At 73.6% G+C, this 56102-nt stretch carries 56 protein-coding genes and 2 pseudogenes; 31 read left to right on the forward strand and 27 right to left on the reverse strand.

Going from position 1 to position 56102, the window contains the following annotated elements:
- A pseudogene (locus ABEA81_RS39010) lies at window positions 1-271 on the forward strand (hypothetical protein); the annotation flags it as partial.
- Window positions 272-416: 145 nt separating this feature from the next.
- On the opposite strand, the gene ABEA81_RS39015 reads toward ABEA81_RS39010, so the two are convergent.
- Window positions 417-1019: a TetR/AcrR family transcriptional regulator gene (locus ABEA81_RS39015; protein ID WP_345612562.1), complete on the reverse strand. Its 603-nt coding sequence runs from the start codon at window positions 1017-1019 to the stop codon at window positions 417-419.
- Window positions 1020-1091: 72 nt separating this feature from the next.
- On the opposite strand from ABEA81_RS39015, the gene ABEA81_RS39020 reads away from it, so the two are divergent.
- On the forward strand, window positions 1092-2603 hold the full coding sequence (locus ABEA81_RS39020) for a carboxylesterase/lipase family protein (protein WP_345612564.1): 1512 nt from the start codon (window positions 1092-1094) through the stop codon (window positions 2601-2603).
- 45 nt (window positions 2604-2648) lie between these two features.
- Here ABEA81_RS39020 and ABEA81_RS39025 read toward each other — a convergent pair whose 3' ends face one another.
- Window positions 2649-4100 (reverse strand): MFS transporter, encoded by a 1452-nt coding sequence (locus tag ABEA81_RS39025; RefSeq protein ID WP_345612566.1) that lies wholly within the window; start codon window positions 4098-4100, stop codon window positions 2649-2651.
- 24 nt (window positions 4101-4124) lie between these two features.
- Here ABEA81_RS39025 and ABEA81_RS39030 point away from each other — a divergent pair, with 24 nt between their 5' ends.
- Complete coding sequence (locus tag ABEA81_RS39030; protein WP_345612568.1) at window positions 4125-4553, forward strand: MerR family transcriptional regulator; 429 nt, start codon at window positions 4125-4127, stop codon at window positions 4551-4553.
- Here the strand turns inward: ABEA81_RS39030 and ABEA81_RS39035 are convergent.
- The 5 genes from ABEA81_RS39035 to ABEA81_RS39055 are packed head-to-tail and all read right to left on the reverse strand — an operon-like array spanning window position 4550 to window position 10396.
- On the reverse strand, window positions 4550-5770 hold the full coding sequence (locus ABEA81_RS39035; RefSeq protein ID WP_345612570.1) for a cytochrome P450: 1221 nt from the start codon (window positions 5768-5770) through the stop codon (window positions 4550-4552). The two genes, ABEA81_RS39030 and ABEA81_RS39035, sit on opposite strands and share 4 nt — an antisense overlap.
- Before the next feature lie 9 nt (window positions 5771-5779).
- Window positions 5780-6724, reverse strand: a complete 945-nt coding sequence (locus ABEA81_RS39040) for a PDR/VanB family oxidoreductase (RefSeq protein ID WP_345612572.1) — start codon at window positions 6722-6724, stop codon at window positions 5780-5782.
- Window positions 6725-6772: 48 nt separating this feature from the next.
- Window positions 6773-7519 (reverse strand): IclR family transcriptional regulator, encoded by a 747-nt coding sequence (locus ABEA81_RS39045; protein ID WP_345612574.1) that lies wholly within the window; start codon window positions 7517-7519, stop codon window positions 6773-6775.
- Between the two features lie 9 nt (window positions 7520-7528).
- Entirely contained in the window at window positions 7529-8983 is a 1455-nt protein-coding gene (locus ABEA81_RS39050) for a S10 family peptidase (RefSeq protein WP_345612575.1), read from the reverse strand.
- A gap of 9 nt (window positions 8984-8992) precedes the next feature.
- Window positions 8993-10396, reverse strand: a complete 1404-nt coding sequence (locus tag ABEA81_RS39055) for an MFS transporter (protein ID WP_345612577.1) — start codon at window positions 10394-10396, stop codon at window positions 8993-8995.
- 314 nt (window positions 10397-10710) lie between these two features.
- On the opposite strand from ABEA81_RS39055, the gene ABEA81_RS39060 reads away from it, so the two are divergent.
- The 3 genes from ABEA81_RS39060 to purU are packed head-to-tail and all read left to right on the forward strand — an operon-like array spanning window position 10711 to window position 13897.
- The gene (locus tag ABEA81_RS39060; protein ID WP_345612579.1) at window positions 10711-12081 is read left to right on the forward strand and encodes an aminomethyl transferase family protein; all 1371 of its coding nucleotides are present in this window, start codon (window positions 10711-10713) and stop codon (window positions 12079-12081) included.
- Window positions 12081-13013 (forward strand): methylenetetrahydrofolate reductase, encoded by a 933-nt coding sequence (locus ABEA81_RS39065; protein WP_345612581.1) that lies wholly within the window; start codon window positions 12081-12083, stop codon window positions 13011-13013. Before ABEA81_RS39060 ends, ABEA81_RS39065 begins: the two co-directional genes overlap by 1 nt.
- Window positions 13010-13897 (forward strand): formyltetrahydrofolate deformylase, encoded by an 888-nt coding sequence (gene purU / locus ABEA81_RS39070; RefSeq protein WP_345612583.1) that lies wholly within the window; start codon window positions 13010-13012, stop codon window positions 13895-13897. Before ABEA81_RS39065 ends, purU begins: the two co-directional genes overlap by 4 nt.
- Here the strand turns inward: purU and ABEA81_RS39075 are convergent.
- Genes ABEA81_RS39075 through ABEA81_RS39090 form a run of 4 tightly spaced genes read right to left on the reverse strand, consistent with a single transcriptional unit; the run spans window position 13894 to window position 17508 of the window.
- Complete coding sequence (locus ABEA81_RS39075) at window positions 13894-14547, reverse strand: response regulator transcription factor (protein WP_345612585.1); 654 nt, start codon at window positions 14545-14547, stop codon at window positions 13894-13896. The two genes, purU and ABEA81_RS39075, sit on opposite strands and share 4 nt — an antisense overlap.
- A 3-nt stretch (window positions 14548-14550) precedes the next feature.
- Window positions 14551-15024 (reverse strand): MaoC family dehydratase, encoded by a 474-nt coding sequence (locus ABEA81_RS39080; RefSeq protein WP_345612587.1) that lies wholly within the window; start codon window positions 15022-15024, stop codon window positions 14551-14553.
- Window positions 15014-15916: an SDR family NAD(P)-dependent oxidoreductase gene (locus ABEA81_RS39085; protein ID WP_345612590.1), complete on the reverse strand. Its 903-nt coding sequence runs from the start codon at window positions 15914-15916 to the stop codon at window positions 15014-15016. Before ABEA81_RS39085 ends, ABEA81_RS39080 begins: the two co-directional genes overlap by 11 nt.
- Before the next feature lie 11 nt (window positions 15917-15927).
- Window positions 15928-17508, reverse strand: a complete 1581-nt coding sequence (locus tag ABEA81_RS39090) for a histidine kinase (protein ID WP_345612592.1) — start codon at window positions 17506-17508, stop codon at window positions 15928-15930.
- A 187-nt stretch (window positions 17509-17695) separates the two neighbouring features.
- On the opposite strand from ABEA81_RS39090, the gene ABEA81_RS39095 reads away from it, so the two are divergent.
- Together ABEA81_RS39095 and ABEA81_RS39100 are read left to right on the forward strand one after the other, a co-directional pair.
- Complete coding sequence (locus ABEA81_RS39095; protein WP_345612594.1) at window positions 17696-18559, forward strand: amidohydrolase family protein; 864 nt, start codon at window positions 17696-17698, stop codon at window positions 18557-18559.
- A gap of 1 nt (window position 18560) precedes the next feature.
- A complete protein-coding gene (locus tag ABEA81_RS39100; protein ID WP_345612596.1) occupies window positions 18561-20168 on the forward strand; it encodes an AMP-binding protein in 1608 nt (535 codons plus the stop codon).
- Window positions 20169-20264: 96 nt separating this feature from the next.
- Here the strand turns inward: ABEA81_RS39100 and ABEA81_RS39105 are convergent, their stop codons facing one another.
- From ABEA81_RS39105 to ABEA81_RS39120, 5 genes are read right to left on the reverse strand one after another with little or no spacing between them, the layout of a single operon-like run.
- On the reverse strand, window positions 20265-21455 hold the full coding sequence (locus ABEA81_RS39105; RefSeq protein WP_345612598.1) for an FAD-dependent oxidoreductase: 1191 nt from the start codon (window positions 21453-21455) through the stop codon (window positions 20265-20267).
- Window position 21456: 1 nt separating this feature from the next.
- Entirely contained in the window at window positions 21457-21603 is a 147-nt protein-coding gene (locus ABEA81_RS42870) for a fumarylacetoacetate hydrolase family protein (RefSeq protein WP_425570841.1), read from the reverse strand.
- On the reverse strand, window positions 21600-21956 hold the full coding sequence (locus ABEA81_RS39110; protein WP_425570843.1) for a hypothetical protein: 357 nt from the start codon (window positions 21954-21956) through the stop codon (window positions 21600-21602). Before ABEA81_RS39110 ends, ABEA81_RS42870 begins: the two co-directional genes overlap by 4 nt.
- Entirely contained in the window at window positions 21953-23068 is a 1116-nt protein-coding gene (locus tag ABEA81_RS39115) for a cupin domain-containing protein (protein WP_345612600.1), read from the reverse strand. The genes ABEA81_RS39110 and ABEA81_RS39115 overlap by 4 nt, the downstream gene beginning before the upstream one ends.
- A 24-nt stretch (window positions 23069-23092) precedes the next feature.
- Complete coding sequence (locus ABEA81_RS39120) at window positions 23093-23863, reverse strand: IclR family transcriptional regulator (RefSeq protein ID WP_345612602.1); 771 nt, start codon at window positions 23861-23863, stop codon at window positions 23093-23095.
- Window positions 23864-23970: 107 nt separating this feature from the next.
- Here ABEA81_RS39120 and ABEA81_RS39125 point away from each other — a divergent pair, with 107 nt between their 5' ends.
- Window positions 23971-24393 carry a histone-like nucleoid-structuring protein Lsr2 gene (locus tag ABEA81_RS39125; protein WP_345612604.1) on the forward strand — a complete coding sequence of 141 codons (423 nt, stop codon included), beginning with the start codon at window positions 23971-23973 and terminating at the stop codon, window positions 24391-24393.
- 18 nt (window positions 24394-24411) lie between these two features.
- Here the strand turns inward: ABEA81_RS39125 and ABEA81_RS39130 are convergent, their stop codons facing one another.
- Window positions 24412-24612, reverse strand: a complete 201-nt coding sequence (locus ABEA81_RS39130) for a hypothetical protein (RefSeq protein ID WP_345612606.1) — start codon at window positions 24610-24612, stop codon at window positions 24412-24414.
- A 182-nt stretch (window positions 24613-24794) separates the two neighbouring features.
- Here ABEA81_RS39130 and ABEA81_RS39135 point away from each other — a divergent pair, with 182 nt between their 5' ends.
- The 7 genes from ABEA81_RS39135 (at window position 24795) to fahA (ending at window position 31516) form a co-directional block, all read left to right on the forward strand.
- The gene (locus ABEA81_RS39135; RefSeq protein ID WP_345612608.1) at window positions 24795-25052 is read left to right on the forward strand and encodes a WhiB family transcriptional regulator; all 258 of its coding nucleotides are present in this window, start codon (window positions 24795-24797) and stop codon (window positions 25050-25052) included.
- Window positions 25053-25133: 81 nt separating this feature from the next.
- A complete protein-coding gene (locus ABEA81_RS39140; protein ID WP_345612610.1) occupies window positions 25134-26003 on the forward strand; it encodes a sugar phosphate isomerase/epimerase family protein in 870 nt (289 codons plus the stop codon).
- Between the two features lie 23 nt (window positions 26004-26026).
- Window positions 26027-26554, forward strand: coding sequence for a MarR family winged helix-turn-helix transcriptional regulator (locus ABEA81_RS39145; RefSeq protein WP_345612612.1), 528 nt, complete (start codon window positions 26027-26029; stop codon window positions 26552-26554).
- Window positions 26555-26632: 78 nt separating this feature from the next.
- Window positions 26633-27592 carry an MBL fold metallo-hydrolase gene (locus tag ABEA81_RS39150; protein WP_345612614.1) on the forward strand — a complete coding sequence of 320 codons (960 nt, stop codon included), beginning with the start codon at window positions 26633-26635 and terminating at the stop codon, window positions 27590-27592.
- A gap of 8 nt (window positions 27593-27600) precedes the next feature.
- The gene (locus ABEA81_RS39155; RefSeq protein ID WP_345612616.1) at window positions 27601-29259 is read left to right on the forward strand and encodes an FAD-dependent monooxygenase; all 1659 of its coding nucleotides are present in this window, start codon (window positions 27601-27603) and stop codon (window positions 29257-29259) included.
- A complete protein-coding gene (locus ABEA81_RS39160; RefSeq protein ID WP_345612617.1) occupies window positions 29169-30365 on the forward strand; it encodes a homogentisate 1,2-dioxygenase in 1197 nt (398 codons plus the stop codon). The genes ABEA81_RS39155 and ABEA81_RS39160 overlap by 91 nt, the downstream gene beginning before the upstream one ends.
- On the forward strand, window positions 30362-31516 hold the full coding sequence (gene fahA / locus ABEA81_RS39165; RefSeq protein WP_345612663.1) for a fumarylacetoacetase: 1155 nt from the start codon (window positions 30362-30364) through the stop codon (window positions 31514-31516). The genes ABEA81_RS39160 and fahA overlap by 4 nt, the downstream gene beginning before the upstream one ends.
- A 353-nt stretch (window positions 31517-31869) precedes the next feature.
- Here the strand turns inward: fahA and ABEA81_RS39170 are convergent, their stop codons facing one another.
- From ABEA81_RS39170 to ABEA81_RS39180, 3 genes and pseudogenes are all read right to left on the reverse strand, one after another.
- Window positions 31870-32694: a hypothetical protein gene (locus ABEA81_RS39170; protein ID WP_345612619.1), complete on the reverse strand. Its 825-nt coding sequence runs from the start codon at window positions 32692-32694 to the stop codon at window positions 31870-31872.
- A gap of 114 nt (window positions 32695-32808) precedes the next feature.
- Window positions 32809-33183 carry an alpha/beta hydrolase family protein gene (locus ABEA81_RS39175; RefSeq protein WP_345612667.1) on the reverse strand — a complete coding sequence of 125 codons (375 nt, stop codon included), beginning with the start codon at window positions 33181-33183 and terminating at the stop codon, window positions 32809-32811.
- Window positions 33184-33242: 59 nt separating this feature from the next.
- A pseudogene (locus ABEA81_RS39180) lies at window positions 33243-33839 on the reverse strand (alpha/beta fold hydrolase); the annotation flags it as partial.
- A gap of 91 nt (window positions 33840-33930) precedes the next feature.
- Here ABEA81_RS39180 and ABEA81_RS39185 point away from each other — a divergent pair.
- Both ABEA81_RS39185 and ABEA81_RS39190 read left to right on the forward strand, forming a co-directional pair.
- The gene (locus tag ABEA81_RS39185; RefSeq protein WP_345612621.1) at window positions 33931-34065 is read left to right on the forward strand and encodes a hypothetical protein; all 135 of its coding nucleotides are present in this window, start codon (window positions 33931-33933) and stop codon (window positions 34063-34065) included.
- A gap of 29 nt (window positions 34066-34094) precedes the next feature.
- A complete protein-coding gene (locus ABEA81_RS39190; RefSeq protein WP_345612665.1) occupies window positions 34095-34382 on the forward strand; it encodes a GNAT family N-acetyltransferase in 288 nt (95 codons plus the stop codon).
- A gap of 9 nt (window positions 34383-34391) precedes the next feature.
- Here ABEA81_RS39190 and ABEA81_RS39195 read toward each other — a convergent pair whose 3' ends face one another.
- The 6 genes from ABEA81_RS39195 to ABEA81_RS39220 all read right to left on the reverse strand — a co-directional run bounded on the left by ABEA81_RS39195 (window position 34392) and on the right by ABEA81_RS39220 (window position 41779).
- Complete coding sequence (locus ABEA81_RS39195) at window positions 34392-35849, reverse strand: APC family permease (protein WP_345612623.1); 1458 nt, start codon at window positions 35847-35849, stop codon at window positions 34392-34394.
- Window positions 35850-35895: 46 nt separating this feature from the next.
- Window positions 35896-37089, reverse strand: coding sequence for an MFS transporter (locus ABEA81_RS39200; protein ID WP_345612625.1), 1194 nt, complete (start codon window positions 37087-37089; stop codon window positions 35896-35898).
- A gap of 147 nt (window positions 37090-37236) precedes the next feature.
- Window positions 37237-37845: a DsbA family protein gene (locus tag ABEA81_RS39205; protein ID WP_345612627.1), complete on the reverse strand. Its 609-nt coding sequence runs from the start codon at window positions 37843-37845 to the stop codon at window positions 37237-37239.
- Window positions 37846-37873: 28 nt separating this feature from the next.
- Entirely contained in the window at window positions 37874-40183 is a 2310-nt protein-coding gene (locus ABEA81_RS39210; protein ID WP_345612629.1) for a molybdopterin-dependent oxidoreductase, read from the reverse strand.
- A complete protein-coding gene (locus ABEA81_RS39215; RefSeq protein WP_345612631.1) occupies window positions 40180-40896 on the reverse strand; it encodes a TSUP family transporter in 717 nt (238 codons plus the stop codon). Before ABEA81_RS39215 ends, ABEA81_RS39210 begins: the two co-directional genes overlap by 4 nt.
- A gap of 10 nt (window positions 40897-40906) precedes the next feature.
- Window positions 40907-41779, reverse strand: a complete 873-nt coding sequence (locus ABEA81_RS39220; protein WP_345612633.1) for a hypothetical protein — start codon at window positions 41777-41779, stop codon at window positions 40907-40909.
- A 93-nt stretch (window positions 41780-41872) separates the two neighbouring features.
- Between ABEA81_RS39220 and ABEA81_RS39225 the strand changes: the two genes are divergently transcribed.
- From ABEA81_RS39225 to ligD, 12 genes are read left to right on the forward strand one after another with little or no spacing between them, the layout of a single operon-like run.
- On the forward strand, window positions 41873-42676 hold the full coding sequence (locus ABEA81_RS39225; RefSeq protein WP_345612635.1) for a DeoR/GlpR family DNA-binding transcription regulator: 804 nt from the start codon (window positions 41873-41875) through the stop codon (window positions 42674-42676).
- A gap of 57 nt (window positions 42677-42733) precedes the next feature.
- Entirely contained in the window at window positions 42734-43906 is a 1173-nt protein-coding gene (locus tag ABEA81_RS39230) for a mandelate racemase/muconate lactonizing enzyme family protein (protein WP_345612637.1), read from the forward strand.
- Entirely contained in the window at window positions 43903-45399 is a 1497-nt protein-coding gene (locus tag ABEA81_RS39235) for an aldehyde dehydrogenase family protein (protein WP_345612639.1), read from the forward strand. The genes ABEA81_RS39230 and ABEA81_RS39235 overlap by 4 nt, the downstream gene beginning before the upstream one ends.
- Window positions 45399-46559, forward strand: a complete 1161-nt coding sequence (locus ABEA81_RS39240) for a 6-phosphofructokinase (RefSeq protein WP_345612641.1) — start codon at window positions 45399-45401, stop codon at window positions 46557-46559. The genes ABEA81_RS39235 and ABEA81_RS39240 overlap by 1 nt, the downstream gene beginning before the upstream one ends.
- Window positions 46556-47839, forward strand: coding sequence for an ABC transporter substrate-binding protein (locus tag ABEA81_RS39245; RefSeq protein WP_345612643.1), 1284 nt, complete (start codon window positions 46556-46558; stop codon window positions 47837-47839). Before ABEA81_RS39240 ends, ABEA81_RS39245 begins: the two co-directional genes overlap by 4 nt.
- The gene (locus tag ABEA81_RS39250) at window positions 47836-48789 is read left to right on the forward strand and encodes a carbohydrate ABC transporter permease (RefSeq protein ID WP_345612645.1); all 954 of its coding nucleotides are present in this window, start codon (window positions 47836-47838) and stop codon (window positions 48787-48789) included. Before ABEA81_RS39245 ends, ABEA81_RS39250 begins: the two co-directional genes overlap by 4 nt.
- Window positions 48782-49618 carry a carbohydrate ABC transporter permease gene (locus ABEA81_RS39255; RefSeq protein ID WP_345612647.1) on the forward strand — a complete coding sequence of 279 codons (837 nt, stop codon included), beginning with the start codon at window positions 48782-48784 and terminating at the stop codon, window positions 49616-49618. The genes ABEA81_RS39250 and ABEA81_RS39255 overlap by 8 nt, the downstream gene beginning before the upstream one ends.
- Entirely contained in the window at window positions 49615-50622 is a 1008-nt protein-coding gene (locus ABEA81_RS39260; protein WP_345612649.1) for an alcohol dehydrogenase catalytic domain-containing protein, read from the forward strand. The genes ABEA81_RS39255 and ABEA81_RS39260 overlap by 4 nt, the downstream gene beginning before the upstream one ends.
- On the forward strand, window positions 50619-51524 hold the full coding sequence (locus tag ABEA81_RS39265; RefSeq protein ID WP_345612651.1) for a 2-deoxy-5-keto-D-gluconate 6-phosphate aldolase domain-containing protein: 906 nt from the start codon (window positions 50619-50621) through the stop codon (window positions 51522-51524). The genes ABEA81_RS39260 and ABEA81_RS39265 overlap by 4 nt, the downstream gene beginning before the upstream one ends.
- A complete protein-coding gene (locus ABEA81_RS39270; RefSeq protein WP_345612653.1) occupies window positions 51521-52177 on the forward strand; it encodes a GntR family transcriptional regulator in 657 nt (218 codons plus the stop codon). Before ABEA81_RS39265 ends, ABEA81_RS39270 begins: the two co-directional genes overlap by 4 nt.
- Window positions 52164-53225 carry an alcohol dehydrogenase catalytic domain-containing protein gene (locus ABEA81_RS39275; RefSeq protein ID WP_345612655.1) on the forward strand — a complete coding sequence of 354 codons (1062 nt, stop codon included), beginning with the start codon at window positions 52164-52166 and terminating at the stop codon, window positions 53223-53225. Before ABEA81_RS39270 ends, ABEA81_RS39275 begins: the two co-directional genes overlap by 14 nt.
- A 35-nt stretch (window positions 53226-53260) precedes the next feature.
- Window positions 53261-54289, forward strand: coding sequence for a non-homologous end-joining DNA ligase (ligD, locus tag ABEA81_RS39280; RefSeq protein ID WP_345612657.1), 1029 nt, complete (start codon window positions 53261-53263; stop codon window positions 54287-54289).
- Window positions 54290-54304: 15 nt separating this feature from the next.
- Here the strand turns inward: ligD and ABEA81_RS39285 are convergent, their stop codons facing one another.
- On the reverse strand, window positions 54305-55207 hold the full coding sequence (locus ABEA81_RS39285) for an NADP-dependent oxidoreductase (RefSeq protein ID WP_345612658.1): 903 nt from the start codon (window positions 55205-55207) through the stop codon (window positions 54305-54307).
- Window positions 55208-55487: 280 nt separating this feature from the next.
- Between ABEA81_RS39285 and ABEA81_RS39290 the strand changes: the two genes are divergently transcribed.
- Window positions 55488-56057: a TetR/AcrR family transcriptional regulator gene (locus ABEA81_RS39290; RefSeq protein WP_345612659.1), complete on the forward strand. Its 570-nt coding sequence runs from the start codon at window positions 55488-55490 to the stop codon at window positions 56055-56057.
- The last annotated feature ends 45 nt before the right edge of the window (window positions 56058-56102 follow it).

The following is a 56102-nucleotide window of genomic DNA, read 5'->3' on the forward strand; positions in this document are numbered from 1 at the left end:
CGAACACCGCATGAAACACGCCCCCGGCTGGGCCGTGCGCGCACTACCCGACGGACGCATCCAATGGATCACCCCCACCGGGCACCGCTACCACAGCCACCCCCACGACTACCGCACCGACGACGAAATGCCACCCGACAAGACCACCACCCGCAACGGCCTGCCGAAAGACCTCACCGCACGGCTGGAACGCATCCAACGCGCCCGCCGCACCACTGTCCTGTGGGACGGCGAGGCCATCCCCGACGACGACGAGGCCCCACCCTTCTGAAGCGCCATTGGCGGTCGGCTCGCGAAGACGGCTGCCCGACAGCCCCTGGGCGGTCCAGAACCTCGCGGAGTCTCCGCCCGGGGCCGCTGCTCGGCGTCTCTCGCCTGCGGGCTTGCGCGGCAGTCGACAGGCCGGCCTCGAATGATCAACCGGATGGGGTGAACAGCCTGTCCAGGTGGTGATCGATGGCGGCGAGGGCGTCCTGGGGCTCGATCACGTCGAGTTCGAGGAGGGTGGTGAAGCCGGTGAGGGCGAGCAGCAGGTCGGTCTCGACCACCGGGTCGCGATCCGGGTCGATGTGCCCGTCGGCGATCGCCTGGCGGACCAACTCCTCGACCATGGCCCGCCCGTGGAGGAGGCCGTCGCGCGCCCGCGCGTGAACGCCGTCGTCGTGCAGCGCCTCCAGGACGTAGGCGGCGCTCATCCGGCTGGTGGCCCGGGCGTCGGGGTGCAGAGGGAGCATCTCGGTGAGCATCAGCCGCAGGACGTCGCGGGGGTGTGCGGGGTGGCCGAGGCTGTGGAGCCCCCGCTCGACGCGTAGCGCGTTCTGTTCGGAGGCGAAGTCCATGGCGAAGGAGAGCATCGCCGTCCGGGACGAGAAGTAGTGCTGCAGTTGCCCGAGGGAGATGTTCGCCTCGCGCGCAACGTTGCGCATCGTCGCGTGCGTGAGGCCGTGCTGCTCCACCACCCGCCACAGAGCCCGGGCGATCGTCTCGCGGCGTTCCCGGTGATCGACGTGCTTTGGCATTCCGGCTCTCCTGCCCGTTTCAATACGGCTGACATAATACGATCGACTTGGAACGTCGCCGGGGGGAGTGGCATGTCTTATCGGGCTGGAGGGCCTCGCATACCTACGACGGAGGGCGTGGTGGAGGGCCGGTGGCGGACGGGGCTGGCCGAGTTCCGCGGCATCGCCTACGCCCGCCCCCCGGTGGGGGAACTCCGCTTTGCCGCGCCCGCTGCGCCGTCACGCTGGGAAGGGACGAGGCGGGCCACGGAGTTCGGGCCTCCGCCACCGCAGTCCGGGCCGGTCCAGGCGGAGTCGGCACGGGACGCGGACTGGCTGACGCTCAACGTCTGCACCCCCGACCCGGGCGTGGCAGGGCTGCCGGTCCTGGTGTGGATCCCCGGCGGCGCCTACATCACGGCGGTGGGCAGCGATCCGACGTACGACCCGGCGGGGCTCTGCGAGGCGGGGCTCGTCGTGGTGAGCCTCAACTACCGGGTGGGCGTGGAGGGGTTCGCTCTCCTGGACGGCGCTCCGCCCAACCGGGGGCTCTTGGACCAGGTAGCCGCGTTGGGGTGGGTGCAGCGGAACATCGCGCGCTTCGGAGGCGACCCCGCCCGGGTCACGGTGGCAGGGCAGTCCGCCGGAGCGGGGTCGATCGCCGCCCTGCTCACGATGGAGCCGGCGCGCGGACTGTTCCGCCGGGCCATCACCCACTCCGTGCCGGGAAACTACTGCTCGCGTGCACTCGCGGAGCAGGTTGCGGCCGCCCTCGCCGACCGGCGCGGGAGGGCGCCCACATCGACGGCCCTGAGCGAGGTCGATCCCTGGCGGCTGGCCGACGAGCTCACCGCCCTCAACGCCGACCTGTCCGCCGACCGCGAGCACTGGGGACGGCTCGCCCAGGTGGGCGTGGCCGCGTGCCCGGTCGTCGACGGCGACGTCCTGTCAGAAACTCCCTGGTCCGCCTTGACCGGCGGCCGTGCGAGCGGAGTCGAACTCCTCGTCGGCCATACCCGCGACGAGTTCCGGCTGTTCACCGTCATGGCCGGGCGGGTCGGCACGTTCACCGACCAGGATGCGCACACCGCCCTCGACCTGTTCGCCCCGCCCCCGGACGGCGCGGACGCCTACCGCGCCGCGTTCCCGCGGGCCACCCCGGAGGAACTGCTCGAAACCGTCTCCTCCGACGCTCTCTTCCGGATGCCGTCGCTGCACCTGGCCCGGGCGAACGCGGTGGCGGGTGGCACCTCGTTCCTCTTCGAGCTGTGCCTGGCCTCACGGACTTTCGGTGGGGTCCTGGGCGCATGTCACAGCCTCGATGTCTCCCTCGCCTTCGGCACGCTGGACAGCCCCACCGGCAGGCAGGTGTTCGGCGACCCACCCAGCCCCGAGGTCCTCAGGGTGTCGCAGGAGCTCCAGCAGGCGTGGGCCCGCTTCGCCGCCACCGGCGACCCCGGATGGGCTGCACACCGCCCCGATCAGCGCCTCACCCGGGTCCTGGACGCCCGGTCGAGGACCACCCCCTACCCCGAAGAGGCCTCACGCCAGATCTGGGAGGACCACACGCCGGCCCGGTTCGACATCGGGACGAGCTCAGCTTGATCTTCAATGGTCCGTCCGACCGGAAGCGTCGTTCGCACCGCCGGGTCACAGTGCCCGTTCCTCGACGAGCCCCGCCACCCGTCGGGCGCTGCCGAGCGCCCGGGCCCCGGTGCTGACCAGGGCCAGGACCACGATCCCGGCACCGAGGCCCAGCAGGAGCCACCAGACGCCGGTCGCCGCGCCGGTGAAGGCCGCGCCGCCGGCGGCCGCGCTCGATCCCATGATCGTGCCGGCGATGGCGACGCCGAGGGTCGTGCCGGTCTGCCGGCCCACGGAGGCCGTCGCCGCCGCCACCCCGGCCATGGAGCGCGGCATGCCGGAGACCGCCGTGTTCGTGATCGGCGGGTTGACGGCGCCCAGGAAGACGCCGAAGAGCAGGTAGGTCGCGAGCACGGCCGGGAGCGGGGTGGCCGGTCCGATCCACGTGGACGCCAGGCCGCCCAGCGCGAGCGCGGCCCCGGCGACGAGGAGCGGCAACCGGGGACCGCGCGCTCCGACCAGCCACCCGGTGACCGGCGAGAGGGCGATGATCAGCACCCCGACCGGGAGCAGGGACAGGCCTGCCGCCAGCGCGGACATGCCTCGCACGTCCTGCAGGTACTGCGGCGTGACGAACAGGAACGCGCCGAACCCGCACAGCGCGAAGAGCGCCATCAGGATCGCCCCGCTGAACGGCATGCTGCGGAACAGGCGCAGGTCCAGCAGCGGGTCTGCGCGGCGCGGTTCGTAGGCCAGGATGCCCAGCACCGCGAGCGCGGCGACGGCGAGCAGCCCCAGGACGAGCGGGGAGGTCCAGCCGGACGCGTGGGACTCGATGATCGCGGAGACGACCCCGGTGAGCACGAGGACCACCAGGAGCTGCCCTACCGGGTCGAACCGGCGCGCCCGGGGGGCCCGGGACTCGGGGACGAAGAGCCGGGTGCACCCGATCGCGGCGGCCACGATCGGCACGTTGATCCAGAAGACGGAGCGCCAGCCGATGCCGTCGACCAGGGCGCCGCCGAGGATCGGGCCCAGCGCGAGCGACAGGCCCGACATCGAACCGAACACGCCGATCGCCCGCGCGCGCTCGGCCGGGTCGGGGAAGGTCGTGGCGACGATCGCCATCGCCACCGGGTTGAGCATCGTCCCGCCGACGGCCTGCAGCGCCCGCGCCGCGATCAGCCACCCGATGCTCGGCGCCAGCCCGCACAGCAGCGAGCCGAGCCCGAAGACGGCGAGGCCGACCTGGAAGATCCGCTTGCGGCCGAACCGGTCGGCGGTGGAGCCGGCCAGGAGGAGGAACCCGGCCAGCACCAGGGTGTACGCGTCGACCGTCCACTGCAGGCCGGACACCGACGCGTTCAGGTCCTGGCGGATCGCGGGCAGCGCGGTGTTGACGATGGAGATGTCCATCACCACCACGACGATGCTGGCGCAACAGATCGCCAGCACGAGGAGCCGGCGGCGGCGCCCGAGCTCGCCTGTCACGGTGTCCTGCACCGCGGGAGTACTCATGCCGTCGACGCTAGAATTGAGAGCGTGCTCGAAGTCAAGCAGCCCGTCCCGGAATCGGGTGTGACCATCGCCGAGGCGGCCCGCCGCACCGGCGTCAGCGTCCACACCCTGCGCTACTACGAGCGCGCCGGCCTCATCGTCACCAGCGTCGACCGCACCGCGAGCGGGCGGCGGCGCTACCGCAAGCTGGACCTGGACTGGATCAAGATCTGCAGCAAGCTGCGGGCCACCGGCATGCCCATCCGCGGCATCCGGCGCTACGCCCAGCTCGTCTCGGCCGGCCACGGCAACGAGCCGGACCGGCTCGCCCTGCTCGAGTCCCACCGGGCCGAGGTGCTCGCCAGGATCGCGGAGCTCCAGCAGAACCTCGAGCTCATCGACCACAAGATCGACGTGTACCGGGGCCGGCTCGCCGCGGGTGAGGCCGACCGCTTCTGGGCCCCGACGGCCTAACGGACGGCAAGCCGCACGGGCAGCGACTCCCATGCGCGCAGGGTGTTGTTGTGGTGGCGCCGGCTCGGTCCGGCGGGCTCGATCGTCGCGACGCGCCGGACGAGGGCGGTGAGCAGCGCCTCCGCCTCGAGCCGCGCCACGTGCTGGCCCACGCACTGGTGGATGCCCATCCCGAACCCGACGTGCCCGGACGGGTCGCGGGACAGGTCGAAGGCGTCGGGGTCGGCCCAGCGGCGGGGATCGCGGTTCGCGGCCGCGAGGAACATCAGGATCTTGCGGCCCCGCGGGACGATGGCGCCGTCCGTGGTCGCGACGTCGGTGGTCGCGGTCCGGAAGAACGTCTGCACCGGCGACTCCCAGCGCACGGCCTCGTCGAACGCCACCCGTGCGAGCCGGGGTTCGGCGCGCAGGCGCGCCCACTGCGCCGGGTGCGTGGCGAACGCGTGGAGCACGGCGCCGAGGCCGTGGACGGTGGTGTCGACGCCTGCGGTGAGGAGCGAGCGGACGACGAGCGGCGCCTGCTCGTGCGTGATCTCGCCGCGGTCGGCGGCCTCCCAGATCCGGGCGCCGAACCCGTCCGGGGCGAGCTCATCGCGTGCGCACCGCGCGTTCACCCACGCCGACAGCTCCGCCACCCGGGGTGCGCCCTTCGCGACCAGGTCATTGCTCGGGCCGAACGCGTTGAACGCGTGCTCGCCGTAGGGCAGCAGGTTCTCCCGCCCGTCCGGCGGCAGCCCGACGGCGTCCGGGAACACCCGCAGCGGGAACGCCTCGGCGAGCGCCGGGACGGCGTCCAGCTCGGTGTCCCCGCCGGCGAGGAGCCGCTCCACCAGGTCGTCGGCCGCGGCGGCCCACCGCTCGCGCAGCCGGCGCAGCGCCCGCGCGCCGAGGATCCCGGAGAGCACGCGGCGGGGCGCGTCGTGGCGCGGCGGGTCGGCCTCGAGGAGCAGGCTCGGCGGGCGCCACGGTGTCTCGTGACGGAAGTTGGACAGGCCGACCCCGGCTCCGGACTCGAAGCCCTGCCAGTTCGTCAGCGCGGCGTGCACCTGCTCGTGCCGCGCGAACGCGTAGACGTCGTACCTGGTCAGGTACACGACCGGCCCCGCGTCCCGCAGCCGCGCGTGCAGCGGCAGCGGGTCCTCGAGGACGCCGTGCGCGAACGGGTCGGCGGCGCTGGTGGGCACCCCCGGCGGGGCGGACGTGGGCGCGGTGGTCACGGGAGCCTCCTAGAGATCGAGCACGAGCCGGTCGTCGCAGGAGCGCGACACGCAGGGGAACATGCAGTCCCCCGCGGCGCGCTCGTGGTCGGCGAGGATCGAGTCGCGGTGGTCGGGGCGGCCGGAGAGCACCGTCGTCTCGCAGGTGCCGCAGGTCCCCTGCCGGCAGGACGACAGCACGTCGACGCCCGCGGCGCGCACGGCGTCCAGCACGGAGACGCCCGGCGACACGTCCACCACGACGCCTGCGCGGGCCAGCTCCACCGCGAACGGGCCGGAGCGGGCGGGGGCGCCCTGGTCCTTCGGGACGAAGCGTTCGAGGTGGAGCGTGTGCGCGGGCCACCCGGCGCACACCCGCTCCATCGCGGCGAGCAGGGGCGCCGGGCCGCAGCTGTACACCTTGACGCCCGACCGCGGCTCGCCGAGGAACGTCGTGAGGTCGAGCAGGCCGTGCTCGTCCTGCGGGACGAGCTGCACGCGGTCGCCGTAGGCCGAGAGCTCGTCGCGGAACGCCATGGACCGCCGTGTCCGGCCGCCGTAGAGGAGCCCCCAGTCGGCGCCGAGGAGGTCGGCCTGGTGGATCATCGGCAGGAGCGGGGTGATCCCGATCCCGCCGGCGACGAAGAGGTAGGACCCCGACGGGACGAGCGCGAAGTTGTTGCGGGGACCGCCGACACCGACGGCGTCACCCGGCGCGAGCACGTCGTGCACGTAGGCGGAGCCACCGCGGCCGTCGGGTTCGCGCAGCACGCCGACCCGGTAGACGTGGGCGTCGAAGCGGTCCCCGCAGAGCGAGTACTGGCGGGTTGCCCCGGAGGGGAGCACGAGGTCGATGTGCGCGCCCGGGGTCCAGTCCGGCAGCCTTCGCCCGTCCGGGCGGGCGAGCGTCAGCGAGACCACGCCGTCGGCCTCGGGGGTCTTGGCCACGACCTCGAGCGAAACGACGTCGTTCATCCAGGCAGGATCGGCGAGCTCGTCGCCGGGCCGGTACGGCGTTCTCAATCAATGAGAGGCCAGTACGCGCGCGATCCCCCGTGCGGCCGCCATCAGGGCCGGGACGTGCAGGTAGGCGTTGCCGTCGTTCGGCACGACCGCCCCGAGCGCCGCCACCACCGCGCCCGAGCCGTCCCGCACCGGCACCGCCACGCCCGTGGCGTCGAGGTGGTAGAAGCCGGCGCACAGCGCGTACCCCTGCCGGCGGACGTCCGCGAGCATCTCCCGCACCTGCCCGGGCCGGGTGGGCGTGCGTGCCGTGAACCGCCGCAGCGGTGCGGCGAGGACGCGTTCCTGCTGCTCCGCCGGGGCGTGCGCGAGCAGCACGATCCCCGACGCGGACGCGTGCAGGTCGAGCCGCCCCGCGATCCGCGTGTAGTTGATCACCGCGTTCGGTGCGGACATCCGCTCGACGAACAGCACCTCGTCGCCGTCGAGCACCCCCAGCTGGACGTGCTGCCCGATCACCGCGTGCAGGTCCTCGAGGAAGGGCATCGCGGCCTCGCGCAACGACAGCGTGGGCGAGGCCCGCTGGGCCAGCTCCCACATCCGCACGCCGACGCGGACGGCACCCTCGCTGCGAACCAGCAGGCCGTGCGCGGCGAGCTCGGCGATCAGCCGCGAGGCGGTGGCGACGGGCAACGCGGAACGCCGGGCGATCTCGGTGACCGAGAGCGCCGGCTCGTCCGTGGTGAACGCCTCCAGCACCCGCACCACCCGGGCGACCACCGACTCCCCCGTCCGCACCCGCGGCATTCGTGCAGGCTACGGCGTCGCCCTCACGAACGCGGCGAGGTCGGCCGACTGCCGCAGCCTGCTCGGTTCGTGCACGTACATCATGTGCCCGGCCTCGTAGTAGCGGACCTCGATCCGGTCGCGCAGCTCGTCGGGGATCGGGAGCACCGCGAGCACCTGCTCGGCGGCGGAGTACGGGGTGGCGCCGTCGTGGTAACCGCAGGCCACGTGGACGCGCAGGTGCGGGTTGGTGCGCATCGCCGCCGACAGCTTCCCGACCACCGAGACGGCGCGGCCCTCGAACTCCTTGTACGACCACGGCTGCACCCGGCCGGTGAGGATCTCGTAGGGCAGGTCGTTCGAGTAGCCGAGCGTGGTGCGCACATGGGAGTTGATCGCGGCCGTGTACGGGCCCGTGATCGCGGCGATCGACGGGTCGTGGCCGGGCACCTCGCCGCCGTCGTCGGCCTCCCAGCCGGTGAACCGGCCGTCGATCCGCCCGATCGTGCGCCCCGACCCGCGCAGCAGCTCCCGGAAGAAGCGCTGGTGCTCGATCCGCAGCCGAACCCGGCGGACGTAGCCCTCGTCGAGCCCGGACAGGGCCGCGAGCCGGGCGGCGACGCGGTCGAGATCGGCTGCGGGTAGCCGGTTGCCCTGGGCGAGGGCCCACGGGTAGTCGCCAGTGGCGAAGTCGGTGGCGTCCGCGAGGACCTCGGGGAGCGTCCGGCCCGGGTGCAGGCCGTGGTGGTGGGCGATCGCCGCGTACGTCGGCAGGAACAGCGGGTACGGCCGGTCGTTGCCCTCGGTGAACCGGATCGTGCCCATGTCGAGCACGCTCGAGATCAGCATCAGCCCGTTCACGTACATGCCGTACCGGTCCTGCAGGTGCTCGGCGAGCGCGGCGGCGCGCAGCGTGCCGTACGACTCGCCGGCGAGGAACTTGGGCGAGAGCCAGCGCTCGTTGCGCGTGACCCACAGCCGGATCACCTCGCCGACGGTCTCCACGTCCCCGGTGTAGCCGTGGAAGTCGGCCGGCTTGCCACCCTCCACGGCGCGGGAGTAGCCGGTGGAGACCGGGTCGACGAACACGAGGTCGGAGTGGACGAGCAGCGACTCCTCGTTGTCGGTGAGCCCCCACGGCGGCGGCGTGAGCGCCCCGGCGTCGCCCATCACGACGCGCCGGGGCCCGAAGAGCCCCATGTGCAGCCACACGCTGGACGAGCCGGGCCCGCCGTTGAACGCGATGGTGACCGGCCGCGTGCCCGGCTCGGCGCCGTCGACGGTGTAGGCGACGACGAAGACCTCGGCGTGCGGTTCGTGGCCGTCGAACGTGCCGTCGGTGTGCTTCTCCTTGCGCACGACGATCCGGCCCGCCGTCGCGGTGTACGCCAGCTCGCCGTCCGGCCCGCGCACCGTGTGCGAGGTGGTGACCAGGTCGTCGGTCGGCGGTTCGGGCTTGTCGTTCCGGAGATCTTCGTCGGCCACGTGCCGACACTAGAACGCTCGGGTGGCGGTCCGCCGCGCCCAGACCGCGAACAGCAACAGTGCGAGCAGGGGGAAGGCGACGCCGGCGGTGAGCGCCGTCGAGATGCCGGTCGCCGCGCCGGAGGCGTCGGCGGTCTCGGCGAAGACGGTCGACAGGACCGCGAGCCCCACGGATCCACCGAGCTGCTGCATGGCCTGGTTCAGGCTGGAGGCGGCACCGAGGTGCGCACGCGGGGCGTTGTGCATGACCACCCCGGTGAGCGGGGCGATGGTGAGGCCGGCGCCCAGACCGAGCAGCAGGAACGGGCCGAACAGCCCGTCGAGGTAGCCGCTGCCGGGCGTGAGGCGGGACATCCACGCCAGGCCTGCCAGCAGGCCGAACATGCCGATGGATCCGACGACGCGTTCCCCGTAACGGGTCACCAGCCGGCTGACCGTGACGTTGGTGGTGAGCATGCCGGCCGTGAAGGGCAGCACGGACAGGCCCGTCTGCAGGGGCGTGAAGCCCAGGACGCCCTGGGTGTAGAGGGCGGCGAAGTAGAGGAAGCCGAACTGGCCGGCCGGGATCAGCATCATCGCCAGGAGCGGCGCGGCGCCCGCCATGCTCGTGAAGAACGTCAGCGGGACCACCGGTGCCCCGTGCCGCCGCTCGGTCAGCACCAACGCCACCAGTGCGGCTGCGGCCACGAGGAACGACGCGACCACCGGCGCGCTCGCCCAGCCCCGGTCGGCCGCCGCGGTCAGGCCGTGGACCACCGCCAGCATCCCGATCGTGGAGGTCAGCGCCCCGCCGACGTCGAGCCGACCGGGGTGGCGGTCCGCCTCGGGCACCAGCGCCCGGACGCCGAGGAACACCACGGTGCCGATCGGGACGTTGACGAACATGACCCACTCCCAGCCGAGGCCGGAGGTCAGCGCCCCGCCCAGGAGCAGCCCGAGTGCGGCGCCGAGCCCGATCGACACGACGAACAGCGACATCGCGTGAGCCCGCTGCGCGCCCGGCTCGGTGATCGACATCAGCAGCACCAGCGTGCTGGGCGCCGCGAGCGCCGCGCCGACGCCCTGCAGGACGCGCGCCGCGATCAGCATTCCCGGGGTGGCGGCCAGCCCACCGAAGACGGAGGCCGCGACGAAGACGGAGATCCCGATCAGCATCGCCCGCCGCGGACCGATGATCGACCCCACCCGGCCGCTCAGCAGGACCAGCCCGCCGAAGACCAGCGCGTAGGACGTCACGACCCACGACAGGCCCACCGCGGAGAAGCCGAGCTCGTCCCGGATCACGGGCAGTGCGACGTTGACGACGGTGTTGTCGATCACCAGCGTCACCTGCATCAAGGTCAGCACCAGTACCGATGCGTACGGCAGCCGGGCGGCGGGCCGGTCCGCACCGGTGGCGGTCGGGGGCACCATGTCGATCCTCACTCCTCGTGGCACCGGACGTCCGCCGGGCTCGTGGAGTCTCAACCGACCGTTGCCGGTCCTGATCCGTGTCTTGCCGGAACGGCAAGAAGCGCGGATCGGCGGGAGAGCAGCGGTGCGAAGGCCCTGTCGATCGGGTCGAGGGTCTTCGGCGCCGCGGCGCAGGTGGCGGCCTCGGTGTAGCGGATCGGGAAGGCCGGCCCGCCTGCATCGTCATCTGTCCTGGTCGCCCCCGGACGGACCGCCACCTCGATGCCGTCATCCGCGCGATGAGGGCCGGGGGCCCGCTTCCTACCGTCGATGACGTGCCCCCCGAGAGCCTCGCCGCCGCGATCGCCCGCGCCGGAAGCCCGGTCGAGCTGCTCCGGAACGCCGCGACGCCGGCCCACACCTTCCCGATCACGCCCGAGTTCACGAACTGGCGCTCCGAGCAACGGGCATGGGCGCGGACGTGCGCGCTGCTCGACCAGTCCCACCACATGACCGACCTGTTCCTCGAGGGCCCGGACGCGCAGCGCCTGCTCGCTGGGCTCGCGGTGAACACCTTCGCGAACTTCGGCGTGAACAGGGCCAAGCAGTTCGTCGCCGTCAACGCGGACGGCCACCTGATCGGCGACGCCATCCTCTTCCACCTGGAGGACGAGCTCTACGACCTGGTCGGGCACCCCATGGTGATCGACTGGGTGCAGTTCCACCTGGAGACGGGCGACCACGACGCAAGGGCCGAGCGCGACGACAACTCCGCCGTGCGGTCCGGGCCGCCCCGGCTCTACCGCTACGAGCTGCAGGGCCCCACCGCGGCCGCGGTGATCGAGCGGGCCACCGGCGCTCCGCTCCCCGCGACGAAGTTCTTCCACATGGCCGAGTTCACGATCGCAGGCCGGCCGGTCCGAGGCCTGCGTCACGGGATGGCCGGGCAGCCGGGCTTCGAGCTGTTCGGACCGTGGGCGGACGGCGACGCCGTGCTGAGCGCCCTGCTCGAGGCCGGGAAGGAGCACGGACTCGTCCGGGCGGGCGCGAAGGCCTACTCGACGGCGAACCTGGAGTCCGGCTGGGTGCCTGCACCCCTCCCGGCGATCTTCGCCGACGACCCGCATCTCGCGGCCTACCGCGAGTGGCTGCCGGCCACGGCCGTCGGGTCGCTCGGCGGCAGCGTCGACGCCACCGACATCGCCGACCACTACCTCACGCCGTACGACATCGGCTACGACCGCACCGTCCGGTTCGACCACGACTTCGTCGGCCGCGCCGCCCTGGAGCGGATCGCCGGGGCGCCCCCGCGCCGGAAGGTCACCCTCGTCTGGAACCCCGACGACGTCGCCGCCGCGATCGGCTCGCTGTTCGCGAAGGGCCCGGGCGCGAAGCACCTCGAGCTGCCCAAGGCGCGCTACGCCCTGCACCAGCAGGACAAGGTCCTGATCGGTGGTGGCGACGGCGCCGAGCAGGTGGGCGTCTCCCTCGATTGCGGCTACATCGCGAACGAGCGGGCCATGGTCTCGCTCGCCACCGTCGACGTCGCCCACAGCAGGCCGGGCACCGAGGTCGTCGTGCTGTGGGGCGAGGAGCCCAACTCCGCGAAGCCGCAGGTCGAGGAGCACCGGCTCTGGAAGATCCGGGCCACCGTCGCCCCGGCCCCGTACGTGCAGTTCGCCCGCGACCAGTACCGGGGGAAATGATGTCCACAGAGACCAACGACCGAGCCACCAACGACCGAGCCACCAACGAGCCCGCCACCAACGAGCCCGCCACCCGCTCCGAACCGGTCCTCTCGCGGCGGGAGACGCTGGTCCGGGCGTTGCGGAACGCCAGCTACGAGATCCTCCCGTTCAAGAAGACCGAGGCGGCCGTACTCGAGCACGTCCCCCAGGACGTCCCGCTGACCGTCACCACGACGGAGGCGAAGGGCCTCGGCCCCACCGTCGACCTGGCCGTGCGCCTCTCCCGCCACGGGTACCAAGCGGCCCCCCACCTCGCGGCCCGGCTCGTCCGCGACGACGCGCACCTCGCCGACCTCGTCGCGGAGTTGCGCGAGGCGGACGTGCGCAGCGTCTTCGTGATCGGCGGGGACGCGGCGGAGCCCGCCGGCACGTTCCCCGACGCACTGAGCCTCCTGCAGCGCCTCGACGAGATCGGGCACCCCTTCTCGACCGTGGGCGTCGGCGGCTACCCCGAGGGGCACGGCCACATCAGCGACGACCTGATCGAGAAGGCCCTCGAGCAGAAGGCCCCGCACGCGACTCAGGTCATCACGCAGCTCTGCTTCGACGCCGACACCACGGTGAGCTGGGCCCGCACGATCCAGGCCCGCGGTGTCGGCCTGCCCGTGCGCGTCGGCATCCCCGGCGCCGTGAGCCGCCAGAAGCTCGTGCGGATCACGGCCGGGATCGGGCTCGGCCAGTCCGCCCGCTTCCTCAAGAAGCAGCAGAGCATGCTCTGGCGGTTCTTCCTGCCGGGCGGCTACAGCCCCAACCGGCTCATCCGCAGGCTCACCCCCAGCTTCGGTGAGCCGCACAGCAACCTGGCAGGGTTCCACGTCTTCACCTTCAACGAGTTGGAGAAGACGCAGACATGGCGCAAGGAATGGCTCGCCCGCCTGGAGGCCTCGTGACCACCGACCGCCCTGGTCGGCGCTCAGTTGAACAGCGCTGCGTTCTGACGCTGTCCTGCCCCGACACGCTCGGCATCGTGCACGCCGTCTCCGGGTTCCTCGTGAAGCACGGGTGCACGATCCGGGAGAGCCAGCAGTTCGACGACCCGGACAGCGGCACGTTCTTCATGCGGGTGCAGTTCGCCCGCGCGGACGGAGGCGAGCTCGACGTCGCCGCCCTGCGCGCCGCCTTCACCGGCGTGTCGGCCCGGTTCGGCATGACGTGGCGCCTGGTCGACGCCTCCGAGCGCCAGCGCGTGCTGATCATGGTCAGCAAGTTCGCGCACTGCCTCAACGACCTGCTGTTCCGCACGTCGGTCGGCGAGCTCAACCTCGACGTCGTCGCCGTGGTGTCCAACCATCCCGACCTGGGCCGGCTCGCCGAGAACTACGACGTGCCGTTCCGGCACATCCCCGTCACCGCCGACACGAAGCCCGATGCCGAGGCGGCGCTGCTCGACATGGTCCGCGAGGAGCGGATCGACCTCGTGGTGCTCGCCCGCTACATGCAGATCCTCTCCGACGACCTGTGCAAGCAGCTGGAGGGGCGGGCCATCAACATCCACCACTCGATGCTGCCCAGCTTCAAGGGCGCCCGCCCGTACCACCAGGCGCACGCCCGCGGCGTCAAGGTCATCGGCGCCACCGCCCACTACGTCACCGCCGACCTCGACGAGGGCCCGATCATCGAGCAGGAGCTCATGCGGGTGGACCACACCATGAGCGCGGAGGAGTTCGCCGCCCACGGCCGCGAGGTGGAATGCCGGGCACTGGCCCGCGCCGTCCGCTGGCACACGGAGAACCGCGTGGCCCTCAACGGCACGAAGACGGTGGTCCTGCACTAGCTCGGCGCCACCAGGCCCTCTCGCACCGCGACGAGCGCGGCCTGGGTGCGGGAGGTCAGGTTCAGCTTGCCCAGCACGTTGCTCACGTGCGTGCGGGCCGTCCGTTCGCTGATCACGAGCTCGGCCGCGATCTCCTTGTTGGACAGGCCCGCCGCCACGAGGACGAGGATCTCGCGCTCCCGGGCGGTGAGGGCGGCCAGGCCGCTGCGCGGGCCGCGGATCTCCTGGGCGAGGCGCCGGGCGACGGCGGCGTCGAGGAACACCTCGTCGCGGGCCGCGGCGTACAGCGCGGCCGCGAGCTCCGCCGCCCCGGCGTCCTTGAGCAGGTAGCCGGCGGCGCCGCTCTGCAGCGCCGCGTGCACCCGCTCGTTCTCCCCGAAGCTCGTCAGGATCACCACCCGCACCGACGGGAACCGCCGCGCGATCTCGGCGGTGGCGGCGACCCCGTCCATGCGGGGCATCTGCAGGTCCATGAGCGCGACGTCCGGCAGCGCCCCGGCGGCGTTCAGGGCGTCGAGCTTGTCGAGGGCGTCCCTGCCGTCGACGGCCTCGCCCGCCACCTCGACGTCGTCGAGCACGTCGAGGTAGGAGACCACGCCGCGCCGGACCACGGAGTGGTCGTCGACGACGAGTACCCGCAGGGCGCTCATCGTTCAGACCAGGTGCCGCACGAGGATCGTGGCGACGCACGCCGGCTTGGCGGTGCCCTCCACCGTGATCGTCACGGTGATGGCGGGCTGGACGCCGCCCGTCACCTCGGTGACGGCGTCGAGCACGGCGGAAGCGCGGACCTTGCTCCCCACCGGCACCGGCGACGGGAAGCGGACGCGCTCGCAGCCGTAGTTGACCACCATCCGGAAGCCGGTGAACTCGACGATCTCGGGCATCAACCGCGGGATCAGCGACAGGGTGAGGTACCCGTGGGCGATGGTGCCGCCGAACGGGCCGTCCTTCGCCCGCTCCGGGTCCACGTGGATCCACTGGTGGTCCGCGGTGGCCTCCGCGAACCGGTCCACGGCCTGCTGGGTGATCTCGTACAGCTCGCTGCGGCCCAGCTCCTCCCCGGTCGGCAGCGCGCGGACCCCCTCGATGCCGTCGACCACCAGCGCGGCCACGTCAGTTCCCATCCCGGTCGGCCGGGGCAGGCGCGAACTCCTGCAGCTCACCCTTCAGCTCGCCGGCGAACAGGTCGCGCACCGCCTCCGGGGTCCAGCCGCCCGGCCGCAGCTGCTCGGCGACCTGGCCGGGGTGCGTCCACAGGGCGATGCGGTCGCCGCCCACGGCGATCGCCTGGCCGGTGACCGCGGACGAGTCGGCCGACGCCAGGTACACGACGAGCGGAGCGACGTCGTCGGGCGTGCCGAGGCCGCGCCTGCGGACGTCCGCCGGGACGGGCTCACCCCGGTCGGCCTTCTCGACGAGCTCCCCGAGGCCGGGGATGGTCGCGACCATGCGGGTGAGCGCGGTCGGGACGATGGCGTTCACCGTCACGCCGATCTTCGTGTGCTCCACGGCCCAGGTGCGCATCATGGCGACGATCGCGCCCTTCGACGCGGAGTAGGCGGTCTGGCCGAAGCTCGCCCGCTGCCCGGCCGGGGAACCGACCAGGATCAGCCGACCGCCCTCGCCCTGCTCCCGGAACCGCTTGACGGCGGCGCGGCCGCAGGTGAAGGTGCCGCGCAGGTGGCTGGTGACCACCAGGTCGAAGTCCTCGTCCGTGGTGTTGCGCAGCGTCCTGTCGCGCAGCGCCCCCGCGTTCGTGATCATCACGTCGAGCCGGCCGAACTCGTCGACGGCCCGGGCGACGAGCGCGTCGGCGATCTCGGACCCGCCCACGGCGCCGACCTCGGCCACCGCGTTCCCGCCGGCGTCGACGATCGCCGCCACCGTCTCGTCGGCCACGTCCGCGTCGAGGTCGTTGACCACCACGGATGCACCCGCGGCGGCGAGCGCCCGCGCGTAGGAGCGGCCGAGGCCGCGCCCGGCCCCGGTGACCACGGCAACCCTGCCGTCGAGCATGGAGTTCCTCCTCAGTTGTCGACCCTCTCGTGGGGCACGGAGACCGGGAGCGGGATGACGGCCCGCACGGACGTACCGGCCCCCGATCGGGGCCGGACGCGCAGCGTGCCGCCCCACCGTTCCGCGCGTTCACGCATGCTCGTCAGCCCGTACCGGTCCGACGTGCCGGGACCGGTGGCCGCGCGGGCGGCGCGCACGCCGCGCCCGTCGTCGGCGACGGTCACGGTCAGCACGTGGTCCCTGATCGCGACGCGGACGGTCACGGCACACGCCTCGGCGTGCTTGACGACGTTGTGGATTGCCTCGGCGACGATCCGGTAGGCGTCCTCGGCGACCTCGGAGCCCACCTCGCCGAGACCATCCCCGACGACCAGGTCGAACCGCAGGCCCGTCCGGTTGCCGGTGCTCTCGACGAGCGCCCGGACCGCCTCCCCCAGCCCGATCTGCGCCGACGTCGACGGCCGCAGCTCGTGGACCATCGCCCGCAGGTCGGCGAGCACGGTCTTCGACAGGTCCTCGATCTCGCCGGCGATCCGCCGCACGTTCTCCGCGGGCACCGCGCCGCCCCGGCCGCCCAGCACGGCGAGCGACTTCGCCTGCATCCCCACCGAGAACACCTGCTGCACGATCGAGTCGTGCAGGTCGCGGGCCAGGCGCTGGCGCTCCTCCCGGCGGGCGAGCGCGCGCTCCTCGTGCAGCAGCGCGGCGTAGTCCACCGCCACCGCGGCCTGCTCGGCCATCGCCACCAGGAACTCCAGCGTGGACCGGCCGACGACCTGTCCCGGCGCGAAGAACGCGTTCATCACGCCCTCCGTCCGACCGCGGATCATCAGCGGGACGCTGGCGAACGAGTCCCACTCGAGCTCGCTGAGGTACTCCCGCAGCGGCTCCCACGCGGGGTCGTCCTTGATCATGCGCCAGCGGTGCGGCACCACCACCGGTTCCCGCTGGTCGAGCGCGTCGAGCATGCGCAACGTCCCACCGCGTTCCCGGCAGCGCATGAGGCGGTCGAAGAAGTCCGGCCACCGCCCGAACCCGGCGGAACCCATGATCTGCAGGGTCCGGCCGGCGCCGTCGAAGGTGATGATCTGGACGGCCGCGAGCGCGTCGGCCAGCACGACCTCGCGGGCCAGCGCGTCGAGCATCGCCGTGACCGACCGGGCCGACGTGAGCGTCGCCGACGCCCGCGCGATCGCCGCCACCCGCCGCTGCCGGTGCCGCTCCGCGGTGACGTCGCGGAAGGCGACGACCGTGGCGCGGCCCGGTCCGGGCAGCGGCCGGGCGCGGTAGGCGAACTCCCGGCGGACGCCCGCGGCGGGAACCCAGATCGACACCTGCTCGGCGGGCTCGTCCTCGAGCAGTCCCGCCGCGCCCGCCGGTGCGGGGCGGGCGAGCTCGAACGGCGCCGGCATGCCGACGAGGTCGTCCGGGCTGCGCCCGCACAGCTCCACCGCTGCGGCGTTCAGCTGGACGAAGCGGCCCTCGCCGTCCACGACCGCGAGCCCGTCGGGAGCGTGCTCGGTGAGCTCCGACCAGTCCACGAGCGGTCCACCGGCCGGCGCGACGGCGACTCCGGAACCTCGACCGGGCATCCGACCTCCTCCCGGCCTCTCCCTGTCCGGCCGCCAGCATGCCCAGGCGCGGTGCGCGCCGTCATCCCGCTGCCCCGTTCCGGGGCCGATCCGCGTCATGTGTCTCGGCCGCACCGGGTCGGCGGGCCAAGGCCGATCGGTCATTGCGCGCTGTGCGCGCCCCGGCGCCCTTTCTAACCTCTGTCCCATGGACGTCACCCGGCTGACCGCGATCGACGTGCACACCCACGTTCTGGCATCCGTCAGCGACGGGGAGCGATCAGGCGGCGAGGCCGCCTCCCTCGCCGGCACGTTCGGGGAGATCCCCGAGCTCACCGTCCCCGAGCTCGCCGCCTACTACAGGGAGCGGTCGATGGCGGCGGTCGTCTTCACGGTCGACTCCCTGACCCGCACGGGGCGGGAACCGCGCGTCTCGAACGAGGAGATCGCCGAGCAGGCCGCGGAGTACGCCGACACCCTGATCCCCTTCGCCAGCGTCGACCCCGGCCGCGGCGCCGCGGCCGTGCGGATCGCCCGCCGGCTGATCGAGGACCACCACGTGCGGGGGTTCAAGTTCCACCCGAGCGCCCAGGAGTTCTACCCGAACGACCGGATGGCGTACCGGCTCTACGAGGTTATCGCCGAGGCCGGACTGCCGGCGCTCTTCCACAGCGGTCAGACCGGCGTGGGCTCGGGCCAGCGCGGCGGTGGCGGCATCCGGCTGAAGTACTCCAACCCGCTCCACCTCGACGACGTGGCGGTCGACTTCCCCGACATGCCGATCGTGATCGCCCATCCGTCGGTGCCGTGGCAGGACGAGGCCCTCGCGGTGGCGGGCCACAAGCCGCAGGTCTACATCGACCTGTCCGGCTGGTCGCCGAAGTACTTCCCGCCGCAGCTGGTCAAGCAGGCGAACTCGCTGCTGAAGAACAAGGTGCTCTTCGGCTCGGACTTCCCGGCGCTCACGCCGGACCGCTGGCTCACCGACTTCGCGAAGCTCGACCTCAAGGACGAGGTCCGGCCGCTGATCCTCAAGGAGAACGCGATCCGGCTGCTCGGCCTCGGGGCCTGACGTGGACGCCTCGTTCGGGACGGTGTGGGAGGCCGTGGCCGACCACCTCCCGGACGAGATCGCCGTCTCCGAGCCCGGCCGTGACCTCTCCTACGCCGAGTTCGACGACCGCGCCGCCCGCCTCGCCGCCGCGCTCGAGGCGGCGGGCGTCGGGCCCGGTGACACGGTGGCCTGCTACCTCTACAACGGCACCGCCTACCTGGAGACCGTGTTCGCCGCGTTCAAGCTCGGGGCGATCCCGGTCAACGCGAACTACCGCTACACGGGCCACGAGCTCACCGAGCTGCTCACCGACGCGGACGCCGCGGCGGTCGTGTTCAGCGGAACGCTCGGCGCGAACGTCGCGCACGCCGCGGAGCACGTCCGCACCCTGCGCCTGCTGGTGCGCGTCGGCCCCGGCGACGGCCCGGACGCCGGGGAGCTGGACGAGCTGCTCGCCGGCACTCCCCCACGCCCGCACACCCCTCGCCCGGGCTCGGACCGGCTGTTCATGTACACCGGCGGCACGACGGGCAAGCCCAAGGGGGTGATCTGGCGGCAGGCCGACCTCCTGCACAGCATCGCGGTGGCGGTCTTCGGACCGCTCGGTCGCACGACGCTCCCGGCCACGCTCGACGAGGCGGTGCGGGTGGCGGTGGCCGCGCGCAGGGAGGGGCGGGCGCCGACGATGATGCCGGTCGTCCCGCTGATGCACGGCACGGGCATGTTCAACACGATGGGGGCCCTGCTCGTCGGCGGCCGGGCGGTCACGGCCGGGCCGGGCCGGCTGGACCCGCGCCGCGTGTGGGAGACCGTCGCGCCGCAGCGCGTCAGCACGATCATCGTCGCGGGCAACGCGGTCGCCCGGCCGCTCGTCGACGAGCTCGTGGCCGCCGAGGAGGCCGGCAGGCCGCACGACCTCTCGGCGCTGCGCGGGGTGATCAGCTCCGGTACCGCGTTCAGCGACCGCCTCAAGCGGGCCCTCCACGAGCGCGCGCAGGTCACGATCACCGACGCCATCGCCTCCAGCGAGGGCGGACCGTTCGCGTTCGCGATCACGCGCTCGGTGGACGACCTCCGGTCCCGGTTCCTCCCGGTGCCCGCCACCACGGTCATCGGCCCGGGAGATCGCATCCTCGGACCCGGCAGCGGCGAGGTCGGCGTCCTCGCCTACCGCGGGCCGATGCCACTGGGCTACTACAAGGACAGCGCGAAGACGGCCACGACCTTCCGCACGATCGACGGCGTCCGCTACGCCATCCCCGGAGACCACGCCCGGATCGACGCCGACGGGGCGATCCACTTCCTGGGCCGCCGCTCGGGCTTCATCAACACCGGCGGTGAGAAGGTGCACCCCCAGGAGGTCGAGAACGCCCTGCTCACCCACCCCGACGTCACCGACTGCGCGGTGGTCGGCGTCCCCGACCCGGCATGGGGCGAGAGCGTGGCCGCGGTCGTCGCGACGCCCGCGGCGCCCGCCGAGCGGGAGCTGCAGGACTGGGTCCGGCGCACGCTCGCCGGCTACAAGGTGCCGCGCCGCATCGTGCTCGTCGAGCGGCTGCCGCGGACCCCGACGGGCAAGCTCGAGGTGGCCCGGGCCAAGGAGATCGTCGAGCGCGGATCGGCGTAGGGACACCGCGCCACCCGGACGCGTCACACACCAACATCTGCCGTCACACACCAACTGCAGTTCGGGTGTCAGCGCAGATGTTGGTGTGTCAGCGGATCAACCCCCGTACAACCAATCCACGTACCGGTAGTCACTCGGGTCGCGGTCGCGCAGCAGCGCGTTGCGGGTGGCGCGGAACAGGCCGTCGCAGTGCCAGAGATCGCCCCACTGGCGCGCAGTGCGCTGCACGCGGGCGGTGCGGACGGTGCGGATCTCTGCGTAGGCGGCCAGTGCCCGGTCCCAGTCGGTGCCGCCGTCCGTGCGCGCCTTGGTGGCCTGCTCGGCGAGCTGGGCGGCGTCCTCGAGGGCCTGGCAGGCGCCCTGGGCGAGGTACTGGAGCATCGGGTGGGCGGCGTCGCCGGTGAGGACGAGGCGCCCGTCCACCCACGTGTCGACGGGCTCGCGGTCGTACATGCGCCACCAGCGGTTGCGCCACAGGTTCGGCAGCGCCTCCTGGATGCGGCCGCAGGCGCGGGCGAAGGCGGCGTCGAGCTCGTCCGGGGTGCCCCACTCCGCCTCGCCGGCGAGTGCCTTCGGCGACCGGAACACGGCGACCTGGTTGAACATCTCGCAACGGCGCAGCGGGTACTGCACGAAGTGGCAGCCCGGTTCGATGTAGACCACGACGTCGTCGAGGGCCAGGCCCGACGTGTCGGGCAGGTCGGCGAGCGGGAGCGCACCCCGGTAGGCGACGTAGCCGGAGCTCACCGGCTCGTCGTCGCTGACCCGGGCGCGCAGCCGGGAGCCGAGGCCGTCGGCGGCGATGACGACGCGGCCGGCGTCGCGGCGCCGCTGCTCCCCCGCCGCTCCGGCCCCGACGGCGACAGCGCAGTCGGGCGCGAGTTCCACGTCGTGGGCCGCGGCGTCGGTGACGAGGTCGACGCCGGCCTCCCGGCACCCCCGCAGCAGGGCGGACAGCAGGTCGCTGCGGTGGGTCACCACGTACGGCGCGCCGTAGCGGCGCGCGGTCTCGGCCACGTCAAGGTGGGTGAGCTCGCTGCCGTCGAGGGCGTCGCGCAGCACGAGGCGGCGCGGGGTGACGCCGAGGTCGACGACCTCGTCGACCAGGTCGGCCCAGCGCAGGAGGCGGGTCGCGTTCGGGGCGATCTGCAGGCCGGCGCCCACCTCACCGAACTCCGGCTCCTGCTCGAGGACGCGCACCGAGTAGCCCGCGCGCGCGAGCGCCAGTGCGCTCCCGAGCCCGCCGATGCCACCGCCGACGACGACGGCGTCCACGTCGGCGCTCACGTCACACCGGCTCGGGGACCGCGGCGCGCGCGACGTTGCGCTGGCTGCCCAGGCCCTCGATCCCGGTGGTCAGGACGGCCCCGTCGGTGAGGTAGCGCGCGGGCTCGCGCGCATGGCCGACGCCGCCCGGCGTGCCGGTGGCGATCACGTCGCCCGGGTCGAGGGTGACGATCCGCGAGATGTAGGCGACCAGCGCGACCGGAGCGCCTCGGCGAACTTCGCGAAGAGCGTCGGGTGTTCGGGGAGCTCCCGGCCCATCTCCAGGATGTGGGTGCGGTAGTTCAGGCCGACGCAGAAGATCTTCCCCGGGCGCGGCACCAGCGGGGCGAGGTCGGCGTCCGCGAGGTCGTGGCGCGGCCCGTCCGCGGCCGCCGCACGCTCGCGCCACGCCGGGTCGGCGAGCAGCGCGCCCACGTCGCGGGCGTCGATCTCGACGGCGGACCCGCCCTCGACGCGAGCGGCGCGGGTGCCGTCCGGGGTGCGCAGGGTCGTCAGCCTCACGCGGGCGCCCCCTCCACCTGCACCCGGTCGGCGTGCAGGCGTTCGAAGATCGGGGTGTCGGAGAAGCGGAACAGGTCGACACCGCTGTCGGCGGTGACCGTCAGCGGCACCCAGGACGGCACGGCGACGAGGTCACCGCGCCCGACCCGCCACTCGCGCTCGCCGACCCGCACGGTGCCGGTGCCGTCGAACACCTGCCAGACCGCGGAGCCGACCTCCCGGCGGGTGGCGGTGGTGGTGCGCGGCCGCAGCCGGTGCATCTCCGCGCGGATGGTCGGCATCACGTCGCCACCCGTGGTCGGGTTGGTGAACCGGACGGCCGCGTGTCCCGGCTCCACCACTCCCCGGTGGCCCTCGTCCTCGAGCGCGAGCTGCTCGGTGAGGGCCGCGTCGGTGTGCTCCCACCGGTACGCGGCGATGGGTGAGCTCGGGGTGGGGCCGGGCTGCGAGACCGGCCGCAGGCCCGGGTGGGCCCACAGCCGCTCGGCACGGGAGCGGGCCGGCGTCGAGCGGTCGGCGACCTCGTCCGGGCCGAGCTCGAAGAACGCGGATCCGACCTGGTGGACGAACGGGATGTCGAGCCCGTCGAGCCACGCCATCGGCTGGTCGGCCTGGTTGTGGTGGCCGTGGAACCGCCACCCCGGGGTGAGCAGGAAGTCGCCTCGCCGCATGGCGACCGGGTCGCCGTCGACCACGGTCCAGACGCCCTCGCCCTCCACGACGAACCGGAAGGCGTGCTGGGTGTGCCGGTGGACGGGGGCGTCCTCACGCGGGTTCAGGTACTGGATCGCGGCCCACAGCGTCGGCGTGGCGTACGGGGCGCCGCCGAGCCCCGGGTTGGCGAGCGCGATGGCCCGGCGCTCGCCGCCGCGCCCGACCGGCACCAGGTCCCCGGACCGCTCCGCCAGCCGCAGCAGGTTCTGCCAGCGCCACAGGTGCGCCTGCGCGGCCGGACGCGGGCTGGTCGGCATCAGGTCGCCGATCTCGGTCCACAACGGCACGAGCAGCTCCTGCTCGAACCCGCGGTAGAGGTCCTCGAGCGCCGGGGTCCGCTCCGGCTGCCCCGGCCCGTCGACCGCCTTCAGCGTCACCGGCGAGAGCGTCGTGGTCATCCCGCAACGCTAAGGCTGTCCCGCTCAGAGGGCGCCGCCGTTCTGGTGCACAGAACCATCTGCCAGGTCCCGCTCGATCCTGGCGACGGTCGTGGCGAGGTCCCGCGTCCACTCCGGGAGGCGGTCGCGGCGGTACCGGGCCGTGGGCATCGCGATCGACACGGCGGCGGGCACCATTCCCGCGGGGCACGGGACCGCCTGGCCGATCGCGGTCACGCCGGTCTCCGTCGCCTGGTCGTTGACGGCGAACCCCTGCTTGCGCACCCGCCGCAGGTCCCGCAGCAGGGCCGGGACGTCCGCCACCGGGGAGTCGACGGCCGAGTGGAGATCGACGACCTCTTCCTCCGGACGGCCGGCGAGCACCGCCCGCCCGCCGGAGGCCAGGCGGGCGGGCAGCACCCGGCCCTCCCGGTCGCCCACCCGCAGGACGTGCGTCGACTCGACGGTGGCGACGAACCGGGCCTGGTCCCCGACCACGATCACGAGGTTCACCGACTCGTCGGTCCGCGCGGCGAGGGCCTCGAGGTGCGGCAGCGCGAGCCGGCGCAGGTCGGCGACCGGCTCCGGGGCCACCGCACCGCGCAGCACGGGGCCCGCGGCGTAACGCCGGTCCTCGTCCTGCTCGGCGAAGTCGCGGTAGACGAGCATCGCGAGCAGCCGGTGCGCCGTGGACCGGGCGACGCCGAGGCGCGCGGCGGCGTCGGTGACCCGCAGCGGCCCCTCGTGCAGCAGCAGCGTCGCCAGGTGCAGGGCGTGGTCGACGGAGTCGATCCCGTAGGCCGGCTTGTTCTTCACAGCGGAATCGTAACGGCGAGCAACCAGAACCACCGCGGACTCGGGCGGCCCCCCCGAAGGGGAACCGGCGTGTGTCGTACTGTCGAGCCGGTCTGCCACTTCGGGGAATGGGAACGTTCTTGGCGCGGTACGTCATGACTCGGCTCGTCGACGACATCGACGGCTCTCACGCCGTGACGACGCTGTCGTTCGGACTGGACGGCCGCAGCTACGAGATCGACCTGTCGGAGTCGCACCTCAGCGCCTTCCGCGAGGCCCTCGCACCGTTCATCTCGGCGGCCCGGGCCGTGCCCAACGGGCGCGCGGCGACGACACCCGGGCGGGCACCCGGACCCGAGGACCGGGTGGTCCCGACCCGGGCCGGGAACGCCACCGAGGAGGCCACCGAGGAGGCCACCGGGGAGGCCGCGCGTCCCACCGTCGTCCCGCAGCCCTTCCGGCAGCCGAGCCCGTCCCGGAAGCCGGTCGCCGCGCCGGCGCGCCCGGCGCCGGCGCCGCTGGTGGCCGACCCGTTCAACCCGCGCGCCTGAGCCGGTGCGCCGGGCCCTTCATCGGGCGTCGAGCCGGCCGCGCAGGTCCTCGGGGAGCAGCGGCAGGTCGAGCCGCAACCGGTCGTCCTCGCTCAGCACGAGGGACCGGCGGTTGACCCACCACCACCGCCGCCGACACGTCGCGGCGGGGGTGCAGGACGAGGGCGAAGCGATCAGCGGCCACGGGCCGGGAGCGTGCCAGATCGACTCCTGCGCCATCAGAACGTGCGAACGGGAACAATTCGGTGGAGACCGCGCGTTGGGTCGGTAAGGCTGGCCGTGCGGCGGGTTCGCGCCGACGGCCGATCCCTCATCTGCGTCGCCACCGCGCGGCGCGCCCACCCCCAGTGCACGCGGGGCCGCCCCGCGTGCGCTCACCGCTGATTGGAGGCGGCACCACCATGCCCTACTTCGACGACTGGCGGCAGGGTGCCGCCTGCCGGGACCAGGACCCGGAACTGTTCTTCCCCCTGACCGAGATGGGCCCCGGCGCACGCCAGGTGGACCGGGCGAAGTCCGTCTGCGCCGGCTGCCCCGTGCGCGCCGAGTGCCTCGCGTACGCGCTCGACAACGGCCTCGACCACGGCATCTTCGGGGGCACCACCGAGACCGAGCGCCGGGCGCTGCGCCGGACGGGCACCGCCCGGCGAGCGGCGTAGCGGCTCGCCGCTTTGTCTTGACATAAGGACGTGGCGCGGCTAGCGTCCGGGTGCTCGCGGCCGGTCCACGGGAGGACAGCGATGAAGCTCGCCCTCGACCCGCAGATGTTCTACTCGACGCACTCGGTGCTGGAGCTGCCCGACGTCGTGGCGCGCTCGGGCCACACCTGGATGGAACTGTCGCCCAAGCCCGACTTCATCCCGTTCTTCGGCCACCCCCGCGTCGACGACGCGGGCGTCGCGGCGCTGCGCAAGCGCGCCGCCGACGCCGGCGTCGGCATCGCCTCCGTCCTCCCGGTACTGCGCTGGTCCGGCCCCGGCGAGGACGAACGCCAGGCCGCGGTCCGGGCCTGGAAGCGCGCCATCCAGATCACCGTCGACCTCGGCGTGGACACCATGAACTCCGAGTTCAACGGCCGCCCGGACGCCGCAGAGCACGCCGAGAGCCAGTTCCTGCGCTCGATGGACGAGCTGATCCCGGTCTTCGAACGCGAGGGCGTCGCGCTCGCGCTCGAACCGCACCCGGACGACTTCATCGAGGACGGCCACGCCGCGGTCGACCTCGTGCGCGGGCTGAACCGCGACTGGATCTCCTTCCTCTACTGCACGCCGCACACCTTCCACCAGGGCAACGACGCCACGGGCATCATCACCTCGGCGGGCGAGAAGCTCACCCACGTCCACCTCGCCGACACGCTCGACCACACCGCGTCGAACGGGCTGCGCTACATCGTCAACCCGCCCGGCTCCCCCGCGCGGGTGCACCAGCACGCCGAGATCGGCCGCGGCGAGGTCGACTTCGACGAGGTCTTCACCGCACTCGCCGCGATCGGGTTCGACGGCGTGATCACCTCCTGCGTCTTCGGCTGGGAGGAACACGCCGAGGAGATCAGCATCCGCCAGCGCGAGAAGGCCACGGCCCTGATCGAGAAGCACTTCGGCAGCCGCTGACGACAGCCCCCTACCATCGATCGGTGGGCCCGCACCCTGACGCCTTCCTGTCCTTCGCCGACATCGCCCCCGACCGGACGGTGGAGCGGCTGCCGGGCACGAACCGCGACGCCATGGCGATGGTGCTGCTGCTGTACCGGGTGACGAGCACGGTCGTGTACGACCTGGAGTCCACCGTGCACCGGCCGGCCGGCTGGAGCTGGTCGGCGTTCCGGCTCCTGTTCACGCTCTGGGTCACCGGCCCCCAGGAGGCCAGCCGCGCGGCCGAGCTCGCCGGGATGAGCCGCGCGGCGGTGTCGAGCCTGTCCCGGACGTTGAGCACGGCGGGACTCCTGGAACGCGTCCCCGACGAGCGGGACCGCCGCGGCGTGGTGCTCTCGCTCAGCGCCGACGGCACGAGCCGGCTCGAGGCGGCCCTGCGGGTGCACAACGAGCGGGAGGCCGAGTGGGCCGCGCTCCTCACCCCCGACGAGCTGGCCGTGTTCAACACCGTGCTGGCGAAGCTCGCGCGGGCCGCCCGGTCCGAGGAGTGGGTCAGCCACCGGTTCTGAGCGCCCCCTGGTGTTCATGGCCGGAAGGCTCTACGGTCCCGAGGTAGTTAAACCTTTGATTGCCGAGAGGACGACACCGTGGTCAAGCCGTTCGCCTCCTCCGCCGACACCGCCGCGAAGGAGCAGACGCTCGAGGTCCTCGCCGACGGCGTGTACGCCCTGACCGCCGAGGGCGACCCCAACATCGGGGCGATCGAGGGCGAGGACTTCCTCGTCTGCTTCGAGGCCCTCGCCACGCCGGTGGCCGCGCGCAAGTGGCTGGACCGGCTGCGCGAGCACACCGACAAGCCGGTGCGCTACCTCGTGCTCTCGCACTACCACGCCGTCCGCGTGCTCGGCGCGTCCGCGTTCGACGCCGACGTCATCGTGGCCCACGAGATCACCCGCGCGCTCGTGGCCGAGCGGGGCAAGGAGGACTGGGAGAGCGAGTTCGCCCGCATGCCGCGCCTGGCCGACGGCGCCGACTCGGTGCCCGGGCTCACCTGGCCGACCCTGACCTTCTCCGACCGGCTGACGATCGACCTCGGCGGCGATCGCGGCGACCTCGTGCTGCAGTACCACGGCCGCGGCCACACCGAGGGCGACATCACGGCGTGGCTCCCCCGCCAGAAGATCCTCTTCGCGGGCGACCTCGTCGAGGCGCAGGCCGCGCTCTACACCGGCGACGCGTTCCACCGCGACTGGGCCGGCGGCACCCTCGACCGGGTCAAGGCGCTCGGCGCCGAGCAGCTCGTCGGCGGGCGGGGCGCGGTGAGCCGCGGCCGCGCCGAGGTCGACGCCGCGATCGAGCAGACCCGCGGCTTCCTGCAGGTGATGCTCCGCGAGGTCGGCGCCGTGCAGCAACGCGGCGGCACCCTCAGGGAGGCCTTCGAGGCCACCCACGCCGCGCTCGTCGACGACTACGGCCACTGGCCGATCTTCGAGCACTGCCTGCCCTTCGACGTCTCGCGGCTGTGGGACGAGCTGTCCGGCGTCGAGCGGCCGATCATCTGGACGGCGGAACGCGACCAGGAGGTCTGGGCGCAGCTCCAGTCGTGAACACGGCCATGAACACGGCCATGGACCCCGTTCTCGTCCTCGGCGCGGGCCCGGTCGGGCAGACGACCGCACTGCTGCTCGCCCGCTGGGGTGTCCCGACGGTCGTCCTGGACCGGCGGCCCGCGCGGGACGCGGTCGGGTCGAAGGCGATCTGCCAGCAGCGCGACGTCCTCGACATCTGGGAGGCGGTCGGCGCCGGGCGCCGGATCGCCGACGAGGGCGTCACGTGGACCACCGCGCGGACGTTCTACCGCGACGCGGAGCTGTTCAGCTACACGCTCGCCGATCCCGGCCGTCCCGCGTTCCCGCCGTTCGTGAACATCTCCCAGAGCCGCACCGAGCAGATCCTCGACGAGCGCATCGCCGCCGAGCCGCTGGTCGACCTGCGGTGGGGGCACGACGTCACGACCGTCGAGCAGGACGCCAGCGGGGTCGGCGTGCGCTGCGCCGACGGCACGAGGCTGCGCGGCTCCTACCTCGTGGTGTGCGCCGGGTCCCGGTGCGACGAGCTGCGCCGGATGCTCGGGGTGGACTTCGGGGGCCACTCCTTCGACGACCGGTTCCTGATCTGCGACATCCGCACCGACCTGCCCGGATGGGCCACCGAGCGCCGGTTCTACTTCGACCCGGCCTGGAACCCCGGGCGCCAGGTGCTCATCCACCCCTGCCCGGGCTCCACGTTCCGCATCGACTGGCAGGTGCCCGCCGGGTACGACCTCGACGAGGAGACCGCCTCCGGCGCCCTGGACGCCCGGATCAGGGCGATCATCGGCGACCGGGACTACGAGATCGTGTGGAAGTCGGTCTACCGCTTCCACACCCGCCTGGTCGACCGGATGCGCTGCGAGCGGATCCTCATCGCGGGCGACGCCGCACACCTCGTCTCGCCGTTCGGCGCCCGCGGGCTCAACTCGGGCGTGGCCGACGCGGAGAACGCCGCCTGGAAGATCGCCTACGTCGGGCACGGGTGGGCACCCGACGCCCTGCTCGACACCTACCACGACGAGCGGCACGCCGCGGCGCTGGAGAACATCGCCGTCACGACGGCGACCATGGACTTCCTGGTGCCGCAGGACGAGGTCGCGGCCGCCCACCGCCGCGGCGTCCTCTCCCGCGCGGCCGCCGAACCCGCCGCCCGCGCGCTCGTCGACTCCGGCCGCCTGTCCGAGCCGTTCTGGTACGTCGACTCCCCGCTCACGACCCCGAACCCGGCCCGGCCGTTCGCCGGCAGGCCGCCGCGCGGCTCGGTTCCGCCGGCCGGCCCGGGAGTCCTCGTCCCGGACGCCCCGGTGGCCGGCGGCGTCCGGTTGCGCGAGATCGCGCGCGCCGGATTCCTGTTGCTCATCGGCGGCAGGGCCGACGTCGCGGCGGCCAGGCAGGCGGCAGCCACCACACCCGGCCCGGTTCGGGTCGTCGCCCTCGACGGGGTCGACCTCGCGGGCACGCTCGGCGCCCACCCGGACGAGGTCTGGATCATCCGCCCGGACGCGCACGTCGCCGCCGTCCTCGGGAACCCCACTCATCACGAGATCCGCGCGGCGCTCGCCCGCGCCACCCAGTCGGGAGGAGAACCACCATGGCGTACTACCGGCGAGTCGGAGACATCCCGCCCAAGCGGCACACCCAGCACCGCACCCCCGACGGGGGCCTCTACTACGAGGAGCTGATGGGCGAGGAGGGCTTCTCCTCCGACTCCTCCCTCCTCTACCACCGCGGCGTGCCGTCGGCGATCGTGGACGCGTCGCCGTGGGAGCTGCCGGACCAGGGCCTCACCGAGAACCGCCCGCTGCTCCCCCGGCACCTGAAGCTGCACGAGCTCACCGGGGAGGACTGGAAGGCCGCCGACGCGGTCACCGGCCGGCGGCTGGTGCTGGGCAACTCCGACGTGCGGATCTCCTACGTCACGGCCGGACAGCCGTCCCCCCTGTACCGCAACGCACTCGGCGACGAGTGCGTGTACGTGGAGTCCGGCACCGCGACCGTCGAGACCGTGTTCGGTGTGCTGACCGCGCGGCAGGGCGACTACGTGCTCCTGCCCCGCTCGACGACGCACCGGTGGATCCCCACCGGATCCGACCCGCTGCGGCTCTACGCCATCGAGGCCAACTCGCACATCGCGCCGCCCAAGCGCTACCTCTCCCGGTACGGGCAGCTGCTGGAGCACTCGCCGTACTGCGAACGGGACCTGCACGGCCCGGGCGACCCGTTCCTCGTCGACGGCACCGACGTCGAGGTGCTGGTGAAGCACCGCGGGTCCCGCGGGGTCACCGGTACCCGCTACGTCTACCCGACGCACCCGTTCGACGTGGTCGGCTGGGACGGCTGCCTGTACCCGTACACGTTCAACGTCGAGGACTTCGAGCCGATCACCGGCCGGGTGCACCAGCCGCCGCCCGTGCACCAGGTTTTCGAGGGCAACAACTTCGTGATCTGCAACTTCGTGCCGCGGAAGGTGGACTACCACCCGCTGGCCGTGCCGGTGCCCTACTACCACTCGAACGTCGACTCCGACGAGGTCATGTTCTACTGCGGCGGCGACTACGAGGCCCGCAAGGGATCGGGCATCGGGCAGGGCTCGATCAGCCTGCACCCGGGCGGGCACAGCCACGGCCCGCAGCCCGGCGCGGTGGAGCGGGCGCTGGGTGCGGAGTTCTTCGACGAGCTGGCGGTCATGGTGGACACGTTCAAGCCGCTGGAGCTGGGCGAGGGCGGCCGCGCCGCCGAGGACCCCGCCTACGCGTGGAGCTGGTCGGGCCGGGGGCCGGGCCGATGACCCCCTTCGGGCTCGACAACCTGCCCTACGGCGTGTTCTCCCCCGCGGGCGGCGCGCCGCGCGTGGGCGTGCGCCTCGGCGACGACGTCGTGGACCTGTCCGTGCTGCTCGACGACCCGGTGTTCGCGGCGCCGTCGCTCAACGCGTTCATGGCCCAGGGCCGGGACCGGTGGACGCGGGTGCGGGAGCAGATCACGGACCTCCTCGCCGGTGGCCCGCCGGAGGGCGCCGTGCACCCGCTCGGCGAAGTGCGGCTGCACCTGCCGGTCGAGGTGGCCGACTACGTGGACTTCTACGCCTCGGAGCACCACGCGTCCAACCTCGGCCGCCTCTTCCGCCCCGACGCCGCGCCGCTCATGCCCAACTGGAAGCACCTGCCGGTCGGCTACCACGGCCGCGCGGGCACGGTGGTGGTCTCCGGGACGGACATCGTCCGGCCGTGCGGGCAGCGCAAGGCCCCCGACGAGGCCGCGCCGACGTACGGGCCGAGCCGGCGGCTGGACATCGAGGCCGAGCTCGGGTTCGTCGTGGGCGTCGGGTCGGCGCTCGGCGGCCGCATCGGCGTGGACGACTTCGCCGACCACGTGTTCGGCGCGGTGCTGGTCAACGACTGGTCCGCCCGCGACGTGCAGGCGTGGGAGTACGTGCCGCTCGGGCCGCACCTGGGCAAGAGCTTCGCCACCTCCGTCTCGCCGTGGGTGGTGCCGCTGGCCGCCCTGGAGGCGGCGCGCGTCCCGCTGCCCGGCCAGGACCCCGAGCCCCTCCCCTACCTGCGCGGGAGCGAGGACTGGGGGCTCGACGTCGAGCTCGTCGTGGAGTGGAACGGCGAGGAGGTCTCGCGCCCGCCGTACCGGGACATGTACTGGTCACCCGCGCAGATGCTCGCCCACATGACCGTGAACGGCGCGTCGGCGCGCACCGGCGACCTGTTCGCCTCCGGCACGATCTCCGGGGCGGACCGCCGCCGGCAGGGCGGCGCGTTCATCGAGCTGACGTGGGGCGGCCGCGAGCCGATCCCGGTGAAGGGCGAGGAACGCACGTTCCTCGAGGACGGCGACGAGGTCACGATCACGGCCACCGCCCCCGGTGCGGACGGTGGCCGGATCGGGTTCGGGGAGGTCACGGGCACGATCCGGCCGGCCACGCCCTGACCGGCCGCCCGGACGGGCCGCTACTCGTCGACCAGGCCCCGCGGCCCGCGGGCTCCAGCCGTGCTCCGCGCACACGCTGCCGAACTGGCCGACGCCGATCAGGAACCCGAGGTTGCCACCGAACAGCGGCACGGGGCTGACGACGGTGGCGGTACCGAGGGCGGCTCCGGCGGTTCGGATCTCCTCGATCGTCGACCGCTCGGCGTGTTGCACCACCTCTACATCGGGAAGTGCGGGATTCGGTTCACGCGGTGGATCTCCATTCGGTGCGGCCGATCGTTACCGATCTCCACCGGATCCGGTCCGTCTTCTCGATGCGCTCGTTCCCGTTCCTCGCAGCGGCCGGCGACCGGTCAGGCCCCGGGCGCCGGCAACCAGTCGAGCGTCACGGGGAACAGGTACCGGTCGGCGACGAGCGTGAGCACGCGCCGCGCCGTGCGCGGTGACTCGACGACGCCGCGCGGCACGCCGGCGCCCGCCTTCTCGTAGGCCCGGCCCGCCAGCTCCTCCAGCAGCTCGCCGACCTCGCCCTCGGCCGAAGTGAGGCGCAGGCCGGTGGCGCGCTGCAGCCGCGCGACCTCGACCAGGCCCATGGACCGCTCCGCGTACTCGGGGAACACCCCGGCGAGGAAGAGGGCGCCGTCGCCGATGCGCCGCCAGATCCCCGGCTGCTCGACGGGGGTCACGACGTCGAGGAGGCCGGCGAGGCGCGGGAGGTCGAGCTCGTTCCACCGCTGCCGTCGCCAGCCACGATCGCTGCGGCGCAACACCGTGCCGGACACCACGCGGGCGTAGGACGCCAGTAGCTCGGCGAGGAAGAGCCGGTGCGCCGGCTCGGTGGCGAACGCCGCGAGGACCGGCGCGTCGAAGACCGGCACCCGCGAGCGCGGGCCCGCGCGGTCGGCGACGTAGGAACGCCCGACCAGCGTGGGCCCCACCCGGTGCACCGCCGCGGCGAACACGAGGAACGGCGACAGGTACCGGAAGCGCTCCGCTTCGCCGGCCCGTGCGGTGACGATCGCGTCGGCGACGCCGGGCCGGTCGAGGAGGTCCAGGACGAGGGTGGGCTCGCGCCGCAGCGCCGCCACCTGGTCGGCGCGCCCCCCGGTGAGGACCAGCAGGTCGTGATCGGTCAGGTGCTCGGCGTACCGCCTACCGGCAGATTCCCGCCCGTCCATCCCACCATTGTGCGTCCGGGTCGCCCGCTTCGGAAGGATCAACGGGCCGGCGTCCGATCGACGACGTGGTCGGGCGAACGCCGGAACCGGCGAGGCCCCGGACACCCGAGCGCGTCACCTCGAGAGGAGCTCCCCGACCGCCTCGTCGATGAACGCGATGTCCACCGGGTTCGCACCTCCGCCCGCGAAGTGGCCCCACACGCCGGGGATCACCCGCAGCTCCGCGTTCTTCATGTGCGACACGGCCCACCGCTCGTCCTCGGGCGGGAAGTAGAGGTCCTTCTCGGCGGGCATGACGATCGCGCGCGCCCGGATGGAGGCGAGGGCCTCCTCCGTGGACGAGAGGCCGGGGGTGGCGCCCACGTCGCCGTTCCACCACGTGTCGAGCATGGTGAGCAGGTTGTTCGGGTCCCGGCCGTCGAGGAAGAAGCCCTCCCAGAACCCGACCGCGAAGTCCTCGAGGGAGGTGAAGCCGAGCTCCCGCCACACACCTCGTCCCAGTAGAAGGCCTGGGAGAACCCCCAGCCCGCGTAGATGCGCGCGAACGCGCGCAGGCCGCGCACCGGGAGCGCGTCGGGCTCGTACCACCCCTCGGCGAAGGCCGCGTCGGCGCGCAGGGCGTAGCGCAGGGAGTCGAGGAACACCCGGTTGTGCGGGGCGGTGCGGGCGGACCCGCAGAACGGCAGGATCCGCTGCACCATCTCCGGGTGGCTCACCGCCCACTGGTAGGTCTGCCCCGCTCCCATGGACCAGCCGAGCACGAGCGCCAGCTTCTCGATGCCGAAGACCTCGGTGACGAGCCGGTGCTGCGCGGCGACGTTGTCGCGCACCGCGATCTGCGGGAACCGCGCCCGGTCCCACGGCGGCGGCGTGTTCGACGGGGACGAGGACAGCCCGTTGCCGAGCATGTTCGGGACGATGATGAACCAGCGGTTCGGGTCGAGGGCCTTGTCCTCGCCGATCAGCCACTCGTTGTCCCAGTGCCGCCCCGAGTACCAGGTCGGGTAGACGATCGCGTTGTCCTTCGCGGCGTTGAGCGTCCCGTAGGTCTGGTAGGCGATCCTGGCGGGCCGCAGCGTGGAACCGCAGGCCAGCGTGAGGTCCGGGATCTCGTGGACGTGGTGGGGCGCGTCGCGTCCGGTCATGGGACCTCCTCGGGACCGGCGGCGAGGAAACTCTCAGATGAAACTATTGCTGGTGAAAGGTTCCGTCAAGGCGCCTGAGAGGATGTCGGACGTGGCGGAACCGACGACCCGGCCCGGCCGGACGGGGGCCGGGGCGCTCCTCCTCGCCGTCGCCGTGGTCCTCGTGGCGTTCAACCTCTGCCCGGCGATCAGTCCCGCCGCCCGCTGCCGGAGCTGGAGCCGCTGACACCGGGCAGCCTGCTCGCCCCGTCGCTCCTGCAGCCGGCCACGCGCGTCTGGCTCGCCCGGTCGGACGGGGAGCCGGCCGCGGTGGCGGCGGCGCACCAGCACGCCGGTGTCACGCTCGTCGAGTTCGTCGCCACCCTGCCGGCGGCGCGCGGCCGCGGTGCCGGCGCCGCCGTGACCTGGGCGGCCACGCTCTGCGACCCCGCGAGGCCCGCGGTGCTCATCGCCAGCGACGACGGCCGGCCCGTCTACGAGCGGATGGGGTACATCGCCGTCGAGCGGTGGACCGTCTGGCTGCGACCGGAGCGGGCGAGCTGAGCGGGCGCCTCACGTCGTGCGGCCGAGCCCTTCACTGGACGTGAGCAGCTGCCCGGCACGCCGGGAGGCCCCGGGCCGCACGATCACGAGGACGATGCCCAGCAGGACCCAGGCCGCGGAGATCGCCGGGTAGATCCCCGCCGCGCCCTCCGGGTACGGCACGACGTTGCGGAGCAGCGTGTAACCGAGCAGCACCAGCGCGAGCGCGGGAACCACGATCTCCCAGGCCGCCACCTCCCGGCGCCCGGAGAAGAACAGCAGCCGCGCGGCGCCGACGGTGGCGAGGGCGTAGACGACGAGCAGGATCAGCGTGCCGATCGTGCCCGAGGCCACGAACAGCGTGAACGGCTCCCCACCCAGCACGAACCAGGTGAGGCCGATGATCACGTACATCCCGACGACCACGGTGACCGTCGCCAGGGCCGGGGTGCCGCGGGCCGCGGAGACCCGGGCCAGCGGCGCCGGGCCGACCCCGTCGCGGGAGAGCGCGAACAGCAGCCGCGCCGCGCTCACCGCGCAGGCGAGCGCGCACGCGAAGGCGCTGATCGCGGCGCCGATCGTGATGAGGTGCCCGACCCAGGAGGCGACGTACTGCGTGCCGAGGTCGCCCAGCAGGGACGACGACGCGGTGAAGGCGGCGACGCCCGCGTCGTCGGTGCCGAACCCCATCACCTCGATGGCCGTGACGAACACGAAGTAGACGCCACCGAAGATCGCGGTGCCGAGGATCGCGCGCGGGATGCTGCGGCGCGGTTCGCGGGCCTCCTCGCCGAGCGTCGCGGCGGCCTCGAACCCGGCGAACGACAGGAAGCCGAACACGACGCCGAGGAACAGCGCCGAGGCGTCGGTGCCCGGCGCGACGGTGAAGACCGACAGGTCGACGGTGTGCCCGCCCGGGGCGGTGCCGCCGGCCAGCCGGACGAGGATGACCACGGAGACCAGGAGGATCAGCGCGACCGTGACGCCCTCGATCGACAGCAGCACCCGCGTGCCGCCGCGCACCGGGGCGATAGCCAGTGCGAGCACCCCGAGCAGGGCGACCGCCCCCACCGCGAAGCCCGCCCACGGCGGCTGCCCGGTCCAGATCCCGAGCCCCTCCAGGAACGCGGCGCCGAAGATCCCGGCGGCCGTCGAGGTCACCACGCCGTAGAACGTGTACGTACCGAGCAGCGCCCAGCCCGCGACGACGCCGGCCCGCGGCCCGAGCGTGGCGCCGACGAACCCGTAGACGCTGCCGGCGTGGTGGAACCGCTGGCACAGCCGCACGAACGTGTACGCGATGAGCAGCACGCCCACGGTGGCCAGTGCGAACGCCAGCGGCACCGCACGCCCGACCGTGCCCGCCGTGCCCTGCGGGTTGATGTTGGCCGCCATCGACGGTGCCATGAGGGCCAGCGAGAGGCCGATCGCCTCCCACACGCTCAGCTCGCGGCGGAGCCGGGAACCCGTGGTCGAGCTCTGCGCCATTGCAGTCACCCCTTCCGACCAGCAGATGATCGACCCGAACGGCCGCTCAGGCAACGGGCGTTCGGGTGGCCGAGCGCGCGGGGCGGAGCGCGAGCAGCCCGGCGGCACCGAGGATCCCGCCGGCCGCGGAGATCACCATGACCGGCGTGTAGCTCCCCGCGGCGGTGCGCAGCCATGCGGCGCCCAGCGGCGCGAGCGCCTTGGTCACCGTGAGGATCGCGGCCATCAGCCCGGCCAGGGTGGCGTAGCCCGCGACGCCGTAGCGCTCGGCGAGCAGCGCCGGACGGGCGATGGTGCTGACCCCGAAGCCCAGCCCGACGGCCAGCACGCACCCGACCGCGGGCACCAACCCCTGCCCCACCACCGGCAGCAGCGCCAGCCCGGCCGCCTGGAGGACGAAGACGACGGCCACCACGGCCGTGCCGTACCGGCGAGCGGCGACCGTCGTCACCACGCGCCCGGTGACCGACATGATGCCGAGCAGGCCCGCGACGTTCGCGGCGACGGTCGGTGCGTGACCGAGCTCGCGCAGGTACGCGACGAGGTGCACGCCGACCACGAAGATGCCGACCCCCTGGGCGACGAAGACGCCGCTGATCAGCCAGTACCCCGGGTCGCGCACGGCGCGCGCGCTGTTCTGCCGCGCCTCACGACGCTGCGGTACGAGGTCCCGCGGCCGCCGGACCAGCAGGTGCAGCGGGATGGTGAGCCCGCCGTAGATCACGGCGAGCACGACGAGCGCCTGCCGCCAGCCGTACGCCTCGACGAGGACGGCCGTGAGCGGCATGAAGATCGTCGACGCGAAGCCGCCGACGACCGTGATCACCAGCATCGCGGTACCGCGCCGCTGATCGCGGAACCAGGTGACCACGACGGCGAACGCCGCCTCGTACAGGACGCCCGCCGAGGCGACGCCGAGCCCGAACGACACCGCGTACAGGGCGGGGACGCTCGTCACCTGCGACCACGCGAGCACGAACAGCGTGGCGAGGACCGAGCACCCGGCCATCAGCGCGCGGCCGCCGCGCCGGTCGAGCCAGCGCCCGGCCGGCACCGAGGCCAGTGCCGTCGCCAGCAGCGCCACGGTCTGGGCGCCGGTCACCGCGGTCCGGTCCGCGCCCAGCGCCTCCTGCATCGGCACCAGCAGCACGGCGAACGCGTACGTAAGAACCCCGTAGCCCGCCGTGGCCGTCACGGCGAGCGCGGCGACCATCCACCACCGGTAGGTCGGACCCCCCATGCCGACACCGTACGGATCACGCGCGGGCGGCGGCACCCGAACGACGGGGCGGAGGTGAACCCGCCCGGCCTGCCGCGCAAGCCGGCCTCGTGACGGTCGTGAGTGGATACGAGTGCCGGAGCACTCGTATCCACTCACGGGTCGGGATCAGCGGCGGACGACCGTGTGCTTGAACTCGTTGAGCTCCGGCCAGCCCGTGAGCAGGTCCACGACCCGCTCGATCGCCTTGATCGACGGTGCCGGCTCGCTCCCGAGCGGAGCGCGGTCCATCAGCCGGACGAACACGGCCTCGTCCCCCGCGATGAACGTCGGCACGCCCCACACCGTGTGCGAGGCGACGTAGCCCTCGTGCTCCTCGCGCACCGTCGCGAGCGCCGACCCCGAGTCGACCCGCTCGAACACCGCCGAGGCCGGAGCGCCCTGCTCGGTGAGCACCTTCTCGACGACCGCCCGGTCCTCCAGGTGCAGGCCGTCGTCGTGCCGGGCCGCGAACAGCGCGCGGTGCACCGCCGGGAACAGGTCGGGGTACTCGTCCCGGACCACGACCCCGGCCTGGAGCGCGAGGATCCCGGAGTCGTCGGCGGGGTTGTCCCACACGCTCACCCCGCCCTCCTCGACGTGCGCCTGCCCGAGCGAGAACGGGAGGAACCGCACATCCCAGTCGGCGCCGGCCGCGAGCCCCGTGAGGAGGTGCTCGTGGGCGTTGCGGGCGAACGGGCAGCGGTAGTCCCAGGTCACGGAGAAAGAGGTCGCCATGAGTGCCTCAGCACCTGCGGGAACCGCCCTATTCCGGGTCGACCGGGGGTTCGTGGGCCCGTACCGGTGGCAACGGCGCGGGTGCCGCGCGCACCTCGACCCGGGAGAGCTGCCCGGTGCAGCCCTGCGCGAGCCGCGAGGTGCCGATGTCGGTGGTGACCGCGTTCGGGTTGCCGTGCACGCAGGTGGCGACGTCGGGGGCGCTCGGGTCGAACCACGCCCCCGTCGAGAGCTGCACGACGCCGGGCGCGACGTCCGTGGACGGCACCAGCCCGGCGAGCACGCTGCCGACCCGGCTCTCCACGAGCACGACCTCGCCCGCCACCAGCCCGCGCGCGGCCGCGTCGCCGGGGTGCATCCGCACCGGCTCGCGCCCCGCCACCTTCGCGCCCGCGCTGCCGGCGCCGTGGTCGAGCTGGCTGTGCAGGCGGGTGGCCGGGTTGTTCGCCACCAGGAACAGCGGGTAGGGGCCCGTGCCCGGCGGGTCGGCGAGGAACTCGGGTGCGAGCCAGGTGGGGTGGCCGGGGCAGTCGTCGTAGCCGAAGGACGCGATCGTGCTCGAGGAGATCTCGATCCGGCCGCTCGGGGTGGGTAGCGGGTGGGCCGCCGGGCCGGCGCGGAAGTCGGCGTAGAGGACCCGGTGCCGCGTGACGCCCGGAACCTCGATCCGGCCCTTCGCCCAGAACCCCGCGAAGTCGAGCCCGGGGTCGTCGCCATCCGGTAGCGCGTCCCGCCAGCTCTCGTACAGGTGCTCGAGCCATTCCCGCTCGTCGCGGCCCTCGTCGAACTCCTTCCCCACGCCGAGCTCGTCGGCCAGGGCGCGGAAGATCGCGAAGTCGGACCGCGCCTCGCCCCGGGATTCGGTGACCCGTGGCATGGCGACCAGCGCGTCGCTCCCGCGGGCGCAGCCGATGTCGTCCCGCTCCAGGGTGGTGGAGGCGGGGAGGACGATGTCGGCGTGGCGCGCGGTCGCCGTCCAGAACTGCTCGTGGACGATCACCGTCTCCGGCCGGGAGAACGCCCGCCGCAGCCGGGCCAGATCCTGGTGGTGGTGGAACGGGTTGCCGCCCGCCCAGTAGACGAGCCGGATGTCCGGGTACCGCAGCCGGGCACCGTCGAAGTCGAACCCGGCGCCCGGGTGCAGCAGCATGTCCGCGATCCGCGCCACCGGGATGAAGTCCCGGACGGCGTTCTGCCCCTGCCGCAGCGTCGGCAGCGGGCCGTCGACCCGCGGGCCGCCGATCCCGGCCATCGACCCGTAGCCGTGCCCCACTCCCCCGCCGGGCAGACCGATCTGGCCGAGCACGCAGGCCAGGGCGATGCCCGCCCACAGCGGCTGCTCGCCGTACCGCGCCCGCTGCAGCGACCAGCTGAGCGTGATCATCGTGCGGTGCGCGGCCATCTCCTGCGCCAGCGCGGCGATCCGCTCCTCGGCGACCCCGCAGATCCCGGACGCCCACGCGGCGTCGCGCACCACACCGTCGGTGCGCCCGTCCAGGTAGGCCCACCACTCGTCGAACCCGACGCAGTGGGTGCGGAGGAACTCCGCGTCGTGCAGGCCGCGCCGGACGAGCGTGTGCGCCAGCCCGAGCATCAGCGCCGTGTCGGTGCCCGGGATCGGGACGATCCACTCCGCGTCGAGGTCATCGACGAGGTCGTCCCGCAGGGGTGAGACCAGCACGAACCGGGCGCCCCGCTCCCGCGCGCGGCGCAGGTGTCCGATCGTGGTGTGCCGGGCGACCCCACCATCGTTGACCTGGGCGTTCTTGGCCGGAATGCCGCCGAAGCAGACGAACAGCCCGGTGTGCTCGGCCAGCACCGGCAAGCTGGTGGGCCGCATGATCGGGTCGTCGCTGCCGACGATGCGGCGCAGCAGCGGCCGGGCGGCACCGAGGCTGTAGGTCTCGACCGAGCGCGTGTAACCGCCCAGGACGTTGAGGAACCGGTGGACCTGGCTCTGCGCGTGGTGGAACCGGCCCGCGCTCCCCCAGCCGTAGGAGCCACCGAAGATCGAGGCGTTGCCGTACGTCGAGCGGCACCGTTCGAGCTCACCGGCCGCCAGCGACAGCGCCCGCTCCCATGCGACCGGCACGTAGTCGTCGTACCCCCGCCGCTCGTCCGGGCCGGCACCCCGCTCCAGGAAACCCCGTCGCACGTGCGGGACCAGCACCCGCACCCGTTCGTCGAGCATCGCCGGGACGTTCCGCAGCAGGGTGTGGGCGGGGTCCGGGTCGCCCGGGTCCGGCCGGACGTCGAGCCCGGCCGCCGTCTCGGCGGCGTCGAAGATCCCCCAGTGGGAGAGGTGGGAGCTGTGCGCTTTCACGAGGCGCGCTGTCACGAGGCGAGCATTCCTTTGAGCACCGAGAGGGCGCCACCGGCGATGGCGAGGGACAGTACGACGGACCGGCCCGCCCGCTCCCCGAGCAGACCGGCGATCCACCGGCCACCGAGCGTGCCCGCCAGCACCGCGACGACGCAACCGAGAACGAGCCCTCCGGGCAGGTGGGCGTCGTGCTTGACGGCGAGCGACAGCGCGTTGGTGACGATGCCGACGACCTGCACCGTGGGCACGAAGCCGGCGGCCGGCAGGCGCGTGCTCGCGCCGTAGACCGCGAGCGCCGGCCCGCCGACCCCGGCGGTGACGTTGCTGAACCCGGACACGAACCCGGCGACGAGGCTCCCCGACGGCCGCACGAGGCCGGGGAAGCGGCACCCGGCGGCCACGAGACCAGCCGCGCCGGCCGCGAGCCCGCCCACGACGACGAGCAGCACGGGATCGGGCAGCGCCCTGGCGAGCGCCGCTCCCGGCACGATCGCGACCACGGCACCGGCGCTCAGCATGGCCGCTGCCCGCACCTCGACGGTCCGCCACGTCGCGGCCAGCACGAGGGAGGACGTCAGCAGCGACAGCAGGTTCGCCAGTGCCACGCCCTCGTACGGCCCGAGCACGAGCACGAGCAACGGCCCCGACACGAGGGCGAAGCCGAGGCCGGTGCTGCGTTGGAGGACCGCCCCGACGACGACGGCGCCGACCGCGAGGACCAGCTCCACGACCGCCGGGTCACCGGCCGGCGGCGTCGTCGACCACCCGGACGAGGCGCTGCAGTGCGGGCACGGCGACCTCCTCGAGATCCTCCTCGAGCCGGGGGCTGCCGACGACGGACGCCCACACCGCGCGCCCGGCGAGGAACCCGGAGGCCCCGGCCTCGCAGGCGAGCCGCACGGCGTCGGGGAACCGGGCCGCCGGCACCCCGGAGGAGAGCACCACCCAGGCGCCGCCGACGAGGTCGTCGATGCGCCGGCAGCCCTGGAGGATCTCGGCGTCGGTGCCGTGGCCGTGGGTCGGCACCTCGGTCTTGTAGACGTCGGCGCCCAGGTCGCCGAGCTCGCGGGCGGCCGCGAGGATGCCGGCGTCGGCGTCGAAATCCCCACCGGCCAACGGCGCGCGCGACACGGGCTCGATGATGCTCACGAGGTCGCGCTGCCGGCAGCGGGCGACGAAGTCGCGGACCATCGCCACGCGGCGGTCCCGGTCGCCGTCGGGCCGCCAGACGACGAGCAGTTTGAGCGCCACCGCTCCCTGCGCGGCGAGCGCGTCGAGGTCGAGGGACGCGTCGAGCACGGAGTCCCGCACGAACTCGTGCTCGCCGGGGACGAACTGGTCGGCCGCGGCGATGAGCGCGCACGACGGGTCGACCGCGCCCGCGGCGAGCACGGCGTCCCAGCCGAACTGCGGGTCGACCAGAACGGCCGAGGCGTGCGGCGTGAGGGCGCGGGCCGCCGCCACCTTGAACGCCGTGACGTCCTCGTCGGGTACCGGGGCACCGGTCCGCTCCGCGATCATCGCCCGCAGGGCCTCCCGCTGGTCGACGGCCAGCATGGCGAGCCCGCCGGACGGGCGGGCGAGGCGCTTCAGGGCAGGGTGACCGGTCACAGCAGGCTCTCCAGCGGTTCCGACGAGCAGGTGGATGGATGTTCGAAATCTATCATCCACTGTGCGATCCGAGCCACGACTAACATCCGGTCCGTGAGCGACCCGACGGAGCCCGCGACCGGTGCCCTGCGCTACGACGCCGCTCCACGCCGCCGCGACGCGATCCTGGAACGGCTGCGGGAGAGCGGGCACATCTCGGTCTCGGAGGTGAGCCAGGCCCTCGGCGTGTCGGAGATGACCGTGCGCCGCGACCTGCGCCGCCTGGCCTCCACCGGCGACGCGACCCTCGTGCACGGCGGCGCGAGCCTGCCGGCCGGTTCGCACGGCCGACCGGTCTTCGGGGCGAGGGCGCTCGAGAACGCCGAGGCCAAGCGGCGCATCGGAGCGGCGGCCGCCGCGATGGTCGCGGCCCACGACACGGTGGGCGTCGACGCCGGCACGACGGCCCTCGAGGTGGCCCACGCGCTGCCGGAGGACTTCTGCGGCTGCGTGGTGACGCACTCGGTTCCCGTGCTGGCCGCCCTGCTCCCCCGCACGTCGACCCGCGTGATCGCGGTCGGCGGGGAGATGCTGCACGACAACCAGGCCCTCATCGGCCCGAGTGCCGCCCAGTTCGCGCAGGGCCTGCGGCTGCGCACGTTCGTGCTCGGCGTGAGCAGCATCGACGCCCGCGGCGTCTACGTCCGTTCCGAGCTGGAGCTCAGCGTCAAACGCGCGCTGCTCGACGCCGCCGAGGACGTCGTGCTGGTCTGCGACGCCTCGAAGGAGGGGGGCCCGGGCACCGTGCGCGTCTGCGACCTGGACCGCATCGACACCGTGGTGACCGACGCCCCGCTGAGCGACGGGCTGACCCGGCGCCTGAACGAGGCGGGCACCCGGGTCGTCGTCGCCCGCTGACCGGTGCGCGGGCGCGGTCCCTTGACAGCACCCCCGTGGCCACCCACACTGCATGCAATGTTCACTTCCGAACAAACGTCGGCGACTGCGGTCGGGGACGTCCCGCTGCCGGCGTCCCCCGTCGCCGCGGTCCGGCTGCGGGTGTTCCGCAGCCCGGTCGTCGACGGAGTCGCGATGTCCTTCGCGCCCATGACCCACCGGTCCATGGGCGTGGTCGAGGTGGAGCTCGAGGACGGCAGGCGCGGCCTCGGCGAGACGTGGCTGAACTACCCGGCGTGGGCGTGGCGCGAGCGCGCGGCGACCGTCGCCGAAGGGGTCGCACCCCTGCTCGTGGGCCGCACCCTCGCGACGCCTGCCGAGGCGCACGCGCTGCTCGGGGCCGCCCTGCGACCACTCGGCCGGCAGTGGGGCGCCCCGGGGCCGGTGCACCAGGCGATCAGCGGCGTCGACACGGCGCTGTGGGACCTGGCCGCCCGGCACGCGGGCGTGCCGCTCGCGGTCCTGCTCGCGGGGACGGCGGTGCGGCGAGAACTTCCCGTGTACGCCTCCAGCCTGGGCCCGGACGGCGTCGCGGCGACCGCGGAACGCTGCGCGGGCGCGGGGCACACGGCCGTAAAGGTCAAGCTCGGATTCGGGCGGGACCGGGACCTGGAGAACCTGCGCACCGCGCGCCGCGTGCTGGGCGACGGGGTCCGGCTCTACGGCGACGCCAACCAGGCATGGTCGCTCGAGGAGGCGCTCGCCGTCGTCCCCGCGCTGCGGGACGCGGGCCTGGAGTGGCTGGAGGAGCCGATCACCGGTGACGACCCGGCCGAGCTCGCCGAGCTCCGCCGCCGCGGCGGACTGCCCCTGGCCACCGGCGAGAACCTCTACGGCGCCGCCGCCTTCGCGGCCTACCTGGAGCGGGGATCCGTGGACATCGTCCAGCCCGACCTGTCGAAGGTGGGCGGCCCGACCGAGTACCTGCGGGTCGCCGCGCTCGCGGCGGGGACCGGCACCACCGTCAACCCGCACCTCTACAACGGCGCCGTGGCCGCGGCGGCCACCCTGCAGGTCGCCGCGGCCGTGCCGGCCACCACCGCCGTCGAGTGGGACGTGCGCGGCAACCGGCTGCGCGCGGCAGTCGACCACCTGCTGACCGGCCACGGGACCGTCCGCGTCCCGGACGGGCCCGGACTCGGCGTCGACGTCGACCTCGACCCGCTCCGCGACCTGGAGGAACACCTGTGAGCACCGTGGTGAGCAGCGCCGTCGTCAGCGACACCGACGCGATCGTCGGCGAGGTGCTGACCGACCCGGCGGCCGTCGTCGTCGACGGCCACCGCCGCGCGACGTCGTCCCGGCGCCCGATCGTCGGGCCCGTCGACGGCCTGCCGTGGACCGAGGTGTCCGTCGGGGGGCGGCGGGACGCGGACGACGCCGCCGCTGCCGCCGCGCGGGCGCTGCCGGCCTGGTCCGCGACGCCCGCCCCCGACCGGGCCGCCGTGCTGCGTTCCGTCGCCGCCGAGCTCGAGGCCGCGGCGGCGTCCGATGCCTGGCCCGCCCTCGTCACCCGGGAGACCGGCAAGCGGCTCGCCGAGTCCCGCGGGGAGCTGGGCCTGTCGGCCGTCTACTTCCGCGTCATGGCCGACCTCGTCGAAGAGGGGCGGGAGCGCGCGCTCGACGCGGTCGCCGGCACCACGCACCACGTCGAGCCGCAGCCGCTCGGCGTGGCCGCGGTGCTCACGCCGTGGAACTTCCCGGTGTCCATCCCGGCGCGCAAGATCGCCCCCGCGCTCGCCGCCGGGTGCACGGTGCTGTTCAAGCCGTCCGAGGTGGCACCGCTGTCGTCGATGGTCCTCACCGCCGTGCTCGACCGCCACCTGCCGGCGGGCACGGTGAACACCGTGCTCGGCGAGCCCGCGGACGTCGTGGACCCGTGGCTCGCCCACCCGGACGTGCAGGCCGTCTCGTTCACCGGCTCCACGCGGGTCGGCAGGCTCGTCGCCGCCGCGGCGGCGCCCCGGTTCCTGCGCACCGTGCTCGAGCTCGGCGGGTGCGCGCCGTTCGTGGTGCTGCCCGACGCCGACATCGAGGATGCGGTGCGGACGCTGCTCGTGGCGAAGTACCGCAACAACGGGCAGTCCTGCATCGCCGCGAACCAGATCTTCGTGGCGCGCGAGGTCGCCGACGCGTTCGTCGACGCCTTCGTCGCCGCCACCGAGCGGCTCGTCGTGGGCGACCCGCTCGACGACGGCACCGACGTCGGCCCGCTCGCGCCCGCGGGCGACCCGGCCCGGCTGGCCGCGCTCGTGGACGACGCGGTCACCGCCGGCGCGCGGGTCGCCGGCACCCGGGCCTCCGTGCCCGGGCAGGGGCACTGGTTCGCCCCGGCCGTGCTCGTCGACGTACCCGCGTCCGCCGCGGTGTTCCGGGACGAGGTGTTCGGCCCCGTCGCGGCCATCAGAGCCTACGACGACCTCGGCGAGGCCGTCGCGCAGCACCGGGCGACCGGGTACGGGCTGGCGGCCTACGTGTGCGGCACCGACGTCGCCGCCGCGCGGGAGGTCGCCGGGCGGCTGCGGGCGGGGATCGTCGGGATCAACACCGGCACACCCAACTACCCCGGGGCGCCGTTCGGCGGGCTCGGCCGGTCCGGCACCGGGTACGAGGGCGGCCCGCACGGCCTCGACGCCTTCCGGGCGTGGCGCACCACCGCCGTCGCCGGTGGGAGCACCTCCTGATGCGCATCGTCATCGGCCAGACCGGGGCACCGACCGCGGTGGTCAACCGCAGCGTCGCAGGCTTCCTCGACCGGGCCGCGGGCGCCGAGGTGCTCGTCGCCCGCGGTGGCCCGGACGCGCTGGTGCGCTCCGCCCTCGACCCGCTCCCTCCCGGTGGGTTGCCCGCCGACGAGGTCGAGCGGGGCGGGTCGTGGCTCGGCGGCGGGCGTCGCGCCATGACGCCCGACGACGTCGACGCCGTCGTGACCGGCCTCGCCGGGCGCGGGGTCGACGGGCTCTGCCTCGTCGGCGGCAACGGCACGATGGCGCTGCTCGACGCCGTGGCCCGCCGCGCCGCCGAGCGCGGGGTGCCGCTGCGGACCGTGGGCGTGCCGAAGACCATCGACAACGACCTCGACGGCGTCGACCACGCGCCCGGGTTCGCCTCCGCGGCGCGGTTCGTCTCGACCGCGACGCAGGACATCGCCCGCGACCACCGCGCGATGGTCTCCATCGAGCCGGTCCGCATCGTCGAGACGATGGGCCGGGCCACCGGCTGGCTCGCGCTCGCGGCCACGCTGCCGGTGCCCGGCGACGACGAGCACGTCGTCCACCGCGTGCACCTGCCCGAGCTCGGCTTCGACGTCGAGGAGTTCCTCGCCGACGTCGCCGGGCTCGTCCGACGCCGGGGCCGCGCGCTCATCGTCGTCAGCGAGGGCGTCGCCGCCGAGCTCACCGCGCTGCCCATCCACGCGGCCAACCACACGACGCTGCTCGTCGGCGGCGTCGCGCGGCGGCTCGCCGAGCTCGTCACCTCCGAGCTCGGCCTCCCCGCGCGCGGCGAGGTGCTCGGAGTCGCGCAGCGCTGCTCGTCGCACCTCGTCAGCGCCGTGGACGCCCGCGAGGCCGTCGACGTGGGGCGCGTGGCGGCGCGCACGCTCCTCGACCGCACCGCGCCCACCCGCGTCATGGTCGGCGTGCAGCGCCTGCCCGGACCCGGCTACCGCGCACACCACCCGCTGGTCCCGCTCGCCGGCGTGGCCGCGCGGGTGCGCGGTGTCCCCGAACGCTGGAGGCGCCGCGACCCCGCCCGCCTCGGCGACTTCCACACGTGGCTGGCCCCCCTCGTCACGACCCCCACGGCAGCGTGCACTGCTGCAACAGCCCGGGAGGCATCATGAAATCCCCCGCCCGCATCCTCGGCTGCGTCCTCGGCGCGGCCCTGCTGGCGCTGCCCGCGTGCGGCAACCCCACCGACGCCGCGAACGGCGGTGGCGAGGCGATCACCCTGGTCATGTCGAACCACCCGTGGCAGCGCGGGATCGAGCCGCTCATCGACCGGTTCGAGCAGGAGTCCGGCATCACCGTCAACGTGCAGACGTTCGCCGAGCAGCAGACCCGCGACAAGGTCCAGCTCAACCTGCAGTCCCGCAGCAACGCGATGGACGTCTACATGACCCTCCCGTCGCGCGAGGGACCGCTCTTCGCCTCGTCCGGCTACTACGAGCCGCTCGACCAGCGCCTCGCCGAGGCGCCCGCCGAGTACCGGGCCGACGACTTCAGCCGCGGCGCCATCGAGGGCATGAAGGTCGGCGGCACGACCTACGCCCTGCCGATCAACGTCGAGGGGCCGGTCCTGTACTACCGCACCGACCTGTTCGAGCAGTGGGGCCTCACGCCACCGAAGACGGTGGACGAGCTGCTCGGAACGGCCGCGGCCATCAAGGGCCGCACCTCGGACGTCACGCCGATCACCCTGCGCGGGTCGGCCGCGGCACTCCCGTTCACGTTCGGCCCCTTCCTGCACGGCACCGGCCTCGAGTGGGCCACCGGGCAGGGCGCTCCCGCGTTCGACGACCCGCGGGCCGCCAAGGCCATCGACCAGTACGCCACCCTGGCCCGCGAGTACGGGCCGCCCGGTGTCATCAACTACTCGTTCACCGAGTCGTCCACGCTCTTCGCCCAGGGCAAGGCCGCGATGGAGCTGGAGTCCAGCAACGAGCTCGACAGCCTCGTCGACCCGGGCAGCTCCACCGTCGCCGACCACGTCGGCGTCGTCCCGGTGCCCGGTTCCGCGCCCACGGTGCTGTCCTGGGGCATCGCGATGTCCCCGTTCTCCCAGCACAAGGACGCGGCCTGGGCGTTCATGCAGTGGGCCACGAGCCCCGCGACGCAGCTCGAGCTCACCAAGGCCGACATCGCGCCGCCGCGGACGTCCGTGTCCCAGGACCCCGCCTACACCGGGTCGCTCGACACCCCGACCCTCCAGCAGTGGAGCGCGGCGGTGGCCGACCTGCAGGAGAACGGCAACGTCGAGGTCGGTCCCGTCGGGGCGAACGCGCCGGCGATGCGCCAGGTCATCGGGGACGCCGTCGGGAAGGTGATCCTCGGCGAGGCCACGCCCGAGGCGGCCGCCGCAGAGATCCAGACCGGTCTCGCGTCGCAGCTGGCGAACGGATGACGACCGTGACCACCCGCGAGGCAGCCGCCCCGGCCGCCCCACCACCGGCGCCGTCGCCGCCGCGGTCCCGCCGGGGCGGCGAGGTGACCCCGGTGGCCCGCGGGGTCTGGCCGCTCATGGTGCCGGCGCTGGTCGTCACCGTGACGCTGGTCGTCCTCCCGGTCCTGTACACGGTCTGGCTGTCGGTGTCCGACCTCCGCCGGGACGGCACCAACGCCGGGTTCGTGGGGCTCGACAACTTCGCGCGCATGGCCCAGTCACCGGAGTTCTGGAACTCGGTGCGGGTCACGCTGGTGCTCTTCGTCGGGTGCCTGCTCGTGGAGACCGTCCTCGGCATCGCGCTCGGCTACCTGATGAGCATCGACGTCCCGGGCCGCAAGCTGTTCCAGGGCCTCATGCTCATCCCGGCGATCACCGCGTCGGTGGCGGTGGCACTGGTCTGGATGCTCATCTACGACCCCACGCTCGGCGCGGCCAACCAGTTGCTCACCGCCGTCGGGCTCGACCCCGTGGTGTGGCTGGGGGATCCGGACATCGCCCTCTGGTCGATCGCGCTCGTCGACGTCTGGCAGTGGACGCCCTTCATGGCGCTCATCATCGCCGCGGGCATCCGCTCCCTGCCCGCCGAGCCGTTCGAGGCCGCGTCCATCGACGGCGCATCGGGGTGGCGCAAGGCGCTGCACGTCGGCTTGCCGCTGCTCACGCCGGTGATCTCGGTGGCGATGCTGCTGCGCACGGTGGACCTCGTGCGGTTCTTCGACACCGTCTACATCATGACCCAGGGCGGGCCGGTGAACTCCACCAACACCCTCAACGTCTACGGCTACCGCGCCGCGTTCATCGACCAGCAGACGAGCTACGCGGCCGCGCTCCAGCTGAGCCTGCTGCTGCTCGTCGTCGTCATCGCGGGCGCGTTCACCCTCTGGCGCAGGAGGCGCAGCCTTGACTGACACCATCCGGACCAGCCCGCGCCGGCTCGTCCAGGTCTACGCCCTCTACGTGCTCGCGGCGCTGGTGTTCTTCGGCCCGGTCCTGTTCATGCTGTGGTCGGCGTTCCGGCGCAACGTCGACATCACCGGCTCGATCTTCGCCCTCGCCACGCCGCTGACCCTGGACAACTTCACGAACCTCTTCGACCGGTTCGTCTTCTACTACTACATCCGCAACAGCTTCATCGTGGCCGGCGGGTCGACGCTGCTCGGCCTGGCCCTCGGCGTGCCCGCCGCCTACGTCATCGTCCGCCGGAAGGTGGCGAGCATCGGGTTCGTCATGCTGCTCGCGCGGATGGCCCCCGGCGTGCTGTTCGTGCTCCCCCTGTTCGTCCTCTCGGTGGAGATCGGGGCACCCTCGAACAACGGCCTGAACTTCGCTCTGCTCGTCACCGCGCACCTCATCATCACGCTGCCGCTGTGCATCTGGCTGCTGGTGCCGTTCTTCGAGGAGATCCCGGTGAGCCTCGAGGAGGCGGCCATGCTCGAGGGCTGCACGGTGTGGCAGCGGTTCCGCCACGTCGTGCTGCCGCTGGCGCTGCCGGGACTGTCGGTCGCCGTGACGCTCTCCTTCATCTTCTCCTGGAACTACTTCCTGTTCGCCCTGGCGCTGGCGAACGCCGACACGCTGCCGCTGCCGGTGATCGCGTTCAACTTCATCGGGCAGGGCGCGAGCGACTACGGAGGTCTCATGGCGGCCAGCACGCTCATCTCACTGCCCGCGCTCCTGCTCACGATCTTCGCGCAGCGCTGGCTCGTGCGCGGGCTCACCGGCGGGGCGGTCAAGTGACGGGGACGATCACCCGGCGCTCGGCCCGCTTCCGCGGCGACGCCGTCATCGACTTCACCGACGACGACCTGCCCGCGCCCGCCGCGGGCGAGGTCCGGCTGCGCGTGGACGTGTGCGCGCTCTGCGGCTCCGACAAGCGCCTGCTCGCCAGCGGCTCCCCCGTGGTGCCGGGCCACGAGATCGCCGGGACCGTGGTGGCGACCGGCGAGGGCGCGCAGCTGCCCACCGGTACCCGCTGCATCGTCTACATCCCCGTCTTCTGCGGCGGGTGCGACCAGTGCCGGCGGGGCCGGACCAACCGGTGCCTGCAGCTGCGGGAGCTCATCGGCTGGCAGCGCGACGGCGGGTTCGCCGACGTCGTCGACGTCCCCGAGCGGTGCGCGCTCCCGGTACCGGACGACATCCCCCAGGACGTCGCCGTGCTCGGCCTCGACACCGTCGGCACGGCGGCCCACGGCCTGCGGCTCGCCCTGCGCACGCAGGACGAGCAGCCGCGGCGCCTGCTCGTCGTCGGGTGCGGTCCGCTCGGTCTCGGTGTCGTGGCGGTGGCGCGGGCGCTGGGCATCGAGTCCGTCGACGCGTTCGACCCGCACCCGGGGCGGCTCGCGCTCGCCGGGCGCCTCGGCGCGGGCACGCGGGTGGACCTGGACCCGGAGAACCAGTACGACGTCACCGTGGAGGTCAGCGGCGCCGCTCCCGCCCGGGACGCGGCGCAGCGCGTCGTCGTGCCCGGCGGCGCCGTCCTCGCGCTCGGCGAGTCGAACGAGCCCTACACGATGCCGGCCACCCCGCGGTGGCGGCGCACGGACTGCTTCACCGTCCGTTCGTTCTACTTCCCGCTCGCCGAGGTGGAGGGCAACTGGGACCTGCTGCGCCGCTGCGGCCCCGACCTGCGCGACGTGCTCGCGCACCCGCTCACCCTGCCCGAGCTCGCACGGGCCTTCGACCGCTTCGTGGCAGGCGACCTGCTGAAGCCCTACATCGTCTCCGGAGCGTCCGCATGACCGCGCCCCTGCTGTTCGTCCTCGCCGTGGACCAGCGGCCGTGGCTGACCAAGGCCCTGTGGGGCCACACCGGCACCGCCACCCCGGACCAGCGGGCCGCCGCAACCCGCGCCAAGCACGCCGTGCTCGACGGGCTGCTCGCCGCGGTGGACGGCGGCGTCCCCCGCGGGGCCGCGGGCATCCTCGTCGACGACGAGCTCGGACCGGGGGTGGCGGAGCGGGCCCGCGCCACGGGCGTGACCCTCAGCATGCCGCTGGAGCGGGCCGGCCTCGACGTGTACGAGGACGCACCGGCCGACGTCCCGGCCCACCTCGCCCACCACGCCCCCGACCTCGCCAAGGTGCTCGTCCGCTACAACCCGGAGGGCGACCCCGACGCGAACGCGCTGCAACGGCGCCGCCTCGCGGCCACCGCGCGGGCCGTCCGCGACGCGGGGTCCCGGTTCCTGTTCGAGCTGCTGGTCCCGCCGACCCCGCGGCAGCAGGGCGCGGGGTTCGCCGACGACGTCCGGCCCGGTCTGGCCCTGCGCGCGATGGAGGAGATCGCCGCGGAGGTCCCGGTCGACGTCTGGAAGCTCGAGAGCCTCGGTCCGGATCAGGCCTACGCCGACGCCGTCGCGCTCGCCGCCACGCACGACGCGACGTGCCTGCTGCTCGGCGCAGGCGCCCCGGCGGCACAGGTCGATGCGTGGCTGGCGCGGGCGGCCCCGCACGGCTTCGCGGGCTTCGCGGTGGGCCGCAGCATCTGGTGGGACGCCGTGCGCGCGCTCCTGGCGGGCGAGACCGACCACGGCGCGGCCGTGTCGGCGATCGCGTCCCGGTACCGCCGTTTCGTCGATGCCTTCCTCGACGCGTCCCGCACCGCGGCTCCCCTCGCCGGCGCCGGCGGGGCGACGAGATGACCGACACGCTCGGGCACCCCGACACCAACGAGCGCGTCGGGGAACGGGTGTACCGCGTCCTGCGCGACCGCATCCTCACCGGCGAGCTGCCGCCCGGGTCGCGGCTGTCCGTCCCGGCGATCGCGCGGGAGCTCGGCCTGAGCCGCAGCCCCCTGCGGGACGCCGTCCTGCAGCTGGTCCGGGAGGGGCTCGCCGAGGAGACGTTCAACCGGGGTGCCGTGGTGCGCAGGCCGAGCCGCGAGGACCTCATCAGCCTCTACGACGCGCGCGAGGCGCTCGAGGGCATGGCCACCCGGCTGGCCACGACCGGGTTCACCCCGGCCGTGCGACGCAGGCTCCGCGACCTGCTCGCCGACCACGACGAGGTCGTCGCCGCGGGCGACTTCACCCGCCACATCGACGTGGACGCCGCGTTCCACCGCGAGATCCGCCGAGCGGCGGGCAGCCCCGTGCTCGCCCGCATGCTCGAGGAGATCCAGGGCCAGGTGATGCTCGCGATGCGCTCGACCAGCGTCACCGGCGGGATGGCCCAGGCCGTCGCCGACCACCGGCGGATCTTCGAGGCGCTGGCCTCGGGTGACCCGGACGCGGGTGAGGCCGCGGCGCGCCACCACATCGCACGGCTGAAAGAGCTGCTCCGTGCCCACCCCTGACACGCGGGTCCGCACCCGGTCGCTGCGCTTCGCCGGCCCCGGCGACGTCCGCCTCACGGCCGGGACCGACCGGGCACTCGCACCGCACGAGGTGCGGCTGCGCCCGCTCGCCGTCGGCGTCTGCGGCACCGACGCCCACATCGTCGGCGGCTCGTTCCCCGCGGAGCCGGGCGTGGTGCTCGGCCACGAGGTCTGCGGCCGGGTCGTCGAGGCCGGCGACGGCGCCACCACGCCTCGTGTGGGCGACCTCGTCACGGTCGAGCCGCACGACTACTGCACCGCGTGCACGTGGTGCCGGGCCGGGCAGGAACACCTGTGCTCTGCCAAGCGCGGCTACGGCGTCCGCCTCGACGGCGGGATGGCGGAGTCCATGATCGTGCCGGCGCGGATCGCCTACGTCCTGCCCCCGGACACGGTGCCGTGGGTCGGCGCCCTCTGCGAGCCGGTGGCGTGCTGCGTGCACGCCGTGGACCGCCTCGGCGTGGTCGCGGGCGAGGCGCTGCTCGTCATGGGGTCCGGCCCGGCGGGCGCGGTCCTGGTCGCGTTGGGGCGCCTGCTCGGCGCCACCCCCGTCGTCGCGGCCGACACCCGGGAGGCCCGGCGCGACCTCGCCCGGCGCATGGGCGCCGACGTGGTGATCGACCCGCGCGACCCGGAACAGCTGCGTCACGCGCTCGACCTCACCGGCGGGGAGGGCTTCCCGGCCGTCGTGGACGCGGTCGGCTCGTCCACGGTGCTCGAGCAGGCGCTGACGATGGCGCGCCGGGGCGGCCGGGTGCTGGAGTTCGGCGTCGCGGCACCGGACGACGTCGCCGCCGTCCGGCCGCACGACCTGTTCAGCCGCGAGCTCACGCTCCTGGGCTCGGTCATCAACCCGTGGACCCATCAGCGGGCCGTGGCGCTCCTGCCCCGGCTCGGCCTGGAGCACCTCACGCCGGCGTTCTACGGCCTCGACGGGTTCGACGACGCGCTCGCCGCGCAGCGCCGCGGCGACGTCGACAAGGTGTTCGTGGCGCCCGCGGGCGAGGCTGCCGCCCTCGGCGGGTGACGACGCCGCGGCCGGCGCGGCGGTACGGTCACTCCGTGGCTGGCGAGGACACCGTTCCGCACGAGACGGTGGTGCTCGAGGTCGCGGGGCGGAACGTGCGGATCACGAGCCCGGGGAAGGTCGTGTTCCCGGGCACCGGCGCCACGAAGCTGGACCTCGCCCGTTACTACCTCGCCGTGGCGGAGCCCCTGATGGCGGCCATGGGCGGCCGCCCGGTGCTGCTGCAGCGCTTCCCCAAGGGCGCGGGCGGCCCGTCGTTCTTCCAGAAGCGCGTCGCGCCCACCGCGGCCGACCCGTGGCTGACCACCACGGTGGTGTCGACCCCGAACGGCACGACGTCCAACGCACTGGTCGCCGTCGACCTCGCACACGTCCTGTGGGCCGTGAACCTCGGCTGCCTCGGCTTCCACGTCTGGCCCGTCACCGCCGCCGACCCCGCGCACGCCGACGAGCTGCGGATCGACCTCGACCCGAGCCCGGGCGTCACGTTCGCGATGATCCGGGAGGCGGCCGCGGAGACGAAGGCGCTGCTCGACGAGCTGGGCGTCGCAGGCCACCCGAAGACCACCGGCAACCGCGGCATCCACGTCTACATCCGTCTCCAGCCCCGCTGGGACGGGATCGAGGTGCGGTCGGCTGCCGTCGCCGTGGCCCGCGAGCTCGAGCGGCGCCGACCCGACCTGATCACGGCGGCGTGGTGGAAGGAGGAGCGGGGCTCCCGGGTGTTCGTCGACTTCAACCAGAACGCCCCGCACAAGACCGTGTTCGGCGCCTGGAGCGTCCGTGCGAACCCGACCGGCCAGGTGTCCGCCCCGTTCGACTGGGCGGAGCTCGTGTCGATCAGCCCGCCGGAGCTCACGATCGGCTCCGTCCCGGCCCGGCTCGCCGAGCGTGGCGACCCGTGGGCGGGGATGTCGGCGCACCGGCAGTCGCTCGAGCCGCTGCTCGCGCTGCACCGGCGGGATGTGGCCGACGGGCTCCCGGACGCCCCGTGGCCACCGGTCTACCCCAAGATGCCGGGCGAACCGCCCCGCGTCGCGCCGAGCCGGGCGAAGAAGTCCTGAAACTCGGGCGGCGGCTCAGCCGACCAGCAGCACGAGCTTGCCGCGCACGTGACCGTTCTCGCCGGCGCGGTGCGCCTGCGCGACCTCGGTGAGCGGGAAGGTCCGCGCGACCCGGAGCGAGAAGCGCCCGGACTCGACCAGCCGGCCGATCCCGGCGAGCGCGTGGACCGCACGGCCGGCGTCGCCGCTGCTGAACCGCACCCCGTGCTCGCGGGCGCCGCCGACGTCGGCGAGCGTGACGACGTGCTCCGCGCCGCCGGCGAGCCCGATGAGCTCGGGAAGCACCCCGTTCCCGGCGACATCCAGTGCGACGTCGACGCCGTCGGGCGCGAGCGCGCGGACCCGCTCGACGACGCCTTCGCCGTGGGCGACGGGCTCGGCTCCCAGTGACCACAGGTAGTCCTGGTTGGCCGAACCGGCGGTGCCGATCACGCGCGCGCCGCACGCCACGGCGAGCTGGACCGCGGCGCTGCCGACGCTCCCGGACGCGCCGTTGACCAGCAGCGTGCTCCCGCTCCCGACCCCGAGCTGGTCGAGCGCGCGCGTGGCGGTCTCGACGGCGGCCGGCAGCGCGGCAGCGGCCGGGAAGCCGAGCGATGGCGGGATCGGCGCGTAATGGGCCAGCACCGCCAGCTCGGCCTGGGCAGCCCCCTCGGCGGAGAAGCCGAACACGCGGTCGCCCAACGCGACGTCCGCGACGCCCTCGCCGAGCTCGTCGACCACGCCCGCCGCTTCGTGCCCCAGCGTCTGCGGGAGTTGCTCGTCCATCAGCCCCCCGCGCTTCTTCCAGTCGCTCGGGTTGACGCCGGCGGCGCGCACCACGATCCGGACCTGGCCCGGGCCCGGGTGTGGATCGGGGAGATCCACCACCTCGAGGACCTCCGGCCCGCCGAAGCGGGTGAAACGGACTCCCCTCATCGTTCGCTCCGATCTCGACGGTCCGCCGGCGTGGCGCCCTGCGCCTGAGGTCCCGGGCGGGATCGGCCCGGCAGCACGCACCGGGGATCTCCGCGCGCTCCAGCCCGAAGATGACGACGAGGGCACCGATGATCAGGGTGCAGGTGAGCCGTCACAGCGCCGGGTCGATGCGGCCGGGGTCTGCGACGCCGGGCATGAACGCTCCTAGATAGGCTGGTCTATCTTACGAGTGCCACGGTAGCGTGCCGCTAAGATAGACAAGTCTTTCCAAGGAGGGCGGATGCCCGAACGGCGCCGGGGCGCGGCACTGGAGAAGGCGCTGCTCGACGCGGCGTGGGAGGAGCTCGCGGAGAACGGCTACGCCAGGTTCACCATGGACGCCGTCGTCCGGCGCGCGGGCACGAGCCCACCGGTGCTGTACCGCCGCTGGTCCGACCGCGAGGAGCTGGCCACGGCGGCCATCGCCCACGTCCTGCGCGAGTCCCGCCTCGACGTCCCCGACACGGGAAGCCTGCGGGGCGACATCCTTACCCTCATGCGGGAGATCAACGCCACCCGCGTCCAGCTCCTCACCGTCATGAGCGCGCACCTCGCCGGCTACCACCAGGCGACCGGAACCAGCCCCGGCGACCTCCTCGACCCCGTCGCGACGGGGCGCAAGGAAGCCGTCGACGTGCTCTTCGACCGCGCCGTCGACCGCGGCGAGATCGGACCCGAACGCCTCACCGAACGCATCAAGTCCCTTCCCTTCGACCTGCTGCGCCACGAGTTGCTCACGACCTTCGCCCCCGCACCCGACCGCGTCCTCGAAGAGATCGTCGACACGATCTTCCTCCCGCTCGTGCGCTGACCGCGGCGGTGCTGGGCGGTACGACGGATCGACCCAGCCGTTCCC

Source organism: Pseudonocardia adelaidensis, assembly GCF_039543345.1.
Lineage (GTDB): Bacteria > Actinomycetota > Actinomycetes > Mycobacteriales > Pseudonocardiaceae > Pseudonocardia > Pseudonocardia adelaidensis.

Bases quoted from the DNA above. Each gene is read 5' to 3' on its own strand.
- ABEA81_RS39205 (WP_345612627.1), bottom strand. From the start codon at position 37,845: ATGGCGACCTCTTTCTCCGTGACCTGGGACTACCGCTGCCCGTTCGCC.
- ABEA81_RS39065 (WP_345612581.1), top strand. From the start codon at position 12,081: ATGTCCACAGAGACCAACGACCGAGCCACCAACGACCGAGCCACCAAC.
- ABEA81_RS39170 (WP_345612619.1), bottom strand. From the start codon at position 32,694: ATGGACGGGCGGGAATCTGCCGGTAGGCGGTACGCCGAGCACCTGACC.
- ABEA81_RS39085 (WP_345612590.1), bottom strand. From the start codon at position 15,916: ATGCTCGACGGCAGGGTTGCCGTGGTCACCGGGGCCGGGCGCGGCCTC.
- ABEA81_RS39195 (WP_345612623.1), bottom strand. From the start codon at position 35,849: ATGGCGCAGAGCTCGACCACGGGTTCCCGGCTCCGCCGCGAGCTGAGC.
- ABEA81_RS39240 (WP_345612641.1), top strand. From the start codon at position 45,399: ATGCGCATCGTCATCGGCCAGACCGGGGCACCGACCGCGGTGGTCAAC.
- ABEA81_RS39025 (WP_345612566.1), bottom strand. From the start codon at position 4,100: ATGAGTACTCCCGCGGTGCAGGACACCGTGACAGGCGAGCTCGGGCGC.
- ABEA81_RS39290 (WP_345612659.1), top strand. From the start codon at position 55,488: ATGCCCGAACGGCGCCGGGGCGCGGCACTGGAGAAGGCGCTGCTCGAC.
- ABEA81_RS39075 (WP_345612585.1), bottom strand. From the start codon at position 14,547: ATGAGCGCCCTGCGGGTACTCGTCGTCGACGACCACTCCGTGGTCCGG.
- ABEA81_RS39160 (WP_345612617.1), top strand. From the start codon at position 29,169: ATGGCGTACTACCGGCGAGTCGGAGACATCCCGCCCAAGCGGCACACC.
- ABEA81_RS39285 (WP_345612658.1), bottom strand. From the start codon at position 55,207: ATGAGGGGAGTCCGTTTCACCCGCTTCGGCGGGCCGGAGGTCCTCGAG.
- ABEA81_RS39095 (WP_345612594.1), top strand. From the start codon at position 17,696: ATGGACGTCACCCGGCTGACCGCGATCGACGTGCACACCCACGTTCTG.
- ABEA81_RS39135 (WP_345612608.1), top strand. From the start codon at position 24,795: ATGCCCTACTTCGACGACTGGCGGCAGGGTGCCGCCTGCCGGGACCAG.
- ABEA81_RS39200 (WP_345612625.1), bottom strand. From the start codon at position 37,089: ATGGGGGGTCCGACCTACCGGTGGTGGATGGTCGCCGCGCTCGCCGTG.
- ABEA81_RS39055 (WP_345612577.1), bottom strand. From the start codon at position 10,396: ATGGTGCCCCCGACCGCCACCGGTGCGGACCGGCCCGCCGCCCGGCTG.
- ABEA81_RS39265 (WP_345612651.1), top strand. From the start codon at position 50,619: ATGACCGCGCCCCTGCTGTTCGTCCTCGCCGTGGACCAGCGGCCGTGG.
- fahA (WP_345612663.1), top strand. From the start codon at position 30,362: ATGACCCCCTTCGGGCTCGACAACCTGCCCTACGGCGTGTTCTCCCCC.
- ABEA81_RS39090 (WP_345612592.1), bottom strand. From the start codon at position 17,508: ATGCCCGGTCGAGGTTCCGGAGTCGCCGTCGCGCCGGCCGGTGGACCG.
- ABEA81_RS39015 (WP_345612562.1), bottom strand. From the start codon at position 1,019: ATGCCAAAGCACGTCGATCACCGGGAACGCCGCGAGACGATCGCCCGG.
- ABEA81_RS39125 (WP_345612604.1), top strand. From the start codon at position 23,971: ATGGGAACGTTCTTGGCGCGGTACGTCATGACTCGGCTCGTCGACGAC.
- ABEA81_RS39245 (WP_345612643.1), top strand. From the start codon at position 46,556: ATGAAATCCCCCGCCCGCATCCTCGGCTGCGTCCTCGGCGCGGCCCTG.
- ABEA81_RS39045 (WP_345612574.1), bottom strand. From the start codon at position 7,519: ATGCCGCGGGTGCGGACGGGGGAGTCGGTGGTCGCCCGGGTGGTGCGG.
- ABEA81_RS39270 (WP_345612653.1), top strand. From the start codon at position 51,521: ATGACCGACACGCTCGGGCACCCCGACACCAACGAGCGCGTCGGGGAA.
- ABEA81_RS39020 (WP_345612564.1), top strand. From the start codon at position 1,092: ATGTCTTATCGGGCTGGAGGGCCTCGCATACCTACGACGGAGGGCGTG.
- ABEA81_RS39040 (WP_345612572.1), bottom strand. From the start codon at position 6,724: ATGAACGACGTCGTTTCGCTCGAGGTCGTGGCCAAGACCCCCGAGGCC.
- ABEA81_RS39230 (WP_345612637.1), top strand. From the start codon at position 42,734: ATGTTCACTTCCGAACAAACGTCGGCGACTGCGGTCGGGGACGTCCCG.
- ABEA81_RS39250 (WP_345612645.1), top strand. From the start codon at position 47,836: ATGACGACCGTGACCACCCGCGAGGCAGCCGCCCCGGCCGCCCCACCA.
- ABEA81_RS39130 (WP_345612606.1), bottom strand. From the start codon at position 24,612: ATGGCGCAGGAGTCGATCTGGCACGCTCCCGGCCCGTGGCCGCTGATC.
- ABEA81_RS39080 (WP_345612587.1), bottom strand. From the start codon at position 15,024: ATGGGAACTGACGTGGCCGCGCTGGTGGTCGACGGCATCGAGGGGGTC.
- ABEA81_RS39115 (WP_345612600.1), bottom strand. From the start codon at position 23,068: ATGACCACGACGCTCTCGCCGGTGACGCTGAAGGCGGTCGACGGGCCG.
- ABEA81_RS39140 (WP_345612610.1), top strand. From the start codon at position 25,134: ATGAAGCTCGCCCTCGACCCGCAGATGTTCTACTCGACGCACTCGGTG.
- ABEA81_RS39155 (WP_345612616.1), top strand. From the start codon at position 27,601: ATGAACACGGCCATGGACCCCGTTCTCGTCCTCGGCGCGGGCCCGGTC.